Here is a 42,513-nt window from a genome sequence, read left to right as displayed (position 1 = left end):
CGAACGCCACATTGGGTGCGTCAGATGCACCGAACGCCACATTGGGGCGCATGAGGCGCGGGTCAGGCGGCGTCGTGGTGGTGGCCGCCGCCCGGGTGGACGTGGAACTTGGCCACCGCCGGCGGGTGCACGACGAACGGCCGCATCATGCCCTCGTCCTCGTGGTCGAGGATGTGGCAGTGGTACATGAACTCGCCGGTGCCACCGCCGAACTGCCCGGCGACGCTCACCCACTGGCCGGGGTTCACGATGATCGTGTCCTTCCAGCCCTCCTCGTACTTCTCCAGCGGGACGTCGGTGAAGCCGTCGATCGGCGCCGTCGTCCGCTCGCCGGCCTGGTCGAACGTCGTCGTGAAGCGCCGCCGGAACAGCGCCTGGAACTCCGTCAGGTGGATGTGGATCGGGTGGGCCGGCCCGCCGTTCGCGACGTGCAGGATGTTCCACACCGCCCACCGGTCGTGGTCGATGAAGACGCCGGTGGTGTCGTCGAAGATCCGGCCGACCATCCGGAACGTCTTCAAGCCGCCGTTCGGGTCCTGGAGCTGGATGATCCCCTCACCGCCCGGGTCCGCCTCGACCTGCTCGAGGTCCCACATCTCCGGGTGGCCCTCCTGGTTGAGCAGCAGCGCGACCCAGACGTGGTCGTGGTCCTCCGGCAGCGTCGTGCCGTGCTGCAGCCGGACGTACGACGTCGAGATCTTCTCCGGCAGCGTGAACGGGTCGTGCCGGGGCCGGCCGTCGACCCGGAACTCCATCAGGTCCGGCTCGACGCCGCCCAGCCGCGGGTCGGCGTTGCGCAGCTTGAGCTTCCGCCCCGGGAAGCGGCTGAAGTCGATGAGGACGTCGAAGCGCTCGGCCGGGGCGACGGTCAGGCCGCCGGCCGGCAGCGGCGCGGGAGCGGGCAGCAGGCCGCCGTCGGTGCCGATCAGGCGGACGGAGTCGTTCACCGGGTTGTTGTTCTCGTCGACCAGGTTCAGCGTGTAGAACCGCGAGTTGGCCGCGTTGAGCAGCCGGAAGCGGTACCACCGCGGGTCGACGTCCAGGTGCGGCCAGATCACGCCGTTGACCAGGTTGAACGGGCCCGAGAACGGGATCGCCGGGCCGCCGGGGATAACCGGGAACTTGTAGAGTAGCTGCCCGGTGAGCGCGCCGGTCGCCGGGTCGGTGTCGAGGTTCCGGTCGGTGAGGATCAGCGGGATCTCGCGGTCGCCGTGCGGGAGGCCGAGCTCGTCCTCCTCGTCGTCGCGGATGAGGTACAGCCCGGCCAGGCCCGTGTGGACGTTGAAGCGCGTGATCGCCATGGCGTGGTCGTGGTACCAGAGCGGCATCGCCGGCTGGCGGTTCTGGTACTCGGCCAGCTGGGACGTCCCTTCGAGGCCGGCGTTGTGCGCCCAGCCGTCGTTGCCGGCGTTGGTGCGCGCGCCGTGGAGGTGGACGACCGTCCACGCGGGCAGGTCGGCGACGCCCTCGACGATCGAATAGCCCTCCTTGTCCAGTTCGCGGCCCGGACGGCTGGTCGGCGCGCTCGCCAACGGGCCCTGAACGGCGACGAGCGGGAACGCGCCGTCGATTTCGTTCGACCACGAAATCCGCAGCTGCCGGCCGCTGCGCACTTCGATCGTCGGACCCGGGAAATGTCCCGCGTACGTCCACAACGTACTTTCGGGCAATTCCGAGTGCAGCCGCTGCCGCTTGGTCACCATCGGAATGGTGATCGTTTCCCGGCCGCGTGGCCGGAACACGGGTGGAATGCGGAGTGGGTCGAGGAACTTGGTGAGTCCCCAGTTCGGCTCGGTGATCGGCCCGGCCGCCGCCGGGCGCTCGATGATTTCGGTCATGATTCTCCCCCTTCGGTGCGGGGGCAGGAAGAATTGCGCGGCGGCGCGCACGCCGTCGACGTCGAAAAGTATTCCCCCGAACCCCCTCGGTGACCGGCAATGCGACTCCCCTCGCGATACCGGTAATTCCAACTGTAGCCCTTTTCGGCGTATCACGCAGGTGTCTCGCGCGCGTGATAGGTTTCGCGCCATGAGCGAACGCCGGTGGACGTACCTCTCCGACATGGACGGCGTCCTGGTGAAGGAGGAGCACCTCGTCCCGGGGGCCGACGAGTTCCTCGCCGAGCTTAAGGCGAACGGCATCGACTTCCTGGTGCTGACGAACAACTCGATCTACACCCCGCGCGACCTGCGGGCGCGGCTGGAGCGCACCGGGCTCGACATCCCCGAGGAGTCGATCTGGACCTCGGCCCTGGCGACCGCGAAGTTCCTCTCGTCGCAGCGGCCGAACGGCTCGGCGTACGTCATCGGCGAAGCGGGCCTCACCACGGCGCTGCACGAGGTCGGGTACGTGCTGACCGAGCGCGACCCCGACTACGTCGTGCTGGGCGAGACCCGCACGTACAGCTTCAGCGCCATCACGCGCGCGATCCGGCTGATCGAGGGCGGCGCGAAGTTCATCGCGACCAACCCCGACGCGACCGGCCCAAGCCTGGAGGGCTCGATGCCGGCCACCGGGTCCGTCGCGGCGCTGATCGAGAAGGCCACCGGCCGCTCGCCGTACTACGTCGGCAAGCCGAACCCGCTGATGATGCGCTCGGCGCTGCGGCGGCTGGGCGCGCACTCGGAGTCGACCCTGATGATCGGCGACCGGATGGACACCGACGTGCACTCGGGCATCGAGGCCGGCCTGCAGACCATCCTGGTGCTCACCGGCATATCCACCCCGGAGTCGGCCGAACGCTATCCGTACCGGCCGACCATGGTGATCGAATCGATCGCCGACCTGATCGGGCGAACTCAGGATCCGTTCGGCGAAGGCTGACCGTGAGGCGGCTGGCCACAGGGCATATCGTCAGCGGATGAGCAAGTCGACGTACGTCGTCGGCGACGTCCACGGCCACCGGGACGAACTCGCCGACGCGCTGAGATCCGAAGGCCTGGTCGACGAAGAGGACCACTGGTCCGGCGGCGAGGCCCAGCTGTGGTTCCTCGGCGACTTCGTCGACCGCGGGCCGGACGGCGTCGGCGCGATCGACCTGGTCATGCGGCTCGAAGCGGAGGCGGCCGAGGCCGGCGGCCAGGTCCAGACGCTGCTGGGCAACCACGAGATCCTCGCGCTGGGGATGTACCACTTCGGCGACGAGCCGGTGCCGTCGGACTTCGGCCCGCGCAGCTTCGCCCGCAGCTGGGAGATCAACGGCGGCCTGCTGTCGGACCAGGACCGGCTGACCCCCGAGCACATCGAGTGGCTGACCGCGCGCCCGCTGGCCGCCGTCGCCGCCGACCACCTGCTGCTGCACTCGGACACGCTGGAGTACCTCGACTGGGGCTCGTCGATCGACGAGATCAACGAGGCCGCTCGCGACATCCTCGAGGGCAGCGACATCGAGGCCTGGTGGGACGTCTGGCGCCGGATGACGACGCGCTACGCCTTCCGCGGCCCGGACGGCGAGGAAAACGCCCAGAAGCTGATGGACGCCCTCGGCGGCACGCGGATCGTGCACGGGCACAGCGTCATCGCCGACCAGCTGGGCATCCACCCGACCCAGATCGAGGGCCCGTTCCTGTACGCGGGCGGCAAGGCGCTGGGCGTCGACGGCGGCCTGTTCGTCGGCGGGCCGTGCCTGGTGGTCGAGCTGCCGTTCTCGCCGGAGTCCTAGGCGATCTCGACGATCTCCTTGCCGAGCGGCACGAGCGACACCGGGATCAGCTTGAAGTTCGCGATGCCGAGCGGGATGCCGACGATCGTGATGCAGAGCGCGATGCCGGTGAAGACGTGCCCGAGCGCCAGCCACCACCCGGCGAAGACGAACCAGACGACGTTCCCGACGCACGAGGCGGCGCCGGCGTCCCGCCGGTCGACGATCGTGCGGCCGAACGGCCAGAAGGCGTAGCGCGCGATCCGGAACGACGCCAGCCCGAACGGGATGGTGACGATCAGGATGCAGCAGATGACGCCGGCGATCAGGTAGCCGACGGCCATCCAGAAGCCGCACAGGACGAGCCAGATGATGTTCAGCAGCGTGCGCATCAGACGTGCAGCTCCCCGCTCAGGACGGTGACGGCCTGGCCGGCGAGGTGGACGCGGTCGCCGTCCTGGCGGGTTCTCACGATGCCGCCGCGGCTCGATGCCTGCTCACCGGTGAGTTCTTTGCTGCCGAGCCGCTCGGACCAGTAGGGCGAGAGGATGCAGTGCGCGGAGCCGGTGACGGGGTCTTCGTCGATGCCGACGCCGGGGGCGAAGAAGCGGCTCACGTAGTCCGTTTCGTCGCCTTGTGCGGTCACCAGGAGCCGTCCGGTCCAGGTGTCCTTGAGCTTGCCGAGGTCGGGTTCGAGGGCGCGGACCGTCTCGGCGTCTTTCACGACGGCGAAGAGGTTCTCGACGCCGCGGCCGGTGTACTGGATCTCGATGCCGGGCAGGATTGCGGACAGGTCGTCGGCGGTGGGGTGCGGCGGGTCGGAGGGGAAGTCCAGCTCGACCCAGCCGTTTTCGGCTTTGGCGCGCAGCTCACCGCTTTTGGTGATGTACGTCTGTTCCCCGCCGAGAACGTGCGTGACGGCGAGGGTGGCGTGCCCGCAGAGGGCCACTTCGACGGCGGGGGTGAACCACCGGAGCGACTTGGCGTTGTGCTTTCCGGTGACGACAAAGGCGGTCTCGGCGTGCTTCATCTCGGCGGCGACGGCCTGCATCCAGGCGGGATCGGCGGGCTCGTCCAGCAGGACGACCCCGGCGGAGTTGCCGGAGAAGGCGCGATCGGTGAAGGCGTCGACGATGAAGAAGCGCATGTCACCAATGTAGCCGGGCTATTTCGGGTTTCCCTCGGGTCTGTCCCTTAGGTGGTCTCCCCGATGGTCGGCTTCACGACCTTTTCGCCATCGGGCCCGCGCTCCGGCTTGAGGTCGAAGACCTCGTCGTCGACGGCGTACTTGTTCTTGTGTTCTTTGTCGTCTTCCTTCTTTTTCCCGGCCGCCCCCGGAGCGGCGGCCCCGGTGCCGCCTTTGCCCTTGGCCGCGGCGGCCGCGGTCGCCCCGCGCTCGAGCCGTTCGCCGGTCTTGCTGCCGGTTTTGGCACCTTCTTTGGCACTGTCTGAGCTGCCGGGGCTGCCGGCACTCCCGGACACGCGCGACCCGGCGAACCCGGAGCCGGCCCGCCCGGTGCTCTTACCGCGGACGGTGTCCCCGCTGGTCGTCGAGCCACCACCGGCGGTGGTCCCGGGCAGGGCGAGCCCATCGGGCGTCACCCGGCCGAAGGTGCCGGCCGCGGGGGCGGCACGGAAGTTGGTGTTGCCGCTGAAGGTGCCGGTGCCGCTGCTGGTCCCCGGGGGGACGTAGGTGGGCGGCGTGGTGGGTGCCGGGCCGCCCGGCCCTCCTGGGACTCCTGCCCCGCCTGTGCCGGCCGGTCCGCCGGGGACGAAGGTGCCGGTGGTCCCGCCGGTCCCGCCGCCGATGGTGGGGGTGCCGGTGAAGCCGGTGCTGCCGGTGCCGTGGAACCCGCTGACCGAGGTGGAGTCCCCTTGCCCGAGCTGAGGAGGCGGGGTGTAGGTCGGCTGGGTACTGGCGGTCTCGTGGTAGGTGGAGTCAAGGCCCTGCAGGACTTGAACGGCTTGCTGATGAGCGGCATCGGCCTGCTGCTGCTTGGCGGCGACGTTGTTCATGGTCTGCGTCGCCCCGGTGACGTCACCGGCCAGGTACTGCTTGGTGGCTTTGTCGATTTCGGTCTGCTGGTTGAACCCGGTGGGTTCGGGCATGTTCTTCTGCGCGTAGTCGGCAGCGGCCGCCTGCTGCGAATACCGGTTGGAACTGAGCTGGGCGGCGTTCGCGGTGTCACCGGTGTAGGTGGCGGTGTTCTGGAAGAAGCTGTGCGCCTGGGCGGCCCCTGCGCCCTGCCACTGGATCTCGCTCGAGTTGACGGCGTCGTTCGCCGCGTTGGAGACATCGGCCAGCCAGTTGCCGAGCTTGTTGGCCACCCGGCCCCGGTCATCGAGGTCCTGCGGCCGCATGTTGTCGTGGACCATGCCGTACAGCTCTTCATGCGTGCTGGAGGCGTAGTTCTGCCCCGGTGCGGGCGCATCGCCGCGGGTGGCCTGGTTGTGGAGCAGCTGTTTGCCTTGCTCAACCGAGTACTGCGCCGCCTGGTTCTCGGTTTGCGGCGTCACACCGGCGCGGGCGTCCCCCTGGTCCTCGGCGCCGTAGTGGTGCACGTTCTGCTGCAGCTTCTGTTGTGTCTGCGCGTAGAAGTCGCCTTCGTACTGGCGATGTTCGGCGTGCTCGCGAGCCATGGTCACTCGCTCCCGCGAAGCTTGGCGAAGGTTTCGCTGTGCGCGTCTTCGGTTTCGCGGTAGTTCTTGCGGGCGATCTCGAGTGCTTCGCGGACCTGGATGAACCCCTGCTTCAGCAACTCGAGGTTCGGAATCAGCGACTGGTCACCGTCGGCAGCCACTTTGGCGTTGAAGTCGGCTATGTCCTTTGCGTAGCTACTGGAGCCCATACCCGGAGCGCGCGCGAGGAGCTTCACATCGTGGAAGATCTCGTCGAATTCGTGGATGAACCGGTCGCACACCTTGGTGTAGGCGTCGAAACCCGCCTGGTTGATCCCGAATCCGCCGCCTTCGGCCAGCGACTTGAATTGCTGGGCACCGGCGTTGAGCCGCTTCGCACCTTCCTCGTCGACGGGGACGTCGAGCAGGCCTGACAGGAAGTGAGCGCCGGCGTCACCGGCGGCAGGCGGCGGCTCGCTGCCGAAGTGTGCACCCGTCGTCATCGTCCACCCCTCTCGACACCGTGCGTACCCAAGTCAACTGTAGTAGTGACGGTCGGCCATGTCAGCAGATCCGTGACGCCGGCAACCCGTCGGGGGAAGGTCTCAGCCGTTCGCGGGAAGAAGAGGTTCGACCTTGGTCGAAACATCGTTGGCGACCTGGCACGCCTCGTCGGTGCCTGCCGTCTGGAGGGTGACCAGGACCGTCGCCCGCGACTTCGGCTTCACCTCCATCGAAACGTCACAGGAGCCGGTGCCGCCGAGGGCGTCACGCTCCTGTACTGCGGGGCGCCCGTTGACATCTCCGGTAACGGCTTTACCCGGAGCGGTGACGATGTCGTTGATCGACTGCCCGGGCTGGAGCGCGAGACCGATGACGCCGTAGTCGGTCTTCTTCGCGTCGCAGTTGTGCGCGGCGTCTGCATCGCTGCGCTTCGCGGCTGCGTAGCCCTGGCCAGCCAACACTTGGTCGAGGAGCTTGCACGGATCCATCTCGGCGAACGGGTTGTCACCATTGCCGCCGCTCGGTTGGGTTGCCGATGGGCTGCTCGAAGGCGTGTCCGCGGCTTGCGGCGTGCCTCCCACCTTGCTGTCGCAGGCGGTCAGCGCGAGCGCCGATGCGGCCAAGGCGAGGACGGTGGCGCGAAGGCGAACTGCTCGGGTCACGACCTGAACACTACGGGTAGATCACGCACCGGGGCGAGGATGCACGTCACCGGTGGGTCGTCTCCGCGATGCGCTCGTGCAACCACCCTCTCAGGTGTCCCCCGTCCGATGGGACGAACCTGAGGCGGGACTCGCCACCGGACAACGGCTCCGTAAACGTCAAGTACCGGCCGCCGTCGGTGTCCACGAATGTCACCGTGCCCGCCGGGCGGAGGTTGCCCTGGCCCATTCGGGTCGACAGCTCGAACGTGCCGTGGCGGTGCGGTGCCCACTGTGTGTAGTCGCGCAACGCTTCGGTGTCCGGTGGCCGGTTCGGGCCCAGCGTCGACGTCACCGGGGCCACCGGCAGCGGCTCGTACCGAGGGAGGATGCCGATCAGGGCGTCGACCAGGTGGTCGGGGCGGATCTGGACGAAGGTGATCCCGTCCGGCACCAACTCCGAGTACACCCCCAGGCCGTGGCCGATCGTCGCTCGGTAGAACACCTGGCGGGCGTCTGCCACCTCGGCCGCGCGGACGATGATCAGGACCTCCGGCTGGGTCCACGCCCGGAGGGTCTGCTCGACCTCGATGTCCAGCTTCTCCGCGCCCGCCAGGCCGCGCTCCCTCATCGCGTCCCACGCCGCGGCCAGGATGCGCTCGTTCTCCTCCAGCGTGTGGCCCGGGCTGCGGATCTCGAACGGGTGCCAGTTCGCCGGGAGGCCCGTGCGCCGGATCGCGGCGGCGACCTCCGTCAAGCCCAGCGAGAATTCCTCCGGCACGTCCGCGAGCGTAGCGGAACTCCTCAGATGTCGAGCTGACGAACGCCCGTCTCGCGGAACGTCACCCGGCCGGCCGTCGCCCGTCCGCGGAGGCGGACGATTTCGTGTGGCTGCAAGCCGATCGCCACTCCGAACGCCTCCACGGTCGGGAAGCCGCCCTGCCGCCGGCGCAGCTCCAGCGCCGAAGCCACGCGCTCCGGAGTCAAGCCCGGCAGGCCCGCCAGCTCCGGCTCCGCGGCCACGTTCACATCCACCAACGGAGCCGGAGGAGGCGCCAACGGCAGCTCATACGCCTCGAGGACGTCGTTCTGCCGCAGGTCCCGCGTTCCCAGCCCCACCGTGAACACCCGCGACCCCGCCGACGACGGAACCGCGATCCCGTCCCGTGCCAGCGAAAGCACCGGCAGCCCCGAAGCGATGACCGTGTGCCGCTCGTTGAACGTCGTCCCGATCGGGCGCAGCACCCGGACGCCGACCCCCACCGTGAACGCCGCGCTCCGCCCCTCCGGCACCTCGACCGCCGCCACCAGTGCGCCGGTGCCGAGTTCGGTCACGCCGTGCACCACCGCCGTCCCCGCTCGCTGCTCCCCGGCGTCACCGGCCGGGAACGCCGTCAGCGTGTCGCCGGCCAACGGTGGTACGTCGCACTGGAAGCCCAGCAACACCGTCGCCGGCCGGCCCGGCCGCAGCTCCTCGAGCGGCCCCGCCGGCCCGAACAGCCCGAGCACCCGCATCGGCTGGCCGCCGCGCGACGAAGCACACAACGCACCGAACCGCAGGACGCCCTCCCGGACGGCCACCTGCGCGTGGAACCCCGTCAGCGGCTCGAAAGCCGGCGCCACCACCGTCGCCACGCCCTCCGGGTGGCTCAGGTCCGGCCCGACGACGTCGTCCGTGTACAGCTCCAGCGCGTCGCCGTTGCCGAGGTCCCGCCGCCCGACGGCGACGAACACGTCCTTCAGGAACCCGGCGTCCGTCACCGGCTCGACTTCGCTGGAGAAGAACTTCTTCCGCACCATGATCCCCAGGCGCAGGTTGTCCTCCAGCACCCGGTCGGCGCGCACCAGCCGCGCGCGGGCGCCGCGGACCGCGCGCCCCGTGCTCACCTGGCCGCCGGGCAGCTCGCCGAGACCGGGGACGGTGACCGAGTCGTGGATCGCCCTGCCGAACTCGATCAGCCCGACCCTGGTCTCGGTCACGACGTGGCGGCCAGCGTGACGCTGATCGACTGGTCGGCGTTGACCCGCTCGGACTCGACGCGCATCCCCGCCTGCCCCGCCCGCTCCTTCAGCCGGGCCAGGACCGCCCGCTGCACTTCGGCCGCGTACGCCTCGTCGACCGACAACACCAGCCGCGACGCTTCCTCAGGCACCAGGCCAGGCCCGTCGACGTGCGCCACCTGGACGCCTTCGGGGCCGTAGCCGAACGTGATCCGCCGCCCTTCCCAGGCGGCGACGACGGACGTGCCGTCGTCGGTCACCTGGGCTCGCAGCCCGGCCAAAGCGCGCGCCAGCAGATCGCGGTGCCGCATCCGGGTCCGCACGGTGACGACCCCCGGCCGCGCCTGCGCGTGCGCGGCGATCGTGGCGGCGTCGAGCTGGGCCAGTGCCTCACTGCGCAGCTTGAGCGTGACACTCATCGGCGTTCCCCTTCGAGCAGCGCTTCGAGTACTTCGGTGGTGGCGAACCCGTTCAGCTCGATCGCGCCGTCCGGGGCGATCGTCAGTTCCAAGCGGTTCGGAGTGCTGAAGATCGACTCGTCGTAGCGGTCGGTCAGGAAGTGGAACCGCTGGTTCGCCGAGCCCGCCCACGGCCGGGACGGCTCCGGCCGGTCCGCCAGGAACGGCCCGTCCACCAGCAGATCCGTCGAGCCCAGCAGCAGCGACGGCGGCAGGTCCTCCAGGACGTGCCCGGTGAACGTCATCACCGACAACCCCTCGGCCCGGACCGCCGCGGCGAAGTGACCCAGCGGCTCGGCCTGGTCGAACGGTTCACCGCCGAGCAGCGTGACGCCTTCGATCCCCGAGACAGCCAGCACCCGGGCGGCCAACTCCGGCCACGGCAAGGAAAACCCGCCGCGGGTCGTCCACGTCTGCGGGTTGAAACACCCCGGGCAGCGCACCGAACACCCCTGCGTCCACACGGCACACCGCGCCCCCGGGCCCTCGGCGAGTGTGACGTCGACGATCCGGTGCAGGTTCAGGAGTTCCATTGCGACTGCTGCTGCGAAGCGGTGTCTTCCACCGAAGCGGACGTGCGCCGGTAGTCCTCGGTGAACTCCGACGTCTCGGTCTCCGCGCCGAGCAGGTCCTCCAGCAGCGGGATGTAGTCGAGGCACTTCGACCCGGTCACGCCGTGGGTCTCGGCGCTGATCGAGCCGTCCTTGCCGATCGTCACGGTCACGCGGTGCGTCATACGTCGATCGTCCTCCCACTCGGTGACGCCGGTGACGCCGGTGGCGGCGCGACGGGCTCGGGATCGCCGGTGTCCGTGGCGGCCACGGCCCTGGTCTCCGCCCAGTTCCGGATGGCCAGGATCTCGTCGGCCTGGGTGACCGACAGGGGCACGGTCGACTTCACCGCCCGCACGAGGTCGTCCCGGCGCAGCGGCCGCTTCTCGGCGAACGCGTCGACCAACCCGGACAGCACGGCCTGCTCGATCTCGGCGCCGCTGTAGCCCGCGCTGACGTCGGCGAGCTCGGCGAACAGCGCGTCGTCGAGCCCCAGTTCGCTGCCCACGAACGGATCCGTGACGCGCTTGCGCAGGTGGATCCGCCAGATCGCGGCGCGCTCGGGCGCCGAAGGCAGGTCGACGAAGAAGATCTCGTCGAACCGGCCCTTGCGCAGGAACTCCGGCGGCAGCGAGCCGACCTGGTTCGCCGTCGCCATCACGAACACCGGCGCCGACTTCTCCTGCATCCAGGACAGGAACGTGCCGAACACGCGCCGCGCGGTGCCGCCGTCACCCCCGCCGCCCGCGCCGGCGAGGCCCTTCTCGATCTCGTCGACCCACAGCACGCACGGCGCGATCCCTTCCGCGGTGCGGATGACCGTGCGGATGTTCTTCTCGCTCGACCCCACGAGCCCGGCGAAGACGCGCCCGAGGTCCAGGCGCAGCAACGGCAGCCGCCACATGTTCGCGACGCACACCGCGGACAGGCTCTTGCCGCAGCCGGGGACGCCGGTGAGCAGCAGGCCCTTCGGCGCCGCGAGGTTGTACGCCGACGCGGCGGGCGTCCACGTGCCGGTGCGCTTGGTCAGCCAGCGCTTGAGCCGGTCGAGGCCGCCGACGGCGTCGAAACTCGTTTCCGCCGGCACGATGTCGAGCATCCCGGACCGCCGCACGGCCTGGCGCTTCTCGGCGAGGATCAGCTCCAGGTCGCTCGGGTCCAGCCCGCCGCCTTCGACCAGGGCCCTGGCGAACGCGTTTTCGGCCTCGGGCAGGGTGAGGCCGCGCGCGGCGGCGACGATCATGTCCCGGTCGTCGCGGTCGATGCTGATCCGGACGTTCTGCCGGTGCGCGGCGACCATGCTGTCCAGCAGCTCGCCGATCTGGCGCTGGTCGGGCAGCGGGAAGTCGACGACGGTCGCGTCGTGCTCCAGCTCCGGCGGTACGGGCAGCGACGGCGACACGAGGATCAGGCTCAGCGGCACCGGCCGGGTCTTGAACGCGGCCGCGAGTTCCCGCAACCGCCGCACGACCTCGGGATCGGGCCGGTGCCCGCCCTCCGACACGAGCGACGGGTGCAGGTCGGCGAACACGAAGACGGCGGGCTCACCCCAGCCGTAGACGCGCTCGAGCGCGGCGGCCGCGGTGCGCGTCTCGCTGATCGGCGGGCCGCCCGCGGGGGCCAGCCCGGTGGTGGACGACCAGACGTAGACGCGCCGCGGGGTCCGCAGCCGGTGGGCGTCTTCCGCGACCGCGCGGATCTCCCGCAGCACCCGCTGCTCTTCGTGCGTCTCGACGACGAGCAGCGGGTAGCGCGCCTGCAGCAGCTGGGTCAATTCGTCGCGGAACCCGGCCATCGATCGCCCCCTCGAATTCCGTTCGGACCCTACCAACTCACGCGCCGACGACGAGGATTTCGTACGTCGGGCTGGTGGGCGGGTAGCCGCTGTAGATGTGGGAGTTGACGACGGCGAGGTGGTTGCCGATCTTGATCGCCGAAACCGGCTGGTCGAACAGCGGATCGGTGATCGTGCCCGTGGCCGCGCCGTGGCCCAGGTCGCCGTCGAGACACCAACGGGTGATCTTGTCGTCGAGCTGCACGGCCCAGAGCCGGTTCCCTTCGAGCACGAGACTGACGACGCTGGGCGCGTTCACGCCCGCGATCTCCGTGCTGACCCCGGTGCGCGGATCGATCTTGTACACCTTGCCGGGAATCGTGGCGGCCACGAGCAGGGTGTCGCCGGACGGCGTGGCGATGATGTCGTTCATGAAGAAGTCGCCGGGGGAGCCGCCCGCGCCCGGCCCGCTCAGCGGCAGGGTGCGCGGGGTGCCGAGCCGTCCGGCCACGAACGGCACGAAGAACAGCTGCGGGTGGTAGGAGTCGGTGAACCACGCGCCCTGCGGGGTCACCACCACGTCGTTGACGTAGGACGTCTGCGGGTCGCCGAAGGTGTAGTCCGCGACCTTCGCCTTGGTGCGGACGTCGTAGACGTAGGCCTTGCCGCCGGCCGCGCCGGCGACGAACAGCAGGTCGTGGCGCCGGTCGAAGTCCACTCCGGCCGCCATGGTGCCCGGTGGCGCCTCGATGAAGCGCTCGGCCGTGCCGCGCCGGACGTCCTCGCGGAAGATCGTGCCGGCGATGAGGTCGCCGGTGTAGTAGGTGCCGCCGCCGGCGGCGGTGATCCCTTCCGCGGACGTGGCGCCGGGCAGCACGATCACCTTCGTCGCCGCCGACGCCGGGGCGGCCACCGCCAGCAGCAGGAAAGCGGACACCAGAGCCAGGATTCTTCGCATCGGTTCCCTCCCTCTTCCCAGGAGGATCCTGCCACCGTGGTGGCCGACTGGGCACCTGATTCCTAGACTCGGCCCCAGTCACCGCCGACTTCAGGAGGCACCATGCCTGACGCGCCCGCCTTGCCGAGCTACGCCTCGGGGACCTCCGAAGTCCCGCTGCTCGGGGACACCATCGGCGACAACTTCGACCGGACGGTGGCCGCGTTCGGGGACCGGGACGCCCTCGTCGACCGGGCCGCGGGCCGGCGGTGGACCTACCGGGAACTGGCCGCCGAAGTGGCCGCGCTGGCGCTCGGGCTGGTCGCGCAGGGCATCGGCAAGGGCGACCGGGTCGGGATCTGGTCGCCGAACCGGGCGGAGTGGACGTTCCTCCAGTACGCGACAGCGAAGATCGGCGCCATCCTGGTCAACATCAACCCGGCCTACCGCGCGCACGAGCTCGAGTACGTCCTCAACCAGGCCGGCATCCGGCTGCTCGTGGCTTCGGACAAGTTCAAGACGTCGGACTACCCCGCGATGGCCGAGGAGGTGCGCGGGAAGTGCGCGGCCCTCGAACAGGTCGTCATCCTCGGCGGCGGGGACTGGGACGCGCTGCTGGACGCCGGCCGCGGCGGTGACCCGGCGCAGCTGGCGCACCTGCAGGCCGGGCTGTCGGCCGACGACCCGATCAACATCCAGTACACGTCCGGGACCACGGGCTTCCCCAAGGGCGCCACGCTGTCCCACCACAACATCCTGAACAACGGCTACTTCGTCGGCGAGCTCTGCAACTACACCGAAGCGGACAAGGTCTGCATCCCGGTGCCCTTCTACCACTGCTTCGGCATGGTGATGGGCAACCTGGCCTGCACCAGCCACGGCGCCTGCATGGTCATCCCGGCCCCCGCGTTCGACCCGGAGGCCACCCTCGAAGCGGTCGCGGCCGAGCGGTGCACGTCGCTCTACGGCGTGCCGACGATGTTCATCGCCGAGCTGAACCACCCGGACTTCGGGAGCTTCGACCTGTCCAGCCTGCGCACCGGGATCATGGCCGGCTCGCCCTGCCCGGTCGAGGTGATGAAGCAGGTCATCGACCGGATGGGGATGGCTGAGGTGTCCATCTGCTACGGCATGACCGAGACGTCCCCGGTGTCCACGCAGACCCGCGCGGACGACTCGATCGAGCGTCGCGTGTCGACGGTCGGGCGGGTCGGGCCGCACCTGGAGGTCAAGGTCGTCGACCCGGAAACCGGCCTGACGGTTCCGCGCGGCGAGCCGGGCGAACTGTGCACGCGCGGCTATTCGGTGATGCTCGGGTACTGGGAGCAGCCGGACAAGACGGCCGAAGCGATCGACGCGGCCCGCTGGATGCACACCGGCGACCTGGCGGTGATGGACGGCGACAGCTACCTCAACATCACCGGCCGCATCAAGGACATGGTCATCCGCGGCGGCGAGAACCTGTACCCGCGCGAGATCGAGGAGTTCCTCTACACGCACCCGGACATCCTGGACGCGCAGGTGATCGGCGTCCCGGACGAGAAGTACGGCGAAGAGCTGATGGCCTGGGTCCGGATGCGTGAAGGTGCGGAACCGCTGACAGCGGAGAAGGTACGCGAGTTCTGCAGCGGCAAGCTGGCGCACTACAAGGTCCCGCGGTACGTGCACGTCGTCGAGGAGTTCCCGATGACGGTGACCGGGAAGGTCCGCAAGGTCGAGATGCGGGAGAAGTCGATCAGCCTGCTCGGCCTGGAGAACGCGGCCGCCACGAAACACGCCTAAACCGACCGGGGCAGCCGGGCGTTGCTCCTTCACGGCGGAGGGAGCGCTTCCGGCACGGGAGCGACGGGAACCGCCGGCGGAGGGGGAGTCGTGCTGTCCTGCCCGAAGAAACCGATCACCGTGGGGACGCTGCTCGCGGCGGCCGCGCTGGGCCTGCCGGGCGTGGCGGCCGCGGCCGACGTCGCGCCGGTCGACCTGGGCACCCTGCCGGGCGACGCGTTCAGCACCGTGGCCGCGATCAACGCCACCGGCACCATGGTCGGCGAGTCGCTTCCGTATGACGTGCGCATGCGCTTCCACCCGGTGAAGTGGGACAGCCAGGGCCGGATCAGCGCCCTGCCGACGCTGGGCGGCGAACAGGGCCGGGCGGTCGCGGTCGACGACGCCGGGGTGGCCGTGGGCTGGGCCCAGGACGCGAGCGGTGAGGAGCACGCGGTCCGCTGGGCCCCGGACGGCTCCGTCACCGCGCTGCCGTGGGCCGGGGCCTCCGAAGCGAGAGCCATCAGCCGGACCGGCGTGGTCGCCGGCAGCGGCAGCACCCCGCAGGGGACGTACGTCGCGCTGCGCTGGGCCCCGGACGGCTCGGTCACCCAGCTCGCTTCGCCGCCCGGCGGCGGGCAGGGCGTCGTCACCGGGATCACCGCGGACGGCTCGCTGATCAGCGGAAGCGCCTCGGATTCCGCCGGCAATGAGCACGCGGTCCGCTGGACGGCCACCGGCGCGATCACCGACCTCTCGCCGGGCAACGTGGGCAACCCGGGCGCCACGGCGGCCGCGATCAACGACTTCGGCGTGATCGCCGGGAGCGTCACCGAGGCGGGCTCGCGGGTCCCGGTGGCCTGGAAGCGGGACGGGCAGCGGGTCCGGCTCGACTGGCCGGCGGCACCGGCCTCCGCGACGCCGCGCGCGATCAACCGCGCCGGGGTGGTCGTGGGCAACGGGTCCGTCGACTTCGCCCAGGACCGGGCGGTGCGCTGGAGCGCGCGCGGGGCCACCGTGCTGGAGCCCGCCCGGCGGTCCGAGGCGGTGGCGCTCAACGACTCCGGCACGGCCGTCGGCAACGTCGAATCGGTGGCGGCCCGCTGGGCCGCGGACGGCACGGAAACGATCCTCGGCGCCTTGCCCGGCGGTGGCTACAGCTGGGCGACCGGGATTTCCGCCGACGGGACGATCATCGGCCGGTCCGACCTGTCCTTCGGCTGGCACGCCGTCTACTGGCCGGCGAGCTGACGGATCCGCGAAGCGCGGGTAAACCGCGCCGGGCGGCCAGGCGTGTTCCTGCGCGATTCCACGGAAGGAGGTGTCCGATGATCATCCTCAGCTGGGACTGGTGAAGATCCGGGTGGGGTACCTCGGTCGAGGTGCCCCACCCGCCGGGGCGTCCTCAGCCCACCGCGGCAGCGGCTTCCGCGATCGCCTTCGCGTCCTCTTCGCCGAAGGTTTCTTCGAGCTGCTCCGGCGAATAGTCGACGTCGATCTGCTCCACCGGCATCCCGCGTGCCGATTCGATCGCGCCCAGCCGCCGCTGCGCCCGGTCGGCCGCGTACTGGATGATTTCCTGCGGGTCGTTGTCGAACGGGATCTCCTCGAACTGGTCCTGCACCCACTGGATCATGTTGAGCGCGTGCGGGAGCAGTTCGCCCATCCGCTGCTGCACCGCGTCCCACAGCGAGTCGTCCGCGGCGACGTGCCGCCGGCAGGTGAAGGTGCCCCAGGCCATGTGGCGGCGCTCGTCGTCGCCGATGCGGCGGACCAGTTCCTGCATGCCCGGCAGGATGTCGTGCTGGGTGCAGATCAGCTGCCACGAGTAGTAGCCGGTGAGCGCCAGGCTGCCCTCGATGACGTGGTTGTACGTGACGCTCGCGCGGATCTGGTTGAGCGGGCTGGGATCGTCCTCCAGCGCCCGCAGCGACTGCGGCAGCTCTTCGTAGAACAGCTTGCGGTAGTGCGGGTTCTCGGCGACGAACGGGTGGAGGTCCTGGGTCAGCCCGACGGCGTCCATCCAGCGCCGGAACACCTCAGTGTGCTTGGCTTCCTCGAAGCAGAACTGCGTCAGGTACATCTCGTCACCGAACCGGCCGGTCGCCGACATCGCCCGCATGAACGGCTGGATGTCCTCGGTGACGGCCTCTTCGCCGGCGATGAACTGCGCGACCAGGTACGTCGTGCTGCGTTTCTGCTCGTCGTTGAGCGTGTCCCAGCCTTCGCGTTCGCGGCTGAAGTCGATGTCGGCCGGGTTCCAGAACTTCTTGTTGCCCTTGACGAACAGCCGCAGCGGGAAGGAATCCCAGTTCAGCCCGCCCTTGCGCAGTGAGGAAAAGCCGGTCCGGAGCTCCGGGAGCGTGTCGGTCATCGTTTCACTCCATTGTGGACGAATTGGCGGATGGCGGGTTCCAGGACCGCGGTGACGGCGTCGGCCGCCTCGGCCGCCGAGTGCGTGGAGAGCACCAGGTGGGACAGGGAAAGCCGGACGACGGTCTCCGCGAGCAGGGCCGCGGCTCCGGCGGAGAGCCCGGGTTCGAACTCGCGGTACTGCTCGGCGGCGAGGTCCGCGGCCGCGGTGAGGATCGGCTCGCCCCTGGTGGTGAGCAGCGGCAGCAGGTCTTCGCCGGCTTCGGTGCCGAGCGCCGCCGCGACCAGGCGGTTCTCCCGCGCGTGCTCGATCGTGTAGACGACGGCGTGGTGGATGCCCGCCAGGAGCCCGTCCGCCGTTTCGAACCGCTGCCGGATCCCGTCGAGGAACTCCGACGCGGTGCGCAGCGCCACCGCCTGGGTCAGCGCCGCCTTATTCCCGAACTCGTTGTAGACCGTCTGCCTGCTCACGCCGGCTTTCGCCGCGACGTCGGCCATCCGCAGGCCCGCGTGACCGCGGTCCGGCAGCAGGTCGGCGGCGGCGTCGAGCAGCGCCTCCCGCAGGGACGCCTTCGTCCGTTCGGTGAAGCTGGTCACACCCTCACCTTGACACAGATCACTCCACTGTCAAGGTGCTGTACATGATCGGCTTACGTGTAAAACTGTCGGTGGTGCCCAGTACCGTGTGGATCGTGGGCATCACCGTGGGGTTCGACCTCGACATGACACTGATCGACGCCCGGCCGGGCATGGCCGCGGCGATGAACGCGCTGGGCGCCGAATCCGGCCTGCCGCTGGACGGCGAGGCGTTCGCGGCCAACCTCGGGCCGCCGCTCGACGACATCCTGCGCGGCTTCGAAGCGCCCGAGGAACGCATCCCGGGGCTCGTCGACCGGTTCCGCGCGATGTACCCGGAAGTGGTCGTGCCGAGTGCGGTCGCGCTGCCGGGCGCGGCCGAGTCACTCCGCGCGGTGCACGCCGCGGGCGGGCGCACGCTGGTCGTCACCGGGAAGTACGGGCCCAACGCACAGTTGCACGTGGACGCGCTCGGGCTCGAAGTCGACGAAGTGATCGGCGAGCTGTGGTCGACGCAGAAGGCCGAAGCGCTCCTCGCCCACGACGCCCGGGTGTATGTCGGAGATCACGCGGGCGACATCCGGGGTGCCCTCGCGGCCAACGCGATCGCGGTGGGTGTCACCACCGGGCCGTGTGATCGCACGCTGCTGCTGAGCGAAGGAGCGGAGGTGGTGTTCGAGTCGCTGACGGAGTTCCCGGACTGGTTCGAGAAGACGTTCGCGGCGGTGCCCTAGTCCATCCATGCCCCCGCCACCGCCCTCAACGGAGCAGCGGAGCTGCGCTGTGTCTACTTGGCGCGCGCCTCGATCACCAGGGCGATCAGGCCGAGGAGCAGGCCCAGCGGCGTGATGACCCCGGCGGCGACCGACAACCAGATTGGCAGGTTCTCCAGGCCGGCGGCGAACATGATGAACACCGCCAGCACGGCGAGCATGCCGAGGCCGAACAGCCCGATGCCGACGCGCATCAGGAACGGTTTGCCGCGAGCGGCCACGGCGGCCTCCTTCGTCGTGGTCTTCATGAGGCATGAGGGTATCCGCCGGTATCGACTTCTCCCCAGGGCCTGTGGCGAGATACCCTTTACCCAGCGCGCCCTGGGTACGCCCCGGGCGCGTTCGTCGTGAGCGGACAGCAGAAGGACTGGTGAGGGAAGTGCCGACCGGCAAGGTCAAGTGGTACGACGCGGAGAAGGGGTTCGGGTTCGTCACGCAGGACGGTGGCGCCGACGTCTACATTCGCAAGGCCGCGCTGCCGCAGGGCGTCGAGGGGCTCAAGGCCGGACAGCGGCTGGAGTTCGGCGTCGCCGACGGCCGCCGCGGGCCGCAGGCGCTCTCCGTCCGGCTGCTCGACCCGCCGCCGTCCGTCGCCGAAGCGCGCCGCCGCCCGGCCGAGGAGCTGCACGGCCTGATCGAGGACATGATCAAGCTCCTGGAGCTGAAGGTGCAGCCGGACCTGCGGCGCAACCGTTACCCGGACCGCAAGCACACCAAGCAGATCGCCGAAATCATGCGCGCGGTCGCCCGGGACATCGACCCCTAAGCCTCCAGCCGGAGACCCCAGACGTCGCTGGGCAGCAGGCCCGATTCACCGGTGCTCGAGTTGAGCACGGCGGTGTACTTCTGCACGTCCACCGCCGAAATGCGGTCGGCGGGCGTCGGGGGTGTCACGGTGTAGGCGTAGCGGTCCAGCGACGTGAACGGGATGGGGTCGCTCTGCTTGTACTCGCCCTGCGGGGTGACGTACTCGTAGACGATCTGCCACGGCGCGTCCGCGACCTCGCCGGGCACCGAGATCTGCACCGGCTTGCCCGGGCGGACCTTGAGCGTCTGCGTGTCGCCCGTGGCGCTGCACGGCTGCGCGAGCTGCCGGGAGTAGTCGCACGAAAGCACCGGCGTCGTGTTGATCGTGTGGCCGTCGGCGTAGAAGGTGACCTCGGCCGGGCCGGGCGCCGAGCAGCCGGCCACCGCGAACCCACCGGCCGCAAGCAGGGCCACCACCCGGGAACGTCGCATGGGCCCAGACCCTACCGGCGGGCCGTCGGGTCCCGGGGCAGGCCCTGGGCCGGGAAGCTGCCGGTCGGCTCGGGGCGCAGCGGCCGGTCGCCGCCGAGGCCCGGCACGAGCGACCCGCCGCGGCGCACCAGGTACGTCTGGGCCAGGCCGACCGCCAGCAGGATGCTGATCACCAGGAAGCCGATCCAGTACGTCGGCGGCAGCAGCAGGCCGACCGCCCCGCCGAGGCACCAGGCCAACTGCAGCACGGTTTCCGAGCGGCCGAACGCCGACGCGCGCGACTCCTCGGGCAGGTCTTCCTGGATGACGGCGTCGAGGCTGATCTTGGCCAGCGCGCTGGCCGTCGCGCCGATCAGGCCGACGATCGCGGCCGTGGCCAGACCGGGCAGGAGCGTCGCGACCAGCGCGGCGAGCACGCAACCCGCCACGCAGCCGACGATCACCTGGTCGGGGCTGCCGAAGTGCAGGCGTGAACCCAGCGCGTTGCCGAGGAACCCGCCGGCGCCCGCCGCGGCGCCGATCACGCCGAGCAGCAGCAGCTGCATGAACGGCGTCTGCCCGCTGCCCTCGGTCTGCGCCTTCACCGCGAACGCGGCGAACATCATGAGGAAGCCGGTGAGCACGCGCACCGAGCCGTTGCCCCAGAGCGCGACGACGATGTGGCGCCCCAGCGGCTGACGGCGCTTCTTCTCCTTCGGGTGCGCCGACAGGGAGGTCGGCACCTCGCCCTCGGTCGCCTCCACCCAGGCCGGGATCCGCATCGACTGGACGGCCGCGGCGACGCAGATCAGCGCGGTGAACCACAGCGCGCCCGCCGAGCCGGTGATCGCGTTGACGCCGCTGGCCAGCGCACCGAACACACCCGCGGCGACCAGGCCGAACGTGGTCAGCCGGGCGTTCGTCTTGGAGAGCGTGATCTCCGACGGCAGCACCCGCGGGGTGACCGCGGCCTTGAGCACGGTGAACGACTTCGACAGCACCATCATCCCGAGCGCGGCCGGGTAGAGCAGCCAGTCGTCGAAGTGCAGCGCCATCACGACGGCCATCAGGCCCTGGCCGATCGAGGACGCGCACATCGCCAGCCGCCGGCCGCGCTGCACCTTGTCGAGCGCGGGCCCGATCACCGGCGCGACCAGCGCGAACGGCGCGATCGTGATGAGCAGGTAGAGCGCGACCTTGCCCTTGCTCTCGCCGCTGGTCGCGGCGAAGAAGAGCGTGTTGGCCAGCGCGATCGCCATGGCGGCGTCGCTGGCGTAGTTCAGCATCACGGCGTAGGTCAGCGAGGTGAGGCCGGACTTCTCGGCACCGTCGGCCTTCGTCGCGCGCTGGAAGGCGTCGACGGCCTGGCCGGTCAGCTGCCGGCTGCGCATCGCCGCCACCCGCGTGACGGTGATCTTCTTCGGCAGCTTCGGCGTGCCGCCCGGCGTGCGCGGCTCTCCCCGCGGCGGCGGGGGCCCCGGCTCCGGGGGCCGCGGTTCGCCCGCGTAGCCGCCGGTGTCGTAGTGCTCGTACTCACCGCTGCCGGGGTGGCGTTCGCCCTGGTAGAAGCCACCGGGCGGTTCGCGGCGCACGGGCTCGGTGCGGTGCGGGTCGTAGGGCCGGGCCCCGCGCGGAGGCGGTGGCCGGTGACCGGTCGGCGCGGCGGCGGTCGGCGCTTCGTCGGCGTTAGGCACCCGGCCGTCGTGGAACCCGGCGCGCGGCGGGACCCGGGTGGGCGGCGGGTTGCCCTGTTCCACGGGCCGCTGGACGCGGGTGGGCGGCGGATTGCCGTGGTCCACGGGCTGCTGGACGCGGGTGGGCGGCGGGTTGCCGTGCTCGACGGGCCGCTGGACGCGGGTGGGGGGCGGCGGGCTGCCGTGCTCGGCGCGCGGCGCGGCGGCGTCCCGCCAGGACCGGGCCCGCGCGGCGCCCGGTTCCGGCGTCCAGCGCCGCTTGGACTTCCGGCCGCGCTGCTGCGAGCCGGAGCCGTCGGAGCGGGAGCCGAAGAGTGCCACGTGTCAATCCTGCCTTACCGGGGGTCGGTTCCGCCTGCTCATCCGTGCTTTCCGGCCGGAGCCGGGACGAACCTCACCCGGAACGTGGTCGGCCACTGCTTCCCGGTGAGCAGGAAATCGCCGGTGCCCGGGACGGCGGCGATCCCGTTGAGCACGTCTTCGGCGCCGGTCGCGTTCACCTTCGCACGCAGCTGACCTGCGTCGATCGTCGCGGTGACGCGCCCGGTGGCGGCGTCGATCCGCAGCACGGTGTCGGTGTGCCAAACGTTTGCGTAGACGTCCCCGCCCACGCATTCGAGCTCGTTGAGCTGGTCGCGCCCGACGTCGACGCTCCCGGTGACGGCGAAGGTCTTCGGGTCCCGGAAGGTGAGCTGCGCGGAGCCGTTGCTCATGACCAGGCGGCCGTCGGCTTGGTGGCACAGGCCCCAGCCTTCACCCTGGAAGGGGACCCGCCGCAGCTCGGCGAGGGTGGTGGCGTCGCGTTCGATGGCGACGCCGTCCTGCCAGGTGAGTTGCCACAGCGTCGGCCCGAGGACGGTGACGCCCTCGCCGAACATCGGCGACGGCAGCGTGGCGGTGGTCCGTGGCGGCCCGCCGGCGGGGCCCGCGGTGAGCGCGGACTTCCCGGCGAGCCCGGTGCTCTCGTACAGCGTGTCCCCGGCGAACTCGAAGCCTTCGGTGAAGGCGGCGGGATCGTGCGGCAGGGTCGCGACGATCTGGACGGTGAGCCGTTCCGGCCCGGGTTCTTGCGCCGGAGCACTGGCGCAGCCACCGAGGGCGGCGGCCAGCAGCAGGACGGTGACGATCGGCGTGCGCACGATGAACAGCCTGGCACGGGCGCCGCGGATGCGTGCGGCACAATTGGCCGCATGACTTTGCTGCTGACCCTGGACGACGGTTCCGTGCAGCGCAAACTCGCCGACGCGGTGGAGTTCGCGCGAGCTGCGGTGCTGGAGGACGCACCCGAGGAGCAGCTCGGCGCCCACGTGGGTGTCACCCGCGAGGACGCGGTCACGGCAAGTCACCTGTTCGAGGCCCAGGTCCCGGGCTACGGAGGCTGGCGCTGGTCGGTCACGGTCGCCCTGGCGGGCGACGACGAGCCGGTGACGGTCAGCGAAGTGGTCCTGGTCCCGGGCCCCGCGGCGCTGGTGGCCCCGGCCTGGGTGCCCTGGGAGCGCCGAGTCCGAGCGGGCGACCTCGGAGTGGGCGACATCTTCCCCACGGCAGAGAACGACCCCCGCCTGGCCCCGGCGTACCTGCTGTCGGACGACCCGGCGGTGCAGGAGACGGCCCGCGAGATCGGCCTGGGCCGCGTCCACGAGTTGTCCCGCTTCGGCCGCACGGAGGCGGCGGCCAGGTGGCACGCGGGCGAGTTCGGCCCGAGGTCCGACATGGCCCGCAGCGCGCCGGACGTCTGTGGGACATGCGGGTTCTTCGTGCCGCTGGCGGGTTCGCTGCGAGGGGTGTTCGGGGTCTGCAGCAACGACATCGCCCCGGCGGACGGCCACGTGGTGGACGTGGAGTACGGATGCGGAGCGCACTCGGAGGTCGAGGTCGAGGTGACGTCGTCCGTCCCAGTGGCGGAGCTGGTTTACGACGATTCGCTGCTGGACTTTGAGCCGGTGGCGGAGGTGGAGGCGAAGCCGGAAGCGGCGGAGGCGGAGCCGGAGTCCGCGGAGCCGGAGGCGGCTGAGGCGAAGCCGGAGGCCGAGGCGGGGTCGGCGGCGTCGGAGGCGGAGCTGCAAGCCGCGGAGCCGGTAGCGGTGGGGGAGCCGGAGGCGGCCGAGGTCGAAGCGACTGCCGAGGCAAAGCCGCCAGCTGCGGTGGAGTCCGAGCCGGAAGCGGCCGAGGTGAAGCCGCAGGCTGCGGAGCCGGTGGCCGCTGAGGCGGAGGCCAGTGAGCCGGAGGCCGCGGAGCCTCAGGCGGGGGAGCTGGCGGTGGCAGCTACCGAGCCGGAGGCGGCTGAGGTCGAGCCGGTGGCGGCTGAGGTGGAGTCGCCGGCGGCGGAGGGTGGGACGGGGATAGCGGAGTCGGACGTCTCGCCGGCGGAAGTGGAGCCGGACCTGGCGCAGGTCCAGGTGGCTGCTGAGCCAGAGGTCGCGCAGGCGGCGCAAGGTGAACTGGCTGCAGCTGAAGCGGCTGAGCCCGTCGCGGTGGAACCCGAGCTGGTGGCTGCGGAAACGGCGGTCGATCCGGCCGCGGCGGTGGCGGAGCCGGTTGAGACGGCGGCTGAAAGTGCGGCAGAGCCGGTTGCCGCCGACGAGATCGCCGAGCCGGGGGATGCGGCTGCAGCGGAGCCGGTCGAAGCAGCCGAACCAGTGGTGGCGGAGGCACCAGCGGCGACCGGCGAGGTGGCGACCAGCGAGGTTGCCGAGTCGGGTGAATCCGCTTCAACCGTGACCGAGCCGGAGACGGGTGCGGTGGCCGAGCCGGTTGAGGCCGCCGCTGATGGTGTGGCTGAGTCGGGTGCCGCGCCCGAGCCGGGGGTGGTTGATCCGGCTGCTGCGGTGGCCGAGCCAGGCGAAGGGCCTGCGGCGACGGCCGATCAGAGCGCCGCGCCCGCCGAGGCTTCCGTTGTTGCGGAGACTGAGCCCGTGGTTCCGGAAGCGCCCGCCGATGAGCCCGCGGTGACCGATGTTCCCGAGCCCTCCGAAGCGGAGCCCACTCAGGCTGAGGTGACCGATGCCGTCGCCACCGAGGCTGCCGGTGATGAAGCTCAGGCTCAGGTCGACGGCTCTCCCGAACGGTGATCGGCGACACCCCTGAACCGGGCGATCCCTTTGGGACCGCCCGGCTTCGTGAAGCCACCCTGCGGTCCTGGCGGGACTCGCCCACGCGGCTCACCGAAGACACCAACGTCGAACGTGATCTTCGGGTTGGCGCCTACCGGGATCGGCTGTTCGTCGAACTCGCGCAGAATGCCGCCGATGCCGCCATGGCCGGTGGGAAGCCCGGGCGGGTTCGGGTGTCTCTTGTGGACGCCGAACTGCGGTTCGCCAACACCGGGGCTCCGCTCGACGCCCGGGGTGTTGCCTCGCTCGCCTCGCTGCGGGCCTCCGGCAAGACCGGCGAGACCGTCGGGCGCTTCGGTGTCGGGTTCGCCGCCGTGCGGACCGTTTCCGATGAACCCCGCGTTGTCTCCAGCAGCGGCGGGGTCGCCTTCTCCGCCCAGCGCACCCGGGAAGCCGCCGGGATCGAGGGGGACGTTCCCGTCCTTCGGCTTCCCTGGCCTGTCCCGGCCGATGTTCCGCCCGGGTTCGACACCGAAGTCCGATTGCCTCTTCGGGACGGTGTTGACGGGCGCGCCCTCCTTGACGATCTTGCCCACGACGTCGCCGATTTGCTGCTCGCTCTGCCCTGGCTCGCAGAGTTCGATGTGGACGGTCGCGTTTGGACGCGTGAAGCCGACGGGGACTTCGTCGGGATCCGTGGCCCGGAACGGGGAACGCGCTGGCTGACCCATCGCGGTGACGTCGTGTGGGCCGTCCCGGTCGGCTCCGATGGGACTCCCCGGCCGCTTCTCGAGGACGTTCTGCACGCCCCGACGCCCACCGATGACGGGCTGTCGCTGCCCGCTCGGCTGCTTGCCTCCGTTCCGGTCGAACCGTCGCGGCGGCGCGCTCTGCCCGGACCCGAGCTGGCGCAAGCGCTTGAGGCGGCCGCGAAAGAGTACGTCGGGCTTGTGCGGCTACTGCCGCCCGACCAGCGGTTCGCGCTTGTTCCGTCTCCCGGGTTTCCGAAGTCCACTGTGGATAACAAGCTTCGCGACGAAGTGCTGGCAGCGCTCAGCGTGGAACCGTGGCTGTCTGCTAAGGACGGCAACGAGGTTTCCGGTCGGCAGGGTCGGGTGCTCGACGTCGACGTGCCGGGGCTGTCCGCGCTTTTGAAGGACCTGGTGCCGGGGCTGATCGACGGGCCTGCTCAAGTTCTCAAAGCCGTTGCGGTGCAAGTGATCGGCATCGAAGAGGTGCTGGACACGCTGACCGGCGTCACCCGGGATCCGGGCTGGTGGCGGGACCTCTACGCCGCCTTGGCGATCGCCGTCGAGTCGCACGCTCTCGCCGGGGAACGGCTGGACGGGCTGCCCGTCCCCCTGTCCGACGGGCGGACGCTGCCGGGTGCTCGGGGCTGCCTGCTCGTCGAAGGCTCGGCCGAACTGCTCGACCTGTTGTCCGATGTGGATATTCCGGGACTGCGGCTGGTGCACCCCGCCGCGTCGCATCCGCTGCTGGAACGGCTGGGTGCCAAGCACGCCGATGCCCGGGAGCTGCTCAACGCCGACCAGTTACGGGATGCCGTCGAGCGCAGTGTCGAGGACGTCCGGTCCGGTTTGGACGGTACGACGCTCGCCGGTGCCGTGCTGCGGCTGATCGCCGACTGCGGGGACGATGCCCCGCGCTGGGTCGGGGCGCTCGCCCTGCCCGGCACCGACACCTGGCGCCGCGCCGACGAACTCGTCCTCCCGAACTCGCCGCTGCTCGACATCTTCGACGAAGAGGTCTTCGAGGAAGACGGCGCCATGGACGTCCTCGACGAGGACTTCGCCGGCGACTGGCCGCAAAGCACCCTCGAGGCCGCCGGGGTGCTCGACTCCTTCGCCGTGGTCGTCGACGACGAACCGCACGAACCCGACCACGACCTGCCCGACGAAGAAGCCTGGTGGGACTCGCGGCCGGAACCGCCGTCGACGCTCGTCGCGATCCGGGACCTCGACCTCGTCGCCGACGACGCCTGGCCCGCCGCCCTGCGCCTGCTCGCAGCCCGGCCGCAGACCTGGCAGGCGCTGCGCGCGCCGAACGGGCACGCCGCCTGGTGGATCGCGCAGTACGCCGTGCTCGAGGGCGCCGCGCCGAACGAGTGGCGGCTGCCGGACGCCGATCTGGCCGGGCTCTTCGACGAGGTTCCCGACGTCGGCCTGAGCGAGGAGCTCCTCGAGATCGCCGGGGTGCGCAAAGACCTCGATCTGTCCACTGTGGATGAGGCCAGGGATCTCCTCGACCGGCTTGCCGATCCGAGCCGCGAGGTGTCGCTCGGGCTGACCACACGCGCTTACGACGCCGTCGTCGAGTCCGGAGTGGACCCGGGGGTGCCGCGAGGCGTGCGGGCCGCCGATGGGTCCGTTGTGGACGACGCGCTGGTGCTGGACGTGCCGTGGGTCGCCGGGGCGCTCGAGCCCGGCCGGTACGTGGTCGCCCCCGAGGACCCGGAGCGGCTCGCCGACCTGCTCGACCTGCCGCTCGCGAGCACCGAGGAAGCCCGGGTCGTCAGCGAAGGCGAGTACGCGCCCTGGGCCGAGCTGCCCGCGCTGAAGCTCGTCGCCGACCAGCTCGGCATCCGGGTCCCGGACGGCGGTGTGCTGGTGCACGACCCGCTCACCGTGCGCATCCAGGACGCCGATCACGACGTCCCGTGGTGGTCCGATGACCGGCTGCACGCGGCCGACACGTCGGAGGGCCTGGCGCGCGCGTTCGCCTGGGCGGCCGGGCGCTGGCCCGACCGGCACCTGATCACCGCGCTGCTCGACGACCCGTCGCCGAGGACGATGCTGGGCTAGAGGCGCTGGGCCGACTTCGAGCCGCGGCGGGCGGCGGCGCGCTGCCAGGCGATGATCGCCATGCCGATGAAGCCGAGCGCGAAACCGGACAGCGCCGTCTGCACCCACAGCCCCGAAGTCGTGAAGAAGAGCACCACCAGCGCGACAGCCCAGATCGAGGTGCCTACGATCACCACCGGCGTCAGGTCGGTCAGCTTCTTGGGCAGCTCCGGCGTGTGCCGCAACGAGCCCGTAACCTCCGGTGGATTGATCGGTTCACTCACGAGGTGCAGGGTACTCCGCAGCAGCGAGAGAATGGGCAGGCGAATGGCGGAGCAGGAGACGACCCGCACCGGGACGTCCACACTGGACCGGTTCTTCAAGATCACCGAGCGGGGGTCGACCGTCTCGCGCGAGCTGCGCGGCGGCCTGGTCACCTTCGTCACGATGGCCTACATCGTGGTGCTGAACCCGCTGATCATCGGCAGCTTCTCGGCCGACGACGCGGGCGCCCACAAGGACGTCCTCGGCGGCATCCTGCCGGTGCCGCAGGTCGCCGCGGTGACCGCGCTCGTCGCCGGCGTGCTGACCATCCTCATGGGCCTGATCGCGAACTACCCGTTCGCCATCGCGACCGGCCTGGGCATCAACAGCCTGGTCGCGGTCACCATCGCCCCGCAGATGACCTGGCCCGAGGCGATGGGCCTGGTGGTCATCGAGGGCGTGATCATCGTCCTGCTGGTGCTCACCGGGTTCCGCACCGCGGTGTTCCGGGCCGTGCCGGCCGCGCTGAAGTCCGCGATCGCCGTCGGCATCGGCGTGTTCATCTGCCTGATCGGCCTGGTCGACGCCGGGTTCGTGCGCCGGCTGCCGGACGCCGCGCACACCACCGTCCCGGTCGGCCTCGGCATCAACGGCTCGATCGCCTCCTGGCCGACCGCGGTGTTCGTCGTCGGCCTGCTGGTCACCGGCATCCTGGTCGTCCGGAAGGTCAAGGGCGCGATCCTGATCGGCGTGCTGAGCTCGACCGTGCTGGCCATCGTCGTCGAGGCGATCGTCAACGCCGGGCCGTCGAAGGGCACCGACCCGAAGGGCTGGAACCTCGGCTACCCGGCGCTGCCGGACCAGGTGTTCGGCCTGCCGAACCTCTCGCTCGTCGGCGACGTCTCCTTCGGCGCTTGGACGCGGCTGCCGATCATCACCGTCTGCCTGCTGGTGTTCACCCTGGTGCTCGCCGACTTCTTCGACGCCATGGGCACCATGACCGGCCTCGCGAAGGAGGCCGACCTGCTCCCGAAGGACGGCCAGCTGCCCAACGTCGGCAAGGCGCTGTTCGTCGAGGGTCTCGCGGGCGCGGCCGGCGGCTTCGGCTCGGCCAGCTCGAACACGGTGTTCGTCGAGTCGGCGTCCGGCATCGCCGAAGGTGCCCGGACCGGCCTGGCGAACATCGTCACCGGCGTGCTGTTCCTCGCCGCGATGTTCCTGACGCCGCTGTACCAGGTGGTGCCGGTCGAGGCGGCCGCGCCGGCGCTGGTCGTCGTGGGCGCGATGCTGATGTCGCAGGTCCGCGAGATCGACTTCACCGACTTCTCGATCGCACTGCCGGCGTTCCTGACCATCGTCGTCATGCCGTTCACGTACTCGATCGCGAACGGTATCGGCGCCGGCTTCGTCAGCTACGTCGTCATCCGCGCGGCCACCGGCAAGGCCCGCCAGGTGCACCCGCTGATGTGGGTGATCGCGCTGGCCTTCGTGGCGTACTTCGCGGTCGGGCCGATCCAGGCGGCGTTCCGCTGATCAGCCCGGCGCGCTGACCTTCATCGCGGCGTCCAGCACGCCGCGGTTGCGGTCGAACTCGGCGGGCGGCGCCTCGTAGCGGATCGTGACGAGGCTGTCGCCCGCGCCGATCCCGATGACGGCGGCCCGTTCAGGGTGGCCGTCGCGGAGGTAGGTGTAGTCCCATTCCGCCGCGTCCTGGATGTCGCCGGCCTGCGCGGGCTTGAGGACCGAGCTGTCCTGGTGCGCCTTCGCGGCCACGGCTTTGAGCCCGCTCAGTGCGTCCTCCTGCGTGATCGGCACCTTGTCGGTCTCCAGGAGGAGCTGACCGCTGCGGTAGCTCGCCCGGTCGTTCTCGTGGGTGACGGCCCAGCCCGCCGGGACCGGGATCTCGATCGACCAGCCGCGCCCGCCGGCCACGTCGGGGAAGCGGTAGACCTCCAGGGACCCCTGGACGATGGCGGGAGCCGGCGTTGACGGTGGTGGTGCGGGCGCGGCCGCGGGCGCGTCGTCACCGCCGCCCAGGAACTGCGCCGCCACGACCGCCAGGACCGCCGCGCCGACCACGGCCGAGCCCACCAGCTTCTTGTTCATCGTGCTCCCCAGGGGTTTCGCTCCTGGGTGAGGACGCGCGACCGTATTCCAGGTTGCGGGTTGACGGAGATCACCCGCTCGGCCGAAGTTTCGTAAGGTATGCTAACTATATGTCCGGCGACACGCACGAACGCTCGTTGGCGAGCCGTCTGCGTCTCGCGGTGGTCCGGCTCAACCGCCGGCTGCGGGCACAGCGCGTCGGGGACGACCTCACGCTGACGCAGGTCGCCGCGCTGTCCACCCTCCACAAGTGCGGTGCGCTGACCCCGGGTCAGCTCGCCGCGAAGGAAGGCGTCCAGCCCCCTTCGATGACGAGGGTGATCGCCGCGCTCGAGGAGCTGCGGTTCGTCGAGCGGCGCCCGCACCCGACCGATGGCAGGCAGGCCATCGTCGAGCTGTCCGAGAGCGGGCTGGCCTACGTGCAGAAGGCCATCTCCGTGCGGGAGGCGTGGCTGGACCGGCAATTGGCGGAACTCGGCGACGAAGAGCGTGAAGTGCTCTCCAAAGCCGCCGAAATCATAGACAGGATGGCGGGGAACTAACCACGGTGACGGCCACGGGTAGCGAAACCAAGCGTTCGATCCAGACCACTGCTACCCGGGAGACGGCCTCACCGCCGTCCGCGTCGCCTCCATCCTCTCCCCAGCGCGGCAGCATGTTCGCCTCGCTGCGCGTCCGCAACTACCGGCTGTTCTTCACCGGCCAGGTCATCTCGAACATCGGCACCTGGATGCAGCGCATCGCCCAGGACTGGCTGGTGTTCACCCTCAGCGGCAACAACCCGATCGCCCTCGGTGTCGCGGTCGCGCTTCAGTTCACGCCCACGTTGTTCCTTTCGCTCTGGGCCGGCGTCCTCGCCGACCGCGTCGACAAGCGGCGGCTGCTCACCTGGATCCAGGTGGCAGCGTGTTCACAGGCCGCGATCCTCGGCGTGCTCGACCTGAGCGGGATCGCCGCGCTGTGGCACGTCTACGTCCTGTGCTTCACGCTCGGCGTGACGGCCGCGCTGGAAGTGCCGACGCGGCAGTCGTTCGTCGCCGAGATGGTGGGCCGCGACCAGGTGGCCAACGCCGTCGCGCTGAACTCGTCGATCTTCAACATGGCGCGGATCGTCGGCCCGGCCATCGCCGGGTTCGCGATCACCTGGATCGGCACCGGCTGGCTGTTCATCGCGAACGCGCTGAGCACGGTCGCGGTGATCACCGGGCTGGTCCTGATGAACCCGGACAAGCTGTTCCGCGTCGCGGCGGTGCCGCGCGAGAAGGGCCAGCTCGCCGAGGGCCTGCGCTACGTCCGGCGGCGGCCGGATCTGGTGACGGTGATGGTGCTGGTGCTGTTCGTCAGCACGTTCGGCATCACGTACTTCAGCTCGCTCCCGATCGTCGCGGCGAACGTGTTCCACACCGCCGCCGACGGCTACGGCCTCCTCTCGACGCTGGTCGCGGTCGGCACGTTCACCGGCGCGCTGATGTCGGCCCGCCGCGGCACCAAAGGCCGGCCACGGGTGCGGCTGATGCTCGTGTCGGCGTTCTTCCTGGGCGTGTTCGAGCTGCTCACCGCCTTCATGCCGACGTACCTGACCTTCGGCCTCGGCCTGATCCCGCTCGGCTTCGCCACGATGACCTTCCTCAACACGGCGAACGCCCTGGTGCAGACGTCGGTCAGCCCGGAGATGCGGGGCCGCGTGATGGGGCTGTACGTGCTCGTGCTGATCGGGGGGAACCCGATCGGCGGGCCGATGGTGGGGTGGATGGCCCAGGAGTTCGGCGGGCGGTCTCCGTTCTACATCGGTGGGGCGGTTTCGGCCGTGGCCGCGGTGGTGTGCGCGGTGGTGCTGATCCGGCGGGGCGGGATTTCCTGGCCGGTGAAGCGCGGCCTGGGGCTGCGGGTGCTCAAGCGGGCCAAGGTCTGACGGGACGTATCGGTTCGTATCCACGGCGTGACCGTAACCGCGACCACCGACAAAAACCGCGGCTGCGAGCCCTGAGTGTCACCCGGAAGAGTGAGATCCGAGTCTCCGCGGCCGACCCCTTGCCCGCGGAGATGAGGTTAGGCTAACCTCATACATGTCCGCTTCGTGGTGGGAGCGGCAGTCAGTTCGGGAACGGACGGAGCCCCGGCCCTGGGAAAACCCCAGGCCGGGGCTTCGTTCACCTCAGCGCAGTGTCGGGCTGCGGCACGTCGCCCGTCAAGGGACTCCCGCCCGGTGGTACCGGCAAGCGCGTCAGCGTCATCCCGAAGTACACGCGGTACGCCAGGTGGACCGCCTCGGGAGACGGCAGGCGGACCTCGTTCCGGACGCCGTCCACCGTCTCGATCAGCTTGTCGCCCGACAGCGTCACACGACCCTGGGACGTCGGGCGGGAGCACGTCAGCGACTGCGTGAAGTGGGACTCCGGGGACGTCGTCTGCCACCACGCCATCGGGATGAAGTCGGCCAGCGGGCGCGGGCGGCGCTCCAGGCGGTACTGCGGCTTGCCGTCCAGCAGGATGTCGACGTCGCCGTGCGGGGCGTCCAGGATCAGGAACTCACCGTCCGCGTCGCGCTGGGCGTCCACGGCGGACAGGCGCAGCGGGTGCCGGGCGAAGCGGCCGAAACCGACGTCCACCAGCCACTCCTCGGCGTCCAAGGCGACGACGATCGCCGCGTGGTCCAGTGGTGGGCCGACCGTGCCGTCGGAGCGGAAGACTTGGGCCGCGCGCAGCGAAGCGTCGTAACCCAGCTCGCGCAGCAGGGCCGCGAACAGGCCGTTCAGCTCGTAGCAGAATCCGCCTCGCCGGCGGCCGACGATCTTGGCGAACAGGGCCTCCTCGTCGAGGACGACCGGCTCGCCGAGGTGGCTGCTCAGGTTCTCGAACGACACCGCGGCCAGGTGGCGTTCCTGCAGGTGGCACAGCGTCGCGAGGTCGGGTGCCGCCGGGCGGGCGACGCCGAGGCGGGCCAGGTACGCGTCGATGTCCATGGCACCCACTCAAACACCTCGACCGCGCTGGAGGTCAAGGCGTTTTCCCCCGGCGCGAAAACGGGGCCCTCCCGGAAGGGAGGGCCCCGTTCGACGCGGAAGAACTCAGCCGAGCAGCAGGCCGTTACCGCCCGCGACGGCGTTGTCGAAGCGCTTGCTGATCTCGGCCCAGTTGAAGATGTTCCACAGGGCCTTGACGTAGTCCGGCTTCACGTTCTTGTAGTCCAGGTAGAACGCGTGCTCCCAGACGTCGACCAGCAGGATCGGCACGGTCGGCAGGATCAGGTTGTTGTGGTGGTCGCGCAGCTGCTGGGTGATCAGCGTCTTGCCGATCGGGTCCCAGGACAGCGCGCCCCAGCCGTTGCCCTGGATCGTGGTCGAGACGGCGGTGAACTGCGCCTTGAACTTGTCGAAGGAGCCGAACGCCTCGTCGATCGCCGCGGCGAGCTCGCCGGTCGGCTTGTCGCCGCCTTCCGGCGACAGGATCTTCCACCACACGACGTGGTTGGCGTGGCCGGCCAGGTTGAAGGCCAGCGTGGTCTCCAGGCCGACGATCGAGCCGAAGTCGTTCGCTTCGCGGGCGGCTTCGAGCTTGTCGAGCGTGTCGTTCGCGCCCTTGACGTAGGTCGCGTGGTGCTTGCTGTGGTGCAGCTCGTTGATCTCGCCGGAGATGTGGGGCGCGAGGGCGCCGTAGTCGTAGTCGAGATCGGGGAGCTCGTAGCGGGCCATTGGCCCTCCTTCTGTCTTCGACACAAGTTTCCGGTACCGAACCTAGTAGCACACGCCCCCTCGCGGCGAGCGGGGGCGCGTGGCCGTCACAGCTTGGGACGGCGGTCCGTAGATGGCGTACCCCGGAGGTGCACCACCCGAAACCGAGCCTGCAACTTGGACTTAAGTGGAGGTCAACGGCCTGTGAGATCAGGCACGGAACTCGTCGAGGCGCAGCGCCAGCTCGTCGAAGACGGCGACGTTGCATTCGAAGGCCACCAGCGTCTCGTCGATCACGCGGGCGCGCTCGGCCTCGTCCCAGGGCGCGTTGTCCAGCTTCGCCCGGTACTGGTCCCGGAAGCGGGGCGCGCTGCCGATGCGGTCGAAGTGGTAGAACAGCGCGCCCGCCTCGGCGACGTCGTAGTTCTTCTCGAGCGTCCGCCGGATGACCTGGCCGCCGGCGATGTCGCCGAGGTAGCGCGTGTAGTGGTGGGCGACGTACCCACCGGCCCACGCCGACGCTTCGCGGATCCGGTCGGCGTATGCCCGGGTGGAGGCGAGCGGCGAGATCGTCGCGCGCCAGTCGGGGCCGACCAGGTGGGCGAGGTCGCGTTCGAGGAGCGGGAGGCGCCGCAACTCGTCGAAGACGAACTCACCGCCGACGGGGTCGCCGGCCATCGCGTCGCTCGCGGCCTCGATCGCGCCGTAGATGAAGTAGTACTGGATCGCCAGCTGGGTGTAGCCGTCGCGGGTCAGCTCCCCGCCGAGCAGGGCGCGCATGTACGCGGAGTAGTTCGCCCGGTCGTGGACTTCGAGGGTCGACGCGCGCAAGGTCGCCGAGAAGGGGCGGGCGTCCGTGGTCACCGACATGGCAGGCCTCCCGGCGATCGATCTGACAGGCTGTCAGAAAGATCGTAGGGCATGAATCGGACTTAGGCCACCCTAAACTCTCGCGCCCACCGCCCGCAGGACGAACCGCACCGCCGCTTCGACGACGTCCACCAGCTGGTCGGCGGGCCCGTCGACCAGCGTCCGGTTGCCCAGCGCCGCGGTGATCATCGGGATCAGGACGTCCGGGTCCTCGGCCGGCCAGCGGCCCAGGTCGACGCCGCCGGCGAGGATGGCGCGGAGGCGGTCGGTGATCGGGTCGGCGTGCGCGCTGATCCGCCGGTACGCCGCCGGGGCCAGTGCCGACGCGAGCGCCGTTCCCGGTGGCATGTGGTACTCGGCCAGCACGCGCAGCTGCAGCCGGACGAACGTGGCCAGCTGGTCGACCGGGTCCGCCTGGGCCTCGACGGCTTCGGTCAGCCGCGTGACGTACTGGGCCGCCTCGTCCTCGACGAACGCGACGAGCAGGCTCTCCTTGTCCGGGAAGTGGTTGTACAGCGCCGTCCGGCCCACCCCGGCCGCCGAGGCGACGCCGGCCAGCGTGATCGCGTCGAAGCCGCGCTCGTAGAGCTGCGCGCGCAGCACTTCGAAGACCCGGGACCGCACCTCACGCCGGTGCGCCTCCAGCGACTCACCGAGAATTTTCGGCATCCGCCCAGGCTAGCGTCAATCGGCCACCGGCCACGTGTGAACCGGTTCGCCCGCCTCGGACAGTTCCAGGTAGCGCCCCAGCATCAGGCTCAGCGCCGCCTCGCGGTCCAGCCCGCGTTCCTGCGCCCGCAGGACGTAGTCGCGCTGCCAGGTCGCGCCCGTCCGCCGCGCCAGGCAGCGGCGCTCGATGATCCCGAGGTAGCGCTCACGGGCCTCGTCGGAGACGTCGGAGCGGCGCAGGCCCTCGTGGGCGAGCGGCAGCAGCACGCGCAGCGCCAGCTCGTCCGGCGGGATCCAGCCGATGCCCGGCCAGTACAGCTGCCCGTCGAAACCGCGTCGCGCGCCCGCGTACAGGTTTTCCTCGGCGGCCTGGAACGACATCTGGCTCCACACCGGGCGTTCCGCCTCGGCCAGCGCGCGCTGGGCGCCGTAGAAGAAGGCCGCGTTCGCCACCGTGTCGACCACGGTCGGCCCGGCCGGCAGCACCCGGTTCTCGATCCGCAGGTGCGGCAGGCCGTCGACGACGTCGTACACCGGGCGGTTCCAGCGCCAGATCGTCCCGTTGTGCATGCGCAGCTCGGTGAGCTTCGGCGCCTGGCCCGCGTCGAGCGCCTCGATCGGGTCCTCGGCGTCGGTTTCCGGGAGCAGGCCGGGGAAGTAGCGGACGTTCTCCTCGAACAGGTCGAAGATCGACGTGATCCAGCGCTCGCCGAACCACACCCGCGGCCGGACACCCTGGTTCTTCAGCTCCTCGGGCCGGGTGTCGGTCGCCTGCAGGAAGAGCGGGATCCGCGTCTCGTGCCACAGCGCCTTGCCGAGCAGGAACGGGGAATTCGACGCGAGCGCGATCTGCAGCCCGGCCAGGCACTGCGCCGCGTTCCAGTGCGCGGCGAACTCCTCGGGCGCGACCTGCAGGTGCAGCTGCACGCTGGTGCACGCGGCCTCCGGCAGGATCGACTCGGCATAGCTGCGCAGGCGTTCGGGCTGCTGGCCCGGCAGCGGCGCGCCCTCCATGGCGAGCACCGTGCGTTCGCCGCGCGCGGCGAAGATCTGGTCGTTCAGCGTGGAGTACCGGGTCTTGTTGGTGAGCCACTTCTGGTCGAAGTGCTCGTGCTTCAACGTCGGCAGGATGCCGATCATGGCCAGCGACGAGCCGGTGTCACGCGCCTTCGTCGCCGCGGTGTCGAGGTACGCGCGCAGGTCGTCTTCCAGCTGGAGCGCGGAATCGCCCGCCAGCGGCCGCGGCGGGACGTTCAGCTCGATGTTGTGCTGGCCCAGCTCGGTGGTGAACGACGGGTCGTCGAGCGCCTCCAGCACCGCGGTGTTCGTCATCGACGGGCGCAGTTCCCGGTCGACGAGGTTCAGCTCGACTTCGAGGCCGATGTTCTTGCGGGGGAACGAAAAGCTGCCGTCGGTGAGCATCCGGGCCAGCGTGTCGAGGCAGCGCTGCACCTTCCGGCGGTACCTTCCTCGGTCCAGCGTGTTGAACGACTGAGCCTCGAGGTCCATCCCCATGACCATCCCTGCTTCGTGTCGGCGTGGACTAGGACGTGTTTCAGGCCCCGGCGGACAACCGTTACACAGCCGATGCACCCGGGCTAGCGGCCAAACTGGTGCTCTCCGTCACGGGCGGTTAACCGAAAGCAAAATGGCCCCGTTCGTACCACCATGCGGTGGACGTTCGGACCAATCATGCGCCCGGCAAGCGGGTGACAGACTGGGCGGATGGGCGTGATCCACATCGACCACTCCGGCGATCCCCGCGTCGACGATTTCCGCGACCTGTCCACTGCGGACCGTCGCCCCGACCGGCCCGGCGGGCGGGGTCTCGTCATCGCCGAAGGCACTGTCGTGGTGTCCCGGCTGCTGGCGTCCCGCTACCCGGTCCGCGCGCTGCTGGGCGTGTCGCGGCGGTTCGAAGAACTGGCCGATGAACTGGCCGGACTCGACGTGCCGCAGTACGTGGCCTCCGCGGAAACCATGGCCGACGTGGTCGGGTTCCACCTCAACCGCGGGATCCTCGCCGTCGCCGACCGGCCCGCGCCGCTGACCGTGCCGGAGGTCGTCGGCGGCACCGGCCCGATCGCCGTGCTGGAAGGCGTCGGCGACCACGAAAACCTCGGCGCGCTCTTCCGCAACGCGGCCGCGCTCGGCGTCGGCGGGGTGCTGCTCGGCCCCGGCTGTTCCGACCCGCTGTACCGGCGCAGCGTGCGCGTGTCGATGGGCCACGTCCTGCGCGTGCCGTTCGGGCACCTGACGGACTGGCCGGGCGGGCTCGACGACCTGCGGGCGCGCGGGTTCGCCGTTGCGGCGTTCACCCCGCGGCCGGGGTCGATCCCGCTGCCCGCGCTGCGGGAGCACGCCCCCGGGCGGGTGGCGCTGCTCTTCGGCGCCGAAGGTCCCGGGCTGACCGAAACGGCGCTCGCGGCGGCTGATCATGCCGTCCGGATACCCATGCCGGCCGGAGTCGATTCACTGAACATCGCGACGGCCGCCGCCGTCGCCTTCTACGAACTGGCCAGGGGCGGCTAAAGTTCTGGTCTCCGAGGCGGGAAGGGGCACCATGGAGCTGCGGATCCGCGGCGAACGCGCCGTGCTGGCCGGCCCGGGCGGGGAGCACGCGCGCGAGGTGGACCCGCACAAGCTCGCGATCGGCGCCGACTTGGCGCGGGCCCTGCACGAGTGGGCGCGCGTGGCTTCCGCGGTCACCGCCGATCCCGGGGTGGAGGCGGGCGCGGTGGTTTCGCAACGCGGCCGCCAGCTGGCCACCCGCCTGGCTTCGGTGATGGGCACGACCGTGCGATTCGTCGACCCGGTGACCGGTGAAGACACGGTCGTCGAACCGCCCGCGCCGCCCACCGAACCCGGCTACCGGTTCGTCCGCGCGGTGCTCGGCCCGCCCGGCCCGCCCGGCGAGCCGACGCCCTGGCTGACCGGCCTGACCGTCTCGGCGTTCATCGCGGCCGTGGTCGTCGTGGCCATGCTGGCGCTCGCCTCGACGCTGGTCCGCGAAACCAGCGGCTGGGTCGCGCTGGGGGCGTCGGTGATCGTGACGGCCGGGATCGCGCCGTCGCTGTGGCTGATCCGCCGCACGCCGATCCTGCGCTGGGCCGCCTACGGCGCGGCCGGCGGGGTCGTGATCGCGTGGTTCGGCGTGCTGGTGATTGCCTTCTAGCGGAACCTGGCGTAGGTCACGAGGGTGCCCTGGGCCTGGGTCGCCGTCTGGCTGCGGAAGGAGTAGCCGTGGAAGGCGGCGATCTGGCGGATCAGTTCGGGGGAGACGTCGAACTGGCCGGAGAAGAACGTCACGCTGGCGCTGCCGTCGAATTCACCCGCCAGCCAGCCGACGCGCGCCGAGCGGGGGAAGACCCGGAGCACCCACAACAGCGGTGGCACGCCGAGGACGGTGAGGCCGAAACTGATCGCGAAGAGGCGCTCCTGGCCGGTGAGCGCCCCCGTGACGACGCCGCCGCCGAAGCACAGCACGGCCCACAACGCCGGGGCGAGGAAACCGGCGAACGACATCCGGAACTTCCGCGCGGCGACTGGCGATCCGCGGCGCAGCAGCAGGATCCGGTCGGTGCGGTCGGCGAATTCCGCGGCGGGGCGCAGCCCCTCGCCGCCCGCGATCTCGGCGATCCGGGCCGGCGTCAGCTTCGCGTGCCGGACGCTCACCCACAGCTCGTCACGACCCTCGAGGTGGTTGCGCAGCCACTGCTCCCGGCCCGGTGACCCGGCCGGGACCTCGTAGGACGGTGGCCTCCGAGGCGCCGGCGTGCCGAAAACCAGCCCGGGACGGGTTTTCCGGAACAGCAGATCGCGGCGGTTGCGGGTCGATTCGCACGGGCCGGCCGAGAAGTAGCCGTGGAGAGAAGCGACTTCGCCGAGCAACTCGGCGGACACCGACGGCGGCGGGGGCACGATCACCTGCGGGCTGCCGTCGAACGGCTCGTCCAGCCACGGCATGCGCGGCGACCGGCCGGCGACCGCGCGGATCAGGAACTGCGCCGCCACCGCGGCGACCAGGAAGACCGGGATCAGCAGGACCGGCCACTTCTGCTCGGCGGTGGCGGCGATCCAGGTGCCCGCGGCGGCCACGGCGACGCCGAGGACGGCGGCCACGCCTTGGACCGCGGTCAGGTCGAGCCGGCGTCCGGCCGTGCGCGGCCGCAGCTCTTCGTCGGGGAGCCCGGTGCGGCGCAGCAGCAGGAGCCGGTCGGTGCGGTCGGCGACCTCGGCGACCACGGTCATCCCGGCGGCCGCCGCGGCCTTGCCGATGTCGTCGCGGCCGAGCCGCAGCCTGCGCGAACTGGCCCAGAACTGCTCCTGTTCGTCGAGCAGCTTCGCGAGCCGGCGGCGGTCGGCGTCCGTGCCCGGGCCGTGGTCGAACGGCGGCGGGAAGAGCCAGGGCGCGAACTCGAACCGCAGGGATTCCGGTTGCGCAGGCGCGGTTTCCCGGTACCGGCGCGAGTGCGCGGCCTGCCGGACGGTCGTCGGGTCCAGGCCCCACTGCGCCGGCACCACGTCGACCACCGGAACGCCGCTGAACGCGCGGTGTCTGAGCTCGCCGAAGCGGACGAGCCAGGCTTCCTGGTCACGCTGCATGATCGGTCCCTCCCCCTCAGTGACATCGTAGCCTGACGGGATGGAGCAGCTGGACGTTTTGCGGGGGTTGTGCCTGGCCCTGCCGGAGACGACGGAACGGCTCAGCCACGGCGAGCCGGCGTGGTTCGTGCGCGGCAAGAAGACGTTCGTGATGTTCGCCGACCACCACCACGACGACGTGCTCGCCTTCTGGTGCCCGGCGCCGCCAGGGGTGCAGGAGGAGCTGGTGCGCACCGAGCCGGAGCGGTTCTTCCGGCCGCCGTACGTCGGCCACCGTGGGTGGCTGGGGGTGCGGCTGGACGTCGACGTCGACTGGGCGGAGGTCGACCGGATCGTGCGCGAGGCCTACCGGCTGGTGGCGCCGAAGACGCTCGCGGCGCGGGTGGTCTAGCCGCGCTGCGAGCGGACCCCGAGCAGCACGTCCTCCCAGGACGGCACGATCGGGTGGTTCTTCTTGGCCTTCGGCCGGGGCTCCGGCACCGCGGCGTCCTCGTCCGGGTCCACCGGGACGCGCGGGATCTCACGGGTGTCGTCGTCCGGGTCCGGCTCGGCCGACGGCAGCTGCGCGCGCTCCGGCTCCACCGAGTCCAGCGTCGGCTGGAACTCCGTCTCGCGGGCCGGCTCGAGGGCGCGGACCGTGCGCGGCGCGCGGTAGGCGTTCGGGTCCAGGAGGACCTCGGCGTTCTCGTCCAGCGCCGTCACGGTGCCGCCGTGCGCCCCCGGCGAGAACGCCCAGTGCGCGCGGTTGTCCGACCGCCCGGCCTTCCAGCTGAGCACGACGACCCAGCGGCCGTCGTCGCCCTTCCAGGAATCCCAGGTGGCGCGTGAGTAGTCGTGGCCGCGGACGCCGAAGCTGTGCGCGACGACCTCGCCGAGCGTCTGCACGTCGGGGCCGTCTTCGCGGACCGGGTGGGCGCTCTGCGCCAGCTCGGCGGTCCGGGACCGCTCGAGCAGGACGGGGTAGGCGTAGCGCTCGACGCGCTGCGTCGAGACACCGGCGCTCGCGGCGACCTGCTCGACGGACTCGCCGGCCCGGATGCGCTGCTGGATCTCGCGTGGCCGCATCTGGCTCTCCAACTCGATTTCGATCTGGCCGAGGCGGGTGATGTCACCCCGCGCCGCCGCGCGCAGTCGCTCATCAGCCGGGAGCAGGAAACGAGTACGGCTCGCCGGGTCTTCGAGCACGATGGACTTGCCGTCCTCGTGCAGTCCGACCACTCGCAGCGCCCGCATTGTTCTCGCCTCCCCGATCTTCTTCACCGTTGTGGGTGCCCACGTTAGAACGGCGCGTCGGCTTGACGTGCGAGGCGCGCCGAGTCCGCATCGAACTGCCCACTGTTCACTTTGCGTCCTCCGCATCCTCGCTCAGCCAGGTCAGCGGCAACAGGGTGACACGCCGGACACGCAAAGTCACGATCGAGTGGATCAAGAAGGCGGCAGCCGGACCGTCACCACGAGCCCGCCGCGGCGGCCGGGCTGGGCTTCGGCGTAGCCGCCGTGGGCCTGGGCCACCGAGCGGACGATCGACAACCCGAGCCCCGCGTTGCGCGTGTCGCCCGTTCGCTCGGCGCCGCCCAGCCGGCGGAACGGCTCGAACAGTGTCGGCACCGCCTCGGGCGGCACCACCGGACCCGAGTTCCGCACCTCCAGGGCCGGGTCACCGCGCACCTCGACGTACACCCAGCCGGCGGGGGCGTTGTACGTGATCGCGTTGACCACCAGGTTCGTCACCAGCCGCTCGAGCAGCACCGGGTCGCCCGCCACCACCCGCGCCCGGAGGCGGGTCTCCACCCTCACCCCGGCCGCCTCGGCCTGGGCGGACGTCGCCCGGACGACCGCCGCGGCGACCTCGTCGAGGCGCACCGGCGTGCGCGCGTGCAGGCCGCGGTCGCTGCGGGCCAGGATCAGCAGCCCCTCGATCATCCGCTCGCTGCGCTCGTTCGTGTGCAGCAGGTGCGTGCCGAGCTTCTTCAGCTCCGGCGGGACGTCGGGGTCGGCCATCGCCACCTCGATCAGCGTCCGCTGCACCGCCAGGGGCGTCCGGAGTTCGTGGGACGCGTTCGCGACGAACCGCTTCTGGCTGTCGAACGACTCCGCGAGCCGGTCGAGCATGCCGTCGAAGGTGTCCGCCAGCTCCTTCAGCTCGTCCGGCGGCCCTTCGAGGTTGATCCGCCGGTCGAGCTTGCCCGCTTCCAGGCGGCGCGCGGCCGTCGTGATGTCGTGCAGCGGCCGCAGCGCGCGGCCGGCCATCAGCCAGCCGAACAGCACGGCCAGCGCCGCCGTGGCCACCAGCGCGATCGCCGAACCGACTAGCAGCGTCGACAGCGTCGAGGAGCGGTACTCGTCGAGCGAGCCGCTGAGCAGCTGCACCGCGGCACCCGGGGACGGGATCGCCGCGCGGGCCGCGACGCCGAACGTCACGTCGGCCGAGCCGACCGTCGTCAAGGCGGCCCGGGTGGGATCCGGCAGCGTGCTCCGCACCAGCAGGTAGTTGATGACGACCAGAACCACCCCGGCGACCAGGAAGAGCCCGCCGTACCAGGCCGTCAGCTTCGTCCGGACGGACAGGCCGTTCACGGCGCGCCGAACCGGTAGCCGGCGCCCGGCACGGTCTCGATCACCGGCGGGTCGCCCAGCTTGCGCCGCAACGTCATCACCGCGACGCGCACCGCGTTGGTGAACGGGTCGGCGTGTTCGTCCCAGGCCTTTTCCAGCAGTTCTTCGGCGCTGACCACCGTGCCCTCGGCCCGCATGAGCACCTCCAGCACGGCGAACTCCTTCGGCGAGAGCAGCAGGAACCGGCCGTCGCGCGCGGCCTGGTGGCGCGGCAGGTCGAGCACGACGCCGTCGCGTTCCAGCACCGGCGGCAACGCCGGCCGCGCGCGCCGCGACAGCGCCTGCACCCGGGCGACCAGCTCGGCGAACGCGAACGGCTTCGTCAGGTAGTCGTCGGC

General features: G+C 70.8%; 44 protein-coding genes. 14 read left to right on the top strand and 30 right to left on the bottom strand.

From position 1 onward, the window contains the following. Positions 1-62 precede the first annotated feature (62 nt). A complete protein-coding gene (locus ACWEVN_RS16380) occupies positions 63-1,838 on the bottom strand; it encodes a multicopper oxidase family protein (RefSeq protein ID WP_452051784.1) in 1,776 nt (591 codons plus the stop codon). A gap of 190 nt (positions 1,839-2,028) precedes the next feature. Between ACWEVN_RS16380 and ACWEVN_RS16375 the strand changes: the two genes are divergently transcribed. After that, positions 2,029-2,823, top strand: a complete 795-nt coding sequence (locus ACWEVN_RS16375; RefSeq protein ID WP_452051783.1) for an HAD-IIA family hydrolase — start codon at positions 2,029-2,031, stop codon at positions 2,821-2,823. Between the two features lie 37 nt (positions 2,824-2,860). After that, a complete protein-coding gene (locus ACWEVN_RS16370; protein ID WP_449685333.1) occupies positions 2,861-3,661 on the top strand; it encodes a metallophosphoesterase family protein in 801 nt (266 codons plus the stop codon). On the opposite strand, the gene ACWEVN_RS16365 is transcribed toward ACWEVN_RS16370, so the two are convergent. The 12 genes from ACWEVN_RS16365 to ACWEVN_RS16310 all read right to left on the bottom strand — a co-directional run bounded on the left by ACWEVN_RS16365 (position 3,658) and on the right by ACWEVN_RS16310 (position 13,146). Beyond that, entirely contained in the window at positions 3,658-4,032 is a 375-nt protein-coding gene (locus tag ACWEVN_RS16365; protein ID WP_310968715.1) for a YccF domain-containing protein, read from the bottom strand. The two genes, ACWEVN_RS16370 and ACWEVN_RS16365, sit on opposite strands and share 4 nt — an antisense overlap. Beyond that, the gene (locus tag ACWEVN_RS16360) at positions 4,032-4,787 is read right to left on the bottom strand and encodes a PhzF family phenazine biosynthesis protein (protein WP_452051782.1); all 756 of its coding nucleotides are present in this window, start codon (positions 4,785-4,787) and stop codon (positions 4,032-4,034) included. The genes ACWEVN_RS16365 and ACWEVN_RS16360 overlap by 1 nt, the downstream gene beginning before the upstream one ends. Before the next feature lie 47 nt (positions 4,788-4,834). Then, positions 4,835-6,280 (bottom strand): hypothetical protein, encoded by a 1,446-nt coding sequence (locus ACWEVN_RS16355; protein WP_452051781.1) that lies wholly within the window; start codon positions 6,278-6,280, stop codon positions 4,835-4,837. Between the two features lie 2 nt (positions 6,281-6,282). Further along, positions 6,283-6,762, bottom strand: coding sequence for a hypothetical protein (locus tag ACWEVN_RS16350; RefSeq protein WP_452051780.1), 480 nt, complete (start codon positions 6,760-6,762; stop codon positions 6,283-6,285). Positions 6,763-6,864: 102 nt separating this feature from the next. Next, positions 6,865-7,425, bottom strand: coding sequence for a DUF3558 family protein (locus ACWEVN_RS16345; RefSeq protein ID WP_452051779.1), 561 nt, complete (start codon positions 7,423-7,425; stop codon positions 6,865-6,867). Positions 7,426-7,471: 46 nt separating this feature from the next. Beyond that, positions 7,472-8,185, bottom strand: coding sequence for an ESX secretion-associated protein EspG (locus tag ACWEVN_RS16340; protein ID WP_452051778.1), 714 nt, complete (start codon positions 8,183-8,185; stop codon positions 7,472-7,474). Positions 8,186-8,208: 23 nt separating this feature from the next. Further along, the gene (locus ACWEVN_RS16335) at positions 8,209-9,384 is read right to left on the bottom strand and encodes a helix-hairpin-helix domain-containing protein (RefSeq protein WP_452051777.1); all 1,176 of its coding nucleotides are present in this window, start codon (positions 9,382-9,384) and stop codon (positions 8,209-8,211) included. Continuing rightward, positions 9,381-9,824 carry a hypothetical protein gene (locus tag ACWEVN_RS16330; RefSeq protein WP_452051776.1) on the bottom strand — a complete coding sequence of 148 codons (444 nt, stop codon included), beginning with the start codon at positions 9,822-9,824 and terminating at the stop codon, positions 9,381-9,383. The genes ACWEVN_RS16335 and ACWEVN_RS16330 overlap by 4 nt, the downstream gene beginning before the upstream one ends. Further along, positions 9,821-10,396, bottom strand: coding sequence for a 4Fe-4S single cluster domain-containing protein (locus ACWEVN_RS16325; protein WP_452051775.1), 576 nt, complete (start codon positions 10,394-10,396; stop codon positions 9,821-9,823). The genes ACWEVN_RS16330 and ACWEVN_RS16325 overlap by 4 nt, the downstream gene beginning before the upstream one ends. Beyond that, on the bottom strand, positions 10,384-10,599 hold the full coding sequence (locus tag ACWEVN_RS16320; RefSeq protein ID WP_176174579.1) for a DUF2997 domain-containing protein: 216 nt from the start codon (positions 10,597-10,599) through the stop codon (positions 10,384-10,386). Before ACWEVN_RS16320 ends, ACWEVN_RS16325 begins: the two co-directional genes overlap by 13 nt. Next, entirely contained in the window at positions 10,596-12,209 is a 1,614-nt protein-coding gene (locus ACWEVN_RS16315) for an AAA family ATPase (RefSeq protein ID WP_452051774.1), read from the bottom strand. The genes ACWEVN_RS16320 and ACWEVN_RS16315 overlap by 4 nt, the downstream gene beginning before the upstream one ends. Positions 12,210-12,246: 37 nt before the next feature. Beyond that, positions 12,247-13,146 (bottom strand): hypothetical protein, encoded by a 900-nt coding sequence (locus ACWEVN_RS16310; protein ID WP_449685343.1) that lies wholly within the window; start codon positions 13,144-13,146, stop codon positions 12,247-12,249. Between the two features lie 102 nt (positions 13,147-13,248). On the opposite strand from ACWEVN_RS16310, the gene ACWEVN_RS16305 reads away from it, so the two are divergent. Continuing rightward, entirely contained in the window at positions 13,249-14,907 is a 1,659-nt protein-coding gene (locus ACWEVN_RS16305) for an AMP-binding protein (RefSeq protein WP_452051773.1), read from the top strand. A gap of 90 nt (positions 14,908-14,997) precedes the next feature. Then, on the top strand, positions 14,998-16,137 hold the full coding sequence (locus tag ACWEVN_RS16300) for a hypothetical protein (RefSeq protein WP_452051772.1): 1,140 nt from the start codon (positions 14,998-15,000) through the stop codon (positions 16,135-16,137). Positions 16,138-16,291: 154 nt separating this feature from the next. On the opposite strand, the gene ACWEVN_RS16295 is transcribed toward ACWEVN_RS16300, so the two are convergent. Next, positions 16,292-17,260, bottom strand: a complete 969-nt coding sequence (locus ACWEVN_RS16295; RefSeq protein ID WP_310968702.1) for a R2-like ligand-binding oxidase — start codon at positions 17,258-17,260, stop codon at positions 16,292-16,294. Further along, on the bottom strand, positions 17,257-17,856 hold the full coding sequence (locus tag ACWEVN_RS16290; protein ID WP_452051771.1) for a TetR family transcriptional regulator: 600 nt from the start codon (positions 17,854-17,856) through the stop codon (positions 17,257-17,259). The genes ACWEVN_RS16295 and ACWEVN_RS16290 overlap by 4 nt, the downstream gene beginning before the upstream one ends. Positions 17,857-17,951: 95 nt before the next feature. On the opposite strand from ACWEVN_RS16290, the gene ACWEVN_RS16285 reads away from it, so the two are divergent. Continuing rightward, a complete protein-coding gene (locus ACWEVN_RS16285; RefSeq protein ID WP_449685347.1) occupies positions 17,952-18,569 on the top strand; it encodes an HAD family hydrolase in 618 nt (205 codons plus the stop codon). A gap of 53 nt (positions 18,570-18,622) precedes the next feature. Here the strand turns inward: ACWEVN_RS16285 and ACWEVN_RS16280 are convergent, their stop codons facing one another. Beyond that, a complete protein-coding gene (locus ACWEVN_RS16280; RefSeq protein WP_449685348.1) occupies positions 18,623-18,856 on the bottom strand; it encodes a hypothetical protein in 234 nt (77 codons plus the stop codon). A 131-nt stretch (positions 18,857-18,987) separates the two neighbouring features. Here ACWEVN_RS16280 and ACWEVN_RS16275 point away from each other — a divergent pair, with 131 nt between their 5' ends. After that, positions 18,988-19,374, top strand: a complete 387-nt coding sequence (locus tag ACWEVN_RS16275; RefSeq protein ID WP_013230216.1) for a cold-shock protein — start codon at positions 18,988-18,990, stop codon at positions 19,372-19,374. On the opposite strand, the gene ACWEVN_RS16270 is transcribed toward ACWEVN_RS16275, so the two are convergent. From ACWEVN_RS16270 to ACWEVN_RS16260, 3 genes are read right to left on the bottom strand one after another with little or no spacing between them, the layout of a single operon-like run. Beyond that, positions 19,371-19,847, bottom strand: a complete 477-nt coding sequence (locus ACWEVN_RS16270; RefSeq protein WP_452051770.1) for a DUF2771 family protein — start codon at positions 19,845-19,847, stop codon at positions 19,371-19,373. The genes ACWEVN_RS16275 and ACWEVN_RS16270 overlap by 4 nt on opposite strands. Positions 19,848-19,858: 11 nt before the next feature. Then, positions 19,859-21,841 (bottom strand): MFS transporter, encoded by a 1,983-nt coding sequence (locus ACWEVN_RS16265; RefSeq protein ID WP_452051769.1) that lies wholly within the window; start codon positions 21,839-21,841, stop codon positions 19,859-19,861. A gap of 38 nt (positions 21,842-21,879) precedes the next feature. Beyond that, positions 21,880-22,659: a glutaminyl-peptide cyclotransferase gene (locus ACWEVN_RS16260; protein WP_452051768.1), complete on the bottom strand. Its 780-nt coding sequence runs from the start codon at positions 22,657-22,659 to the stop codon at positions 21,880-21,882. 51 nt (positions 22,660-22,710) lie between these two features. Between ACWEVN_RS16260 and ACWEVN_RS16255 the strand changes: the two genes are divergently transcribed. Next, positions 22,711-24,591 (top strand): DUF3027 domain-containing protein, encoded by a 1,881-nt coding sequence (locus tag ACWEVN_RS16255; RefSeq protein ID WP_452051767.1) that lies wholly within the window; start codon positions 22,711-22,713, stop codon positions 24,589-24,591. Further along, positions 24,588-27,395, top strand: a complete 2,808-nt coding sequence (locus ACWEVN_RS16250) for a sacsin N-terminal ATP-binding-like domain-containing protein (protein ID WP_452051766.1) — start codon at positions 24,588-24,590, stop codon at positions 27,393-27,395. Before ACWEVN_RS16255 ends, ACWEVN_RS16250 begins: the two co-directional genes overlap by 4 nt. Here ACWEVN_RS16250 and ACWEVN_RS16245 read toward each other — a convergent pair. After that, positions 27,392-27,619: a DUF2530 domain-containing protein gene (locus ACWEVN_RS16245; protein WP_310969660.1), complete on the bottom strand. Its 228-nt coding sequence runs from the start codon at positions 27,617-27,619 to the stop codon at positions 27,392-27,394. The genes ACWEVN_RS16250 and ACWEVN_RS16245 overlap by 4 nt on opposite strands. An 82-nt stretch (positions 27,620-27,701) precedes the next feature. On the opposite strand from ACWEVN_RS16245, the gene ACWEVN_RS16240 reads away from it, so the two are divergent. Continuing rightward, positions 27,702-29,171, top strand: coding sequence for an NCS2 family permease (locus ACWEVN_RS16240; protein ID WP_449685372.1), 1,470 nt, complete (start codon positions 27,702-27,704; stop codon positions 29,169-29,171). Here the strand turns inward: ACWEVN_RS16240 and ACWEVN_RS16235 are convergent, their stop codons facing one another. Continuing rightward, positions 29,172-29,744, bottom strand: coding sequence for a hypothetical protein (locus ACWEVN_RS16235; RefSeq protein ID WP_452051765.1), 573 nt, complete (start codon positions 29,742-29,744; stop codon positions 29,172-29,174). A 110-nt stretch (positions 29,745-29,854) separates the two neighbouring features. Between ACWEVN_RS16235 and ACWEVN_RS16230 the strand changes: the two genes are divergently transcribed. Both ACWEVN_RS16230 and ACWEVN_RS16225 read left to right on the top strand, forming a co-directional pair. Next, positions 29,855-30,286 (top strand): MarR family winged helix-turn-helix transcriptional regulator, encoded by a 432-nt coding sequence (locus ACWEVN_RS16230; RefSeq protein WP_086844964.1) that lies wholly within the window; start codon positions 29,855-29,857, stop codon positions 30,284-30,286. A gap of 113 nt (positions 30,287-30,399) precedes the next feature. Then, positions 30,400-31,656, top strand: a complete 1,257-nt coding sequence (locus tag ACWEVN_RS16225; RefSeq protein ID WP_310968692.1) for an MFS transporter — start codon at positions 30,400-30,402, stop codon at positions 31,654-31,656. Positions 31,657-31,894: 238 nt separating this feature from the next. Here ACWEVN_RS16225 and ACWEVN_RS16220 read toward each other — a convergent pair whose 3' ends face one another. The 5 genes from ACWEVN_RS16220 to ACWEVN_RS16200 all read right to left on the bottom strand — a co-directional run bounded on the left by ACWEVN_RS16220 (position 31,895) and on the right by ACWEVN_RS16200 (position 36,469). After that, complete coding sequence (locus ACWEVN_RS16220; RefSeq protein ID WP_452051764.1) at positions 31,895-32,707, bottom strand: arylamine N-acetyltransferase family protein; 813 nt, start codon at positions 32,705-32,707, stop codon at positions 31,895-31,897. 105 nt (positions 32,708-32,812) lie between these two features. Next, the gene (locus ACWEVN_RS16215; protein WP_003088226.1) at positions 32,813-33,436 is read right to left on the bottom strand and encodes a superoxide dismutase; all 624 of its coding nucleotides are present in this window, start codon (positions 33,434-33,436) and stop codon (positions 32,813-32,815) included. 189 nt (positions 33,437-33,625) lie between these two features. After that, positions 33,626-34,285, bottom strand: coding sequence for a biliverdin-producing heme oxygenase (locus ACWEVN_RS16210; RefSeq protein WP_452051763.1), 660 nt, complete (start codon positions 34,283-34,285; stop codon positions 33,626-33,628). A gap of 72 nt (positions 34,286-34,357) precedes the next feature. After that, positions 34,358-34,954: a TetR/AcrR family transcriptional regulator gene (locus tag ACWEVN_RS16205; RefSeq protein ID WP_449685357.1), complete on the bottom strand. Its 597-nt coding sequence runs from the start codon at positions 34,952-34,954 to the stop codon at positions 34,358-34,360. A 15-nt stretch (positions 34,955-34,969) separates the two neighbouring features. Then, positions 34,970-36,469, bottom strand: coding sequence for a glutamate-cysteine ligase family protein (locus ACWEVN_RS16200; protein ID WP_449685358.1), 1,500 nt, complete (start codon positions 36,467-36,469; stop codon positions 34,970-34,972). Positions 36,470-36,679: 210 nt separating this feature from the next. Here ACWEVN_RS16200 and ACWEVN_RS16195 point away from each other — a divergent pair, with 210 nt between their 5' ends. Next, the gene (locus tag ACWEVN_RS16195) at positions 36,680-37,486 is read left to right on the top strand and encodes a TrmH family RNA methyltransferase (RefSeq protein ID WP_452051762.1); all 807 of its coding nucleotides are present in this window, start codon (positions 36,680-36,682) and stop codon (positions 37,484-37,486) included. Between the two features lie 31 nt (positions 37,487-37,517). Further along, a complete protein-coding gene (locus tag ACWEVN_RS16190; RefSeq protein WP_310968685.1) occupies positions 37,518-38,129 on the top strand; it encodes a DUF2537 domain-containing protein in 612 nt (203 codons plus the stop codon). Here ACWEVN_RS16190 and ACWEVN_RS16185 read toward each other — a convergent pair. Next, positions 38,126-39,559: a hypothetical protein gene (locus ACWEVN_RS16185; protein WP_452051761.1), complete on the bottom strand. Its 1,434-nt coding sequence runs from the start codon at positions 39,557-39,559 to the stop codon at positions 38,126-38,128. The two genes, ACWEVN_RS16190 and ACWEVN_RS16185, sit on opposite strands and share 4 nt — an antisense overlap. A 40-nt stretch (positions 39,560-39,599) precedes the next feature. Between ACWEVN_RS16185 and ACWEVN_RS16180 the strand changes: the two genes are divergently transcribed. Next, a complete protein-coding gene (locus ACWEVN_RS16180; protein ID WP_452051760.1) occupies positions 39,600-39,950 on the top strand; it encodes an MmcQ/YjbR family DNA-binding protein in 351 nt (116 codons plus the stop codon). Here the strand turns inward: ACWEVN_RS16180 and sepH are convergent. From sepH to ACWEVN_RS16165, 3 genes are all read right to left on the bottom strand, one after another. Further along, positions 39,947-40,792, bottom strand: a complete 846-nt coding sequence (sepH, locus tag ACWEVN_RS16175) for a septation protein SepH (protein ID WP_310968682.1) — start codon at positions 40,790-40,792, stop codon at positions 39,947-39,949. The two genes, ACWEVN_RS16180 and sepH, sit on opposite strands and share 4 nt — an antisense overlap. A 192-nt stretch (positions 40,793-40,984) precedes the next feature. Then, positions 40,985-42,136: a sensor histidine kinase gene (locus ACWEVN_RS16170; RefSeq protein ID WP_449685362.1), complete on the bottom strand. Its 1,152-nt coding sequence runs from the start codon at positions 42,134-42,136 to the stop codon at positions 40,985-40,987. Then, a partial coding sequence (locus ACWEVN_RS16165; RefSeq protein ID WP_452051759.1) for a response regulator transcription factor occupies positions 42,133-42,513 on the bottom strand: 381 nt, incomplete at its 5' end. The genes ACWEVN_RS16165 and ACWEVN_RS16170, both read right to left, overlap by 4 nt.

It is taken from the genome of Amycolatopsis sp. NPDC003861 (assembly GCF_053605405.1).
This window is presented reverse-complemented; position numbering and strand designations above follow the sequence as displayed.

Bases quoted from the DNA above. Each gene is read 5' to 3' on its own strand.
- ACWEVN_RS16240 (WP_449685372.1), top strand. From the start codon at position 27,702: ATGGCGGAGCAGGAGACGACCCGCACCGGGACGTCCACACTGGACCGG.
- ACWEVN_RS16185 (WP_452051761.1), bottom strand. From the start codon at position 39,559: ATGCAGCGTGACCAGGAAGCCTGGCTCGTCCGCTTCGGCGAGCTCAGA.
- ACWEVN_RS16375 (WP_452051783.1), top strand. From the start codon at position 2,029: ATGAGCGAACGCCGGTGGACGTACCTCTCCGACATGGACGGCGTCCTG.
- ACWEVN_RS16280 (WP_449685348.1), bottom strand. From the start codon at position 18,856: ATGAAGACCACGACGAAGGAGGCCGCCGTGGCCGCTCGCGGCAAACCG.
- ACWEVN_RS16330 (WP_452051776.1), bottom strand. From the start codon at position 9,824: ATGAGTGTCACGCTCAAGCTGCGCAGTGAGGCACTGGCCCAGCTCGAC.
- ACWEVN_RS16225 (WP_310968692.1), top strand. From the start codon at position 30,400: ATGTTCGCCTCGCTGCGCGTCCGCAACTACCGGCTGTTCTTCACCGGC.
- ACWEVN_RS16210 (WP_452051763.1), bottom strand. From the start codon at position 34,285: ATGTCGGTGACCACGGACGCCCGCCCCTTCTCGGCGACCTTGCGCGCG.
- ACWEVN_RS16205 (WP_449685357.1), bottom strand. From the start codon at position 34,954: ATGCCGAAAATTCTCGGTGAGTCGCTGGAGGCGCACCGGCGTGAGGTG.
- ACWEVN_RS16200 (WP_449685358.1), bottom strand. From the start codon at position 36,469: ATGGGGATGGACCTCGAGGCTCAGTCGTTCAACACGCTGGACCGAGGA.
- ACWEVN_RS16215 (WP_003088226.1), bottom strand. From the start codon at position 33,436: ATGGCCCGCTACGAGCTCCCCGATCTCGACTACGACTACGGCGCCCTC.
- ACWEVN_RS16320 (WP_176174579.1), bottom strand. From the start codon at position 10,599: ATGACGCACCGCGTGACCGTGACGATCGGCAAGGACGGCTCGATCAGC.
- ACWEVN_RS16365 (WP_310968715.1), bottom strand. From the start codon at position 4,032: ATGCGCACGCTGCTGAACATCATCTGGCTCGTCCTGTGCGGCTTCTGG.
- ACWEVN_RS16190 (WP_310968685.1), top strand. From the start codon at position 37,518: ATGGAGCTGCGGATCCGCGGCGAACGCGCCGTGCTGGCCGGCCCGGGC.
- ACWEVN_RS16325 (WP_452051775.1), bottom strand. From the start codon at position 10,396: ATGGAACTCCTGAACCTGCACCGGATCGTCGACGTCACACTCGCCGAG.
- ACWEVN_RS16230 (WP_086844964.1), top strand. From the start codon at position 29,855: ATGTCCGGCGACACGCACGAACGCTCGTTGGCGAGCCGTCTGCGTCTC.
- ACWEVN_RS16370 (WP_449685333.1), top strand. From the start codon at position 2,861: ATGAGCAAGTCGACGTACGTCGTCGGCGACGTCCACGGCCACCGGGAC.
- sepH (WP_310968682.1), bottom strand. From the start codon at position 40,792: ATGCGGGCGCTGCGAGTGGTCGGACTGCACGAGGACGGCAAGTCCATC.
- ACWEVN_RS16305 (WP_452051773.1), top strand. From the start codon at position 13,249: ATGCCTGACGCGCCCGCCTTGCCGAGCTACGCCTCGGGGACCTCCGAA.
- ACWEVN_RS16295 (WP_310968702.1), bottom strand. From the start codon at position 17,260: ATGACCGACACGCTCCCGGAGCTCCGGACCGGCTTTTCCTCACTGCGC.
- ACWEVN_RS16220 (WP_452051764.1), bottom strand. From the start codon at position 32,707: ATGGACATCGACGCGTACCTGGCCCGCCTCGGCGTCGCCCGCCCGGCG.
- ACWEVN_RS16310 (WP_449685343.1), bottom strand. From the start codon at position 13,146: ATGCGAAGAATCCTGGCTCTGGTGTCCGCTTTCCTGCTGCTGGCGGTG.
- ACWEVN_RS16315 (WP_452051774.1), bottom strand. From the start codon at position 12,209: ATGGCCGGGTTCCGCGACGAATTGACCCAGCTGCTGCAGGCGCGCTAC.
- ACWEVN_RS16350 (WP_452051780.1), bottom strand. From the start codon at position 6,762: ATGACGACGGGTGCACACTTCGGCAGCGAGCCGCCGCCTGCCGCCGGT.
- ACWEVN_RS16270 (WP_452051770.1), bottom strand. From the start codon at position 19,847: ATGCGACGTTCCCGGGTGGTGGCCCTGCTTGCGGCCGGTGGGTTCGCG.
- ACWEVN_RS16255 (WP_452051767.1), top strand. From the start codon at position 22,711: ATGACTTTGCTGCTGACCCTGGACGACGGTTCCGTGCAGCGCAAACTC.
- ACWEVN_RS16355 (WP_452051781.1), bottom strand. From the start codon at position 6,280: ATGGCTCGCGAGCACGCCGAACATCGCCAGTACGAAGGCGACTTCTAC.
- ACWEVN_RS16180 (WP_452051760.1), top strand. From the start codon at position 39,600: ATGGAGCAGCTGGACGTTTTGCGGGGGTTGTGCCTGGCCCTGCCGGAG.
- ACWEVN_RS16235 (WP_452051765.1), bottom strand. From the start codon at position 29,744: ATGAACAAGAAGCTGGTGGGCTCGGCCGTGGTCGGCGCGGCGGTCCTG.
- ACWEVN_RS16380 (WP_452051784.1), bottom strand. From the start codon at position 1,838: ATGACCGAAATCATCGAGCGCCCGGCGGCGGCCGGGCCGATCACCGAG.
- ACWEVN_RS16360 (WP_452051782.1), bottom strand. From the start codon at position 4,787: ATGCGCTTCTTCATCGTCGACGCCTTCACCGATCGCGCCTTCTCCGGC.
- ACWEVN_RS16195 (WP_452051762.1), top strand. From the start codon at position 36,680: ATGGGCGTGATCCACATCGACCACTCCGGCGATCCCCGCGTCGACGAT.